General features: G+C 43.8%; 43 protein-coding genes and 1 pseudogene (1 of these 44 cut by a window edge). 11 read left to right on the forward strand and 33 right to left on the reverse strand.

The annotated features are described in order from the left end of the window. Positions 1 to 547 precede the first annotated feature (547 nt). Genes L3V33_RS09680 through L3V33_RS09695 form a run of 4 tightly spaced genes read right to left on the reverse strand, consistent with a single transcriptional unit; the run spans position 548 to position 7825 of the window. On the reverse strand, positions 548 to 3772 hold the full coding sequence (locus L3V33_RS09680) for a type I restriction endonuclease subunit R (protein WP_237290309.1): 3225 nt from the start codon (positions 3770 to 3772) through the stop codon (positions 548 to 550). A 21-nt stretch (positions 3773 to 3793) separates the two neighbouring features. Continuing rightward, a complete protein-coding gene (locus L3V33_RS09685) occupies positions 3794 to 4732 on the reverse strand; it encodes an HrgA protein (RefSeq protein ID WP_237290310.1) in 939 nt (312 codons plus the stop codon). After that, complete coding sequence (locus L3V33_RS09690) at positions 4732 to 6132, reverse strand: restriction endonuclease subunit S (protein ID WP_237290311.1); 1401 nt, start codon at positions 6130 to 6132, stop codon at positions 4732 to 4734. Before L3V33_RS09690 ends, L3V33_RS09685 begins: the two co-directional genes overlap by 1 nt. Beyond that, positions 6122 to 7825 (reverse strand): class I SAM-dependent DNA methyltransferase, encoded by a 1704-nt coding sequence (locus L3V33_RS09695; protein ID WP_237290312.1) that lies wholly within the window; start codon positions 7823 to 7825, stop codon positions 6122 to 6124. The genes L3V33_RS09690 and L3V33_RS09695 overlap by 11 nt, the downstream gene beginning before the upstream one ends. Before the next feature lie 110 nt (positions 7826 to 7935). Here L3V33_RS09695 and L3V33_RS09700 point away from each other — a divergent pair, with 110 nt between their 5' ends. Both L3V33_RS09700 and L3V33_RS09705 read left to right on the forward strand, forming a co-directional pair. Continuing rightward, entirely contained in the window at positions 7936 to 8532 is a 597-nt protein-coding gene (locus tag L3V33_RS09700) for a tyrosine-type recombinase/integrase (RefSeq protein WP_102308768.1), read from the forward strand. A gap of 21 nt (positions 8533 to 8553) precedes the next feature. Then, positions 8554 to 9747 (forward strand): DUF3800 domain-containing protein, encoded by a 1194-nt coding sequence (locus L3V33_RS09705; RefSeq protein WP_237290313.1) that lies wholly within the window; start codon positions 8554 to 8556, stop codon positions 9745 to 9747. 677 nt (positions 9748 to 10424) lie between these two features. Here the strand turns inward: L3V33_RS09705 and L3V33_RS09710 are convergent. From L3V33_RS09710 to L3V33_RS09725, 4 genes and pseudogenes are all read right to left on the reverse strand, one after another. Beyond that, positions 10425 to 11314 (reverse strand): annotated as a pseudogene (locus L3V33_RS09710) (IS3 family transposase). Between the two features lie 372 nt (positions 11315 to 11686). Then, positions 11687 to 12343, reverse strand: a complete 657-nt coding sequence (locus L3V33_RS09715) for a hypothetical protein (RefSeq protein WP_237290314.1) — start codon at positions 12341 to 12343, stop codon at positions 11687 to 11689. Positions 12344 to 12355: 12 nt separating this feature from the next. Then, positions 12356 to 15706: a hypothetical protein gene (locus L3V33_RS09720; RefSeq protein ID WP_237290315.1), complete on the reverse strand. Its 3351-nt coding sequence runs from the start codon at positions 15704 to 15706 to the stop codon at positions 12356 to 12358. Continuing rightward, positions 15703 to 17145, reverse strand: coding sequence for a site-specific integrase (locus L3V33_RS09725; RefSeq protein WP_237290316.1), 1443 nt, complete (start codon positions 17143 to 17145; stop codon positions 15703 to 15705). Before L3V33_RS09725 ends, L3V33_RS09720 begins: the two co-directional genes overlap by 4 nt. A 913-nt stretch (positions 17146 to 18058) precedes the next feature. On the opposite strand from L3V33_RS09725, the gene folD reads away from it, so the two are divergent. Continuing rightward, positions 18059 to 18916 carry a bifunctional methylenetetrahydrofolate dehydrogenase/methenyltetrahydrofolate cyclohydrolase FolD gene (gene folD / locus L3V33_RS09730; protein WP_171327901.1) on the forward strand — a complete coding sequence of 286 codons (858 nt, stop codon included), beginning with the start codon at positions 18059 to 18061 and terminating at the stop codon, positions 18914 to 18916. A gap of 170 nt (positions 18917 to 19086) precedes the next feature. Here folD and L3V33_RS09735 read toward each other — a convergent pair whose 3' ends face one another. The 5 genes from L3V33_RS09735 to L3V33_RS09755 form a co-directional block, all read right to left on the reverse strand. Next, on the reverse strand, positions 19087 to 20901 hold the full coding sequence (locus L3V33_RS09735; protein WP_237290317.1) for a sodium:proton antiporter: 1815 nt from the start codon (positions 20899 to 20901) through the stop codon (positions 19087 to 19089). Between the two features lie 215 nt (positions 20902 to 21116). Beyond that, positions 21117 to 22316 carry a NupC/NupG family nucleoside CNT transporter gene (locus L3V33_RS09740; protein WP_004734178.1) on the reverse strand — a complete coding sequence of 400 codons (1200 nt, stop codon included), beginning with the start codon at positions 22314 to 22316 and terminating at the stop codon, positions 21117 to 21119. Positions 22317 to 22520: 204 nt separating this feature from the next. Continuing rightward, positions 22521 to 23441, reverse strand: coding sequence for a LysR family transcriptional regulator (locus tag L3V33_RS09745; RefSeq protein WP_237290399.1), 921 nt, complete (start codon positions 23439 to 23441; stop codon positions 22521 to 22523). 170 nt (positions 23442 to 23611) lie between these two features. After that, positions 23612 to 24610, reverse strand: coding sequence for a lytic murein transglycosylase (locus tag L3V33_RS09750; protein ID WP_017079489.1), 999 nt, complete (start codon positions 24608 to 24610; stop codon positions 23612 to 23614). Positions 24611 to 24640: 30 nt separating this feature from the next. After that, the gene (locus L3V33_RS09755) at positions 24641 to 24931 is read right to left on the reverse strand and encodes a YcgL domain-containing protein (protein WP_017079488.1); all 291 of its coding nucleotides are present in this window, start codon (positions 24929 to 24931) and stop codon (positions 24641 to 24643) included. 221 nt (positions 24932 to 25152) lie between these two features. Here L3V33_RS09755 and minC point away from each other — a divergent pair, with 221 nt between their 5' ends. Genes minC through minE form a run of 3 tightly spaced genes read left to right on the forward strand, consistent with a single transcriptional unit; the run spans position 25153 to position 26919 of the window. Further along, positions 25153 to 25815, forward strand: a complete 663-nt coding sequence (gene minC / locus L3V33_RS09760) for a septum site-determining protein MinC (protein WP_237290318.1) — start codon at positions 25153 to 25155, stop codon at positions 25813 to 25815. Positions 25816 to 25836: 21 nt separating this feature from the next. Next, positions 25837 to 26649 carry a septum site-determining protein MinD gene (gene minD / locus L3V33_RS09765; RefSeq protein ID WP_009848498.1) on the forward strand — a complete coding sequence of 271 codons (813 nt, stop codon included), beginning with the start codon at positions 25837 to 25839 and terminating at the stop codon, positions 26647 to 26649. 6 nt (positions 26650 to 26655) lie between these two features. Next, positions 26656 to 26919, forward strand: coding sequence for a cell division topological specificity factor MinE (minE, locus tag L3V33_RS09770; protein ID WP_010436847.1), 264 nt, complete (start codon positions 26656 to 26658; stop codon positions 26917 to 26919). A gap of 113 nt (positions 26920 to 27032) precedes the next feature. Here the strand turns inward: minE and rnd are convergent, their stop codons facing one another. The 8 genes from rnd to L3V33_RS09810 all read right to left on the reverse strand — a co-directional run bounded on the left by rnd (position 27033) and on the right by L3V33_RS09810 (position 35087). Next, positions 27033 to 28151 (reverse strand): ribonuclease D, encoded by a 1119-nt coding sequence (gene rnd, locus L3V33_RS09775; protein WP_032500282.1) that lies wholly within the window; start codon positions 28149 to 28151, stop codon positions 27033 to 27035. Between the two features lie 144 nt (positions 28152 to 28295). Then, positions 28296 to 29990, reverse strand: coding sequence for a long-chain-fatty-acid--CoA ligase FadD (fadD, locus tag L3V33_RS09780; protein ID WP_004734190.1), 1695 nt, complete (start codon positions 29988 to 29990; stop codon positions 28296 to 28298). Positions 29991 to 30096: 106 nt separating this feature from the next. Next, on the reverse strand, positions 30097 to 30948 hold the full coding sequence (locus tag L3V33_RS09785) for an alpha/beta hydrolase (protein WP_237290319.1): 852 nt from the start codon (positions 30946 to 30948) through the stop codon (positions 30097 to 30099). A 47-nt stretch (positions 30949 to 30995) separates the two neighbouring features. Further along, complete coding sequence (locus tag L3V33_RS09790; RefSeq protein WP_237290320.1) at positions 30996 to 31556, reverse strand: Slp family lipoprotein; 561 nt, start codon at positions 31554 to 31556, stop codon at positions 30996 to 30998. Between the two features lie 39 nt (positions 31557 to 31595). Then, entirely contained in the window at positions 31596 to 31901 is a 306-nt protein-coding gene (locus L3V33_RS09795) for a chromosome partitioning protein ParA (RefSeq protein ID WP_237290321.1), read from the reverse strand. Positions 31902 to 32035: 134 nt separating this feature from the next. Further along, entirely contained in the window at positions 32036 to 32737 is a 702-nt protein-coding gene (tsaB, locus tag L3V33_RS09800) for a tRNA (adenosine(37)-N6)-threonylcarbamoyltransferase complex dimerization subunit type 1 TsaB (protein ID WP_237290322.1), read from the reverse strand. A gap of 59 nt (positions 32738 to 32796) precedes the next feature. Next, on the reverse strand, positions 32797 to 34725 hold the full coding sequence (locus L3V33_RS09805) for an ATP-dependent DNA helicase (RefSeq protein WP_237290323.1): 1929 nt from the start codon (positions 34723 to 34725) through the stop codon (positions 32797 to 32799). 161 nt (positions 34726 to 34886) lie between these two features. Further along, positions 34887 to 35087 (reverse strand): hypothetical protein, encoded by a 201-nt coding sequence (locus tag L3V33_RS09810; protein WP_054547191.1) that lies wholly within the window; start codon positions 35085 to 35087, stop codon positions 34887 to 34889. A 282-nt stretch (positions 35088 to 35369) separates the two neighbouring features. Between L3V33_RS09810 and purU the strand changes: the two genes are divergently transcribed. After that, positions 35370 to 36203: a formyltetrahydrofolate deformylase gene (purU, locus tag L3V33_RS09815; protein ID WP_054547433.1), complete on the forward strand. Its 834-nt coding sequence runs from the start codon at positions 35370 to 35372 to the stop codon at positions 36201 to 36203. Positions 36204 to 36333: 130 nt separating this feature from the next. Here purU and L3V33_RS09820 read toward each other — a convergent pair whose 3' ends face one another. Further along, a complete protein-coding gene (locus tag L3V33_RS09820; protein ID WP_065204984.1) occupies positions 36334 to 36930 on the reverse strand; it encodes a VOC family protein in 597 nt (198 codons plus the stop codon). A 350-nt stretch (positions 36931 to 37280) separates the two neighbouring features. Between L3V33_RS09820 and argS the strand changes: the two genes are divergently transcribed. Both argS and L3V33_RS09830 read left to right on the forward strand, forming a co-directional pair. Then, complete coding sequence (gene argS, locus L3V33_RS09825; protein WP_017088029.1) at positions 37281 to 39014, forward strand: arginine--tRNA ligase; 1734 nt, start codon at positions 37281 to 37283, stop codon at positions 39012 to 39014. Positions 39015 to 39283: 269 nt separating this feature from the next. Continuing rightward, a complete protein-coding gene (locus tag L3V33_RS09830) occupies positions 39284 to 39712 on the forward strand; it encodes an HIT domain-containing protein (protein WP_017088030.1) in 429 nt (142 codons plus the stop codon). Between the two features lie 137 nt (positions 39713 to 39849). On the opposite strand, the gene L3V33_RS09835 is transcribed toward L3V33_RS09830, so the two are convergent. From L3V33_RS09835 to znuA, 5 genes are all read right to left on the reverse strand, one after another. Next, entirely contained in the window at positions 39850 to 40080 is a 231-nt protein-coding gene (locus L3V33_RS09835; RefSeq protein ID WP_004734201.1) for a FeoC-like transcriptional regulator, read from the reverse strand. After that, complete coding sequence (gene feoB / locus L3V33_RS09840; protein WP_065204985.1) at positions 40077 to 42350, reverse strand: Fe(2+) transporter permease subunit FeoB; 2274 nt, start codon at positions 42348 to 42350, stop codon at positions 40077 to 40079. The genes L3V33_RS09835 and feoB overlap by 4 nt, the downstream gene beginning before the upstream one ends. After that, a complete protein-coding gene (locus L3V33_RS09845) occupies positions 42351 to 42572 on the reverse strand; it encodes a FeoA family protein (RefSeq protein ID WP_004734203.1) in 222 nt (73 codons plus the stop codon). Between the two features lie 683 nt (positions 42573 to 43255). Beyond that, positions 43256 to 46615, reverse strand: a complete 3360-nt coding sequence (locus tag L3V33_RS09850; protein ID WP_237290400.1) for an AraC family transcriptional regulator — start codon at positions 46613 to 46615, stop codon at positions 43256 to 43258. Between the two features lie 269 nt (positions 46616 to 46884). Next, positions 46885 to 47769, reverse strand: a complete 885-nt coding sequence (znuA, locus tag L3V33_RS09855) for a zinc ABC transporter substrate-binding protein ZnuA (protein WP_171308848.1) — start codon at positions 47767 to 47769, stop codon at positions 46885 to 46887. Positions 47770 to 47852: 83 nt separating this feature from the next. Here znuA and znuC point away from each other — a divergent pair, with 83 nt between their 5' ends. Both znuC and znuB read left to right on the forward strand, forming a co-directional pair. Next, complete coding sequence (gene znuC / locus L3V33_RS09860; RefSeq protein WP_004734207.1) at positions 47853 to 48632, forward strand: zinc ABC transporter ATP-binding protein ZnuC; 780 nt, start codon at positions 47853 to 47855, stop codon at positions 48630 to 48632. After that, positions 48632 to 49417, forward strand: coding sequence for a zinc ABC transporter permease subunit ZnuB (gene znuB / locus L3V33_RS09865; protein ID WP_004734208.1), 786 nt, complete (start codon positions 48632 to 48634; stop codon positions 49415 to 49417). The genes znuC and znuB overlap by 1 nt, the downstream gene beginning before the upstream one ends. Before the next feature lie 175 nt (positions 49418 to 49592). On the opposite strand, the gene sucD is transcribed toward znuB, so the two are convergent. The 6 genes from sucD to sdhA form a co-directional block, all read right to left on the reverse strand. Further along, complete coding sequence (sucD, locus tag L3V33_RS09870; RefSeq protein WP_004734209.1) at positions 49593 to 50465, reverse strand: succinate--CoA ligase subunit alpha; 873 nt, start codon at positions 50463 to 50465, stop codon at positions 49593 to 49595. Next, the gene (gene sucC / locus L3V33_RS09875; protein ID WP_004734210.1) at positions 50465 to 51631 is read right to left on the reverse strand and encodes an ADP-forming succinate--CoA ligase subunit beta; all 1167 of its coding nucleotides are present in this window, start codon (positions 51629 to 51631) and stop codon (positions 50465 to 50467) included. Before sucC ends, sucD begins: the two co-directional genes overlap by 1 nt. 206 nt (positions 51632 to 51837) lie before the next feature. Continuing rightward, positions 51838 to 53046 (reverse strand): 2-oxoglutarate dehydrogenase complex dihydrolipoyllysine-residue succinyltransferase, encoded by a 1209-nt coding sequence (odhB, locus tag L3V33_RS09880; protein ID WP_114633858.1) that lies wholly within the window; start codon positions 53044 to 53046, stop codon positions 51838 to 51840. A gap of 21 nt (positions 53047 to 53067) precedes the next feature. Further along, positions 53068 to 55887 carry a 2-oxoglutarate dehydrogenase E1 component gene (gene sucA, locus L3V33_RS09885; RefSeq protein ID WP_017079473.1) on the reverse strand — a complete coding sequence of 940 codons (2820 nt, stop codon included), beginning with the start codon at positions 55885 to 55887 and terminating at the stop codon, positions 53068 to 53070. 97 nt (positions 55888 to 55984) lie between these two features. Then, positions 55985 to 56698 (reverse strand): succinate dehydrogenase iron-sulfur subunit, encoded by a 714-nt coding sequence (locus tag L3V33_RS09890; RefSeq protein ID WP_004734213.1) that lies wholly within the window; start codon positions 56696 to 56698, stop codon positions 55985 to 55987. 12 nt (positions 56699 to 56710) lie between these two features. Further along, positions 56711 to 57671 carry the 3' portion of a succinate dehydrogenase flavoprotein subunit gene (gene sdhA, locus L3V33_RS09895; protein WP_009847321.1) on the reverse strand. It continues 806 nt past the right edge of the window, so 961 of the gene's 1767 nt are visible here — the last part of the coding sequence; the start codon falls outside the window, past its right edge; its stop codon occupies positions 56711 to 56713.

The following is a 57671-nucleotide window of genomic DNA, read 5'->3' on the forward strand; positions in this document are numbered from 1 at the left end:
AACACTTCAGCCTGCTCTAACACAAGCTTAATTGCTTCTTCAGCCGCATCAGGTGAGTTGATATGTCACATACTTCTAGGGGGATGTTGTTACTTTAAGCTACAGACGTCACACACTTCTAGGGAGATGTTATTGCTTTAAGCTACAGACGTCACACACTTCTAGGGAGACTCTGTTTCTATAAGTTAGTGCATCACTTATCTCTAGGAAGGAATGCTATATATACTCTGGATTAGGTGGTGATAATTACAAAAGTCAAGGTTGATTTGATACCTTGCCTTTACCACTATTTATACCACCCATCAGCCAACACTTCAGCCTGCTCTAACACAAGCTTAATTGCTTCTTCAGCCGCATCAGGTGAGTTGATATGTCACATACTTCTAGGGGGATGTTGTTACTTTAAGCTACAGACGTCACACACTTCTAGGGAGACTCTGTTTCTATAAGTTAGTGCATCACTTATCTCTAGGAAGGAATGCTATATATGCTCTGGATTAGGTGGTGATAATTACAAAAGGCAAGGTATTAACCTTGCCTTTCTCATTTACTTATACCAACCATCAGCCAACACTTCAGCCTGCTCAAGCACAAGCTTAATTGCTTCTTCAGCCGCATCAGGTGGGTACTTCCATCTGCGTAGCAATCGACGAACAAGATTTCGCATACGAGCACGAACACTATCCCTCTTTTGCCAATCAACCGTAGCTGACTTACGTAGTTGATGAGTCAATTCAATAGCAAGCTTACGCAAGTTGTCGTCACCAAGATCTCTAACCGAAGATTCGTTGTCGACCAAGGCACGATAAAAAGCAATTTCGTCAACAGAGAGGTCGAGCTTCTCTAATAGCTCTCCATCTTCTTGCATCTCTTTTGCCCATTGAATCAGCTCTTCGATAACCTGAGCCGTTTCAATGCTGCGGTTATGATACTTTTGCAGCGTCGACATAATACGTTCAGAGTATTTCTTCTCCTGAACGACATCATTCTTCATGCGAGCTTTAACCTCATCACGAAGTAGCTTTTCTAACAGCTCTACAGCGAGATTCTTCTCCTTCATGTTCTTCACATCTTCCAAGAACTCTTCAGAAAGAAGCCCGATATTCGGCTTATCAAGACCAACCATAGTGAAAATGTCATCAACACCATCGGCTACCACAGCATTATTTAAAATTTGCTTCAATGCTGTATTGCGCTCTTCATCGGTACGTTTCTTGTCTACCGTTGAGTGCTTGATGAAAGCTGTCTTTATCGCAGAGTAAAAAGCAATTTCATTCTTATAACCATGAGTTTCATCCATGGTGCTACACAGTGAATATGCTTTAGCTAAAGCTGCCATCACATCGAGGAATCGCCTCTTTCCGTCTCTGACTTGCTTTCCGTTAGCATCAGAATGAGACAAACCTGATAAATGGTTTACCGCTCCCGGTAACAAGCGCAATGCATCCGTTTCAAAGTCCGGACGGTAGTTGAATACCTTTGTATCAACGGGTGTTGCGAACATACCTCGAATGATATCAACCTTTTCCATTAGTACAGCAAACGCTTCTGCCGTATCGACGGTGGGTTGCCCCTTACCTTGGCTATTAGTGTAGGTTTTCAGTGCATTTTTAAGCTCATTAGCGATACCGATATAGTCAACTACCAGACCGCCGGGCTTATCTTTAAACACGCGATTTACACGAGCAATCGCCTGCATCAGGTTATGCCCTTTCATTGGCTTGTCGATATACATGGTATGACAACAAGGCGCATCGAATCCTGTTAACCACATGTCTCGAACGATAACGAGTTGAAGCTCATCGTCAGTATCTTTGTAGCGCTTCTCGAATAGTTTTTTGGTTTTCTTATCATGGATGTGAGGCTGCATCTTTTCTTTGTCTGATGCAGAGCCTGTCATCACAATCTTGATTGCACCTTTATCTGTATCTGGGTGATGCCATTCTGGTTTAATTGCCACAATAGCATTGTAGAGGTCAACACAGATTTCTCGACTCATCGAAACAATCATCGCCTTACCGGGAAAGGTCGACGTTCGAGTGGTGAAATGTTCAACGAGATCTTTTGCGACTTGTTCAATACGAGGCTCTGCGCCTACCAGCTTTTCTAGCGTTGCCCATTCTGATTTTACTTTTTCACGATCTGCCGTTTCTTCATCTTCACCGATTTCACCTTCAACTTTATCGTTAAGCTGCTCAATTTCATCTTGGTTAATATCAAGCTTTGCAAGGCGAGATTCGTAGTAGATAGGCACCGTTGCACCATCGTCAACGGCATCTTGAATATCATAGATAGAAACATATTCGCCAAATACACCACGCGTGTCTTTATCATCCATCGCGATTGGCGTGCCTGTAAAGCCGATGAATGAAGCATTAGGCAGTGCGTCACGCATGTACTTGGAATAACCATAAACGTACTTGTGACCCGTTACAGTGCCGTTTTTGTCCTTCACTTCCACCATTTTTGACTTGTTGCCATACTGGCTGCGGTGCGCCTCATCAGAAACGACAACAATATTGCTTCGCTCAGACAGTCTAGGGTGCTCTGTCTCTTCATCTAATAAAGCAAACTTTTGAATCGTCGTGAAGATGATGCCGCCAGATTGACGATTTAAAAGCAGATCACGTAACGCATCACGATCATCCGCTTGTTGAGGTATTTGCTTTAACGTTTCTTGCGCCATCCCAAAGGTGTTGTAAAGCTGACCATCGAGATCATTTCGATCAGTTACCACCACAATCGTTGGGTTATTCATGGATGCTTGCTGTAACAGTTTACTCGCGTAGCAAACCATAGAGATGCTTTTGCCACTACCTTGAGTATGCCAAACAACCCCAGCCTTACCACTGCCTTGCTTAATCTTTTCTAATGCAGGGATAGTGCTCTCAAGGAAGTTACCAGAGGTATTGGCGGCACGAACCGTCGCCTCAACAGCCGCTCTCACTGCGTGGAACTGGTGATAACCTGCAATTTTCTTGATGATTTTGTCGTTGTCGGTTTCGAATAGTACAAAGTAACGAATATAGTCGAGGAGTAGATCTTGCTTGAAAAAGCCACGAACCATGGTTTCTAATTGAAACTCCAATAACGGTCTATCATCCTCTGTAGCAACTGTTTTCCACGGTAAGAATCGTTCTTTATTAGCCGTTAATGAACCAACACGAGCCGTCCAGCCATCGCTAACAATCAACGCTTCATTAAAAATAAACAGATCTGAAATTTCATCTTTGTAGGTTTGAAGTTGATTAAAGGCATTCCAAATATCGGCATGTTCATCGGCTGGATTTTTCAACTCAATCACAGAGATGGGTAGGCCGTTAATAAACACCACAACATCAGGACGGCGATTGCCCTTGGTGCCAGTAATGGTGAACTGATTCACGATAAGGAATTCATTATTATTAGGCGTTGCAAAATCCATTAACTGAGCGTGAGTATGCTTTGCCTTCGATTCACCGTCTTCAACAGCCGTGTATTCGACAGGCACCCCTTCAATCACAAACTTGTGGAAAGCGCGGTTGTTTTTAATAAGAATTGGCGTATCGGGGGAAGATACCGTGTTAACCACATCATTCAGTGCCTCTATCGGAAGCTCTGGATTGATGATTGCTAATTGATTTAATAGCCGTTGCTTCAAAACAACTTGATGGTAATCATCACGCTCTGGAGAATCGCCATCAGGTGCGATGTCATAGCCATTTTTATACAGATAACCTTGGTCGGTGAACCATCTAATACATTCTTGTTCTAACTGGTCTTCAGTGATCATTAAGCCTTACCCTTGTTATTTTTATTTATTCCATGCGCTCTGAATCAATCGTCCAGTTTGGTTATAAATTCCGACTTGCTCGATATAATGATGAAAGTCACTATTCTCAGTCACAATCCGATTTGCAGACTGCCAGTCAACGTTACTTTTTTCCTGAGCTGGAATCAGGATCTGGCTATCAAATAATGATTCAGTATCGAGGATGACGACCCCAATACCATGCAGGCTTGATAACATTTGCAACTCGCCTTCAACATCACTGTTCAAGCCCGTCGCAACTAAGTAACCAAAATTAGCCCAGCTAGAGTTCGAGACTGCTTGAAAGAAATACTTCCTAACGTTGCCTTTTGTTAGGTGTTTCTTCACTTCAAAAGACCAAAGTCTCACCGAACTGTGATTACCACTTCGAACACAGCTTCGGACAATTTCATCCCAACCTTGATCAAGAGGCTCTAAAGCGACAATATCAGGATGAAGCCAATGGTTACCGCCGTTACCATGTGAGTTTTTCGACTTTCGCTCGTCAATGCGCTGGCAGTACAGGCCAAGATCTTTACTCAAGTATTTGACAAGCATAGGGTAGAGATCGTGCTCACTGTAACTATGCGATGCGAATGGAGTATCAACCTCGACCTCTTCTTGTTCGTTTTCGTCCTTTACTATGACTCGTGACGGCTCTGTTACTGGATTAGCTTCCCAGTAATAAACGCGTGGCCTTGGTTTATCCCTTGTGATCACGTTGGGGCAAACGTTCTTCGCTCTTTCTGTTCTCTCCCCACCAATTTCAGCCGCTAATTGTGCAATCAACTTTTCCTCAGTGTTATAACGAGGGTTGGTTTGCTTTTCTGCAATTTCTTGTGGGTATCGAAGTACGAACTCTTTGGCTAAATCCCGAGCAGTAAACTTTTTCTCAGGATGCGCTTTAAGCGTCTCGATGATCATTTCCACTCGGGTCGCCATTAGTTTACCTCTACCAATTCTTCGGTTGTATCTAAGTCGATTTCGCCGGAAAGCAATTTAGGAAGTAGCGTGTCTCGCAGTTTAGTCAGCTCTATATTTTGATTCGAATGAATCATATCCATCATTGGATTAACTTGCTTAATAAATGCTTCTAGGACGCCTTCTGAAGGGATAACAACATGCTCCGCTTCCAAGAAATATTTTGTCTGGAAGTTACTAATTCCGGTGCTCTGGTTTTGGTATTCCCAAGTTTTCCCTGCTTGATACATAAGTTGAAAATGAACAGCTAACAGCAAGCCAATTTCATAACTTACAGGTTTAAAGCGTCGACAGAAACTGGCAGGCTCAGACGGCAGGTCTAGCCTTTTCAAGATGTTATCAGAGATAAATAGTGAACGACCTGTTGGTTGGTCTTTACTACCACCAGAAACTTCAATAACTATATCGCCACGCTCTAGTTTTCGAGTTTTAAGTTTCTTTGACTCAACATAGCGAACGGGCACAGAATCAATAGCACCGCCATGAAGTTTGGGTATGTCTGTTCCGCGAACAATTCTAACCTCTTCAGTATGCTTCTCATCAGGTACTTCTTTACCCCAATCACCGCCGATAGCATTTGCTAGCAGATCGCCCACAGGAACTAATTTCCAACCTTCTGGCAGTTCCCCTAACTCCGATTCAACGAGCTTTTCTGGGAATAGCGAGGCAGTGGCAGCATCCATACCTTCTGGTTGTTCACCATTCATTTTTGCTTTGACTGGATCGAAATCAACAAACCACGATTTGAAGATGGCTTGTGCCATCTCTTCTAATGTTTGATTGATTTGAGAATTAATCACAGAGCGATCCTCTATATCTCTAATGCTCTTTGTAATGATCTCTCTTTCATTCTCTGGAGGCAGTGGAATAGGTAGCTCTTTAACGTCTTTGAGATTAAGAGTTTTCTGAACCGTCGTATTTAAACGAGAATCAATTATGTGCTTTGCTGGCTTGCTGAGTAAGACATACCGTAACCATTCTCGTAATTCAGGTTCTTTTAGTCTTACAACAGCTAAAGCACGAGCTGCGTTCCAACCTTTCATCTGTTCAGTAACTAATACGCAGTCACCGGGATTCCCAACTAAAGTAATCAATAGCTCCGTACCATTTAACCTTGTTCTTTTGTATTCCTCATCAACATCACTGCTTATACAAAACTCGGGTTTTCCAACTAGTGAACCATTTTTTACGTCGGAGACTTTAATAAGGGGAATGCCACCAAGAGTGTCTTTTCCGGGATACATTACACCTACAGACACAGATTTGGGATTCTCTAATAATTTATCTAGTGTAGTAAAACCCCAATGCTCAGGTGCTTTTCCTCCCACTAGTTCCCACGAAGACCGAATATCACAGCTCATAACCTAACCCCGCTAGGTTTTTCTTAATTTCAGCTTCTAGCGTTGCCGATTCTGCAAACTGCCCACTTAACTTCGAAGTCAGTGTTACCATCTTCTCAGCAAAAGGAACACCATCATCCTCTTCCTCAGCAGCACCAACATAACGGCCGGGCGTTAAAACAAAATCATGCTTAGTAATTTCTTCTAGCGTTGCAGATTTACAGAAACCTGCCTGATCTTCATAAGCTAAGCCATGAACTTCTTCACCTGTTTTCCACGCATGAAATAGGTCGGCAACTTTCTTAATGTCATCAAAGCTAAAATCACGAAGTACACGGTCTTTCATGAATCCAAGGTTACGTGCATCAATAAACAATACCTCACCTTTACGTCCACGTAGCTTACGACCAGCTTTATCAACACGAGGGTTCTTGTTCTTGGTTAGGAACCAGATACACGCTGGGATTTGAGTATTGGTGAACAATTGACCCGGTAGTGCCACCATACATTCAATTAAGTCATTCTCAATTAACGCCTGACGAATGGTGCCTTCGTTGTTGGTTGTTGAACTCATAGAGCCGTTTGCCAATAGAAGCGCCTGAGAGCCTTCAGGTGCTAGATGGTGAAGCATGTGCTGCATCCACGCGAAGTTCGCATTACCTGATGGAGGTTGGCCGTATTTGAAGCGCGGATCGTTATCATCAACACCTGTGTTCCACTCTTTCATGTTGAATGGAGGGTTAGCCATGATGAAGTCAGCACGAAGATCAGGGTGCTGTACGTTGGTGTAGGTACTGGCAGGCTCTTTACCGAAGTCATAATCAAGACCACGGATCGCCATGTTCATCGCCGCTAGCTGCCACGTTGTATGGTTGTACTCTTGACCGTAAATAGAGATCTTCTGTTTCTGCGTCAGTGCGTCGACTTTCTTCTCATTCGCATGACGCTCAATGAACTTCTCTGATTGAACGAAGAAACCACCAGAACCCATTGCAGGGTCGTACACTCGACCTTCAAACGGTTCAATCATTTCAACAATCAGCGTTACGATTGATGCCGGAGTATAGAATTGACCGCCTTTTTTACCTTCAGCCAGTGCAAACTGACCAAGCATGTATTCGTATACGTGACCTAGGATGTCTTTACTGTTTAAGTCTGCATGAACAAACGGGATTGTCGCGATCAGGTTGATAAGCTCATTCAGCTTAGCTTGGTCAATCTTCAATGAAGAATATGACTTGTTAAGCACACCTTTCAGTTTCGGGTTATCGCGTTCAATACCTTCAAGGGCATTATCAATAAGATGACCAACAGAAGTGATTTTCTTTGGCTTACCATTAATATCAAGTTCAGCACCACCAATAACCAATGGGCCGTTATCTTGCAGGAACTGCCAACGAGATTCAGTAGGTAGCCAGAACACGTTTTTCTCTGTGTAGAAGTCGCGCTGTTCCAGTTCAATCGCAATCTCTTCTGCTAGTTCTTCTTCAGAATAATCAGCAGGATCTAAGTAGTATTCGTGCTCAGGGTTAGCAATGTCGGCTTTAATCTCATCCTGACGCAGCTTAAACGCATCAGAGACGTATTTAACGAAGATTAGACCTAGCACTGCGTGTTTGTACTGCGCGGCGTCTAGCGTTGAGCGTAGCTTGTCTGCGGCGTTCCAAAGCTTGCCTTCAAGCTCTTTCAAATACTGTTGTTCTGTTTGATTCATTAGAAGTTTTCTTGTTATAGAAATATTCCGTCAATCATACCACTGGATGCAGCATTGTCTTTGATTTCTGCCTTACTTAAAGAGCATTTTTATGAAGTAAGGAGCACATTATGGAAGCTTGGAATAAAGGAAAGCGTGTAGGTCAGAAGAAAGCATTCAAACTGGAGGACATTTGGCGCATCCGTATTCGACTTGAATTGGAAGAGCGCTTGTTTGAGTTGGCACTGTTCAACCTAGCCATCGACTGCAAGTTGAGATCCTGTGATTTACGTAACTTGAAAGTCCAAGATGTCAGTCGTAGTGGTTGTGTGATGTCGAGAACCATCGTTAAACAGCAGAAGACCCAACAAGAAGTACACTTCGAGATCACGCCCAAGACTCAGCAAACTTTATCACTGTGGATCATCCAAAATTCATTGGCACCAACAGACTATCTGTTTCCAAGTCCGCGCCGTGAAGGACAACCCATCTCGTACCATTACTACACCACCATGGTTAATCGATGGGTTACTGATATCGGACTAGATAAAACGCAATACGGAACACATTCACTGCGCCGAACCAAGGCTTCCTTGATCTACGCTAAAACTAAGAACTTACGAGCTATCCAGTTGCTTCTTGGTCATGCTAAGTTAGAAAGCACGATTGAATACCTTGGTGTCGAGATTGAAGATGCACTAAGGATTTCAGAGAGTTGTGAGACATAATTAATCTGCGAGAACCAAATTATGAGTAAAAACAGCAAAGCAAATCGTTTAAGAAAGAAACAAAAGCTCACTAAGCTCGCGACCGTTAAAAAAGAGAAACAACGCCAAAAAATGAACACAATTCCCAACATATACTTAGATGAGTCTGGTAATACAGGCTCAAATTTATTGGATGACGATCAACCAATGTTTACCCTCGCTAGCTGCCAACTGAGCGATGATGACGCTAAGAAGTTGATTGGACTCGTTGGCTCAAATGCTCAACACGAGCTTCACTTCAAAAGGTTGAAGAGAAACAAAGCAGGGCAAGATGGTATTGTTCGTTTAATCGGCTCTAAGTTAATCAACCCAAGTGCTGTAAAAATAAACTTGTTTCACAAGCGTTTTATGATTGTATCTAAGATCGTTGACACATTGATTGAGCACATGCTTTATCTTAGAGGCGAAGACCTTTACATAAATGGTCAAAACATAGCTCTCTCTAACATGTTGTACTGCTGCTTAACCGTGTTCTGTGATGATGACAAAGTCGACAAGATGATGTCTGCATTTATCATTATGCTTAAAAACAAGGACAGTGAGTCTATCGAAGCATTCTATTCGTCAGTAGAGGATGTACAAAGTTCTTCAACCCATGTTCCATTTAGAACAGATATTCAACAAATATTGGATACGAAAGAGATCATCAATGATGCTCTCAATGGTATAGATAAAACGACGTTAGATCCGTCAATCCCAGCATTGTTTGCGCAATGTATTCAATGGGGTAAAGACTATCCGAAAGGTTTTCACTTAATGCATGATGACTCTCAGACTCTCGAAAAGCAGGCTGATATGTTCGCGCTATTCATGGACTGGACTCAAGAAAATGTCGAAGTCGGCTATGATAGACGTAAGTATGAACTTCCACTCAAAGGAAAGTCCCTTAAATTTGTTGATTCTAAAGCGCATCCCCAAATTCAAATTGCAGACATTTTAGCCAGCGGGTTTGCATATTGGGCGGCGGGCATAGCGAGAGGGGAAAAAGAGGACTACTTATTCCTAGAACTAGATAAACTCAACCTTGATCGTTTCATTGGTCATAACAAGATATGGCCCACACTGGATGTAGATCCCAAAGATTTAGGGACTGTGCATGACGGCGGAATCAATGCAGCAAACTATACACCTATTTTTCTAGCTAGGGCTAAGCCAAACCCCGAAGTGGTTCAATAGACTTTTGCGTAGCGCCTCTTAATCTAAATGCGCTACAAATTAAGTTCTAAGGCGCTTTTGTCCCGAAGCAATTTATTCAACGGATAAAAATGCTCTCAAGATGCATAAGCCTAATTATCATCACATCAGCATTATTTGGTGTGGATTCGGGCGTTACCGTGTATTAAACCTACCTAGATCTATGTGACGAATCTAGCTCTAATTAGACTATTTTAACTACTTGAATTACTGTTCATTTAAACAACCTATCAGGTGATTATTAGTCAGAGGAAATATTATGCCGCATGATATAGACGAAACAGTGATAGTCGCTAAGGCCATTGTCAAAATGTTTACCCTCTGGGGGTTACAAGATTCAACTCAACTCAAAATATTAGGAATGTCAGATAGTGATGACGTGGTACTGAGAGGCATGAGAGATGGGAGCACTGGTTTACCTAACGAAGGCGACATCAGATCTCGCGCCAGACATCTACTGACAATACATAAGTACCTCAGGCTTCTATACCCAAAGAATAATGAACTGCTCTATGGCTGGGTTAGGATGCATAACAAACATCTTTGCGGATTGACACCTCTGGATTTAATGATGACTGGCGATTTTCAGAGGGTGATAACACTGTTGAATAAACAGGTTCAGCATTAACTGAACTGCTCCAGTCAGACTGGACACTCCATTAAGCGACTTTTTGATTTTCAAAGTTAACTGGGCTTAGATACCCAAGAGCACTGTGCCTTCTTGTACGATTATAATCAACCTCTATGTATTCAAAGATCGTTTGGCGCATCTCGTCTCGCGTCATGATCGGCTCGTACTGGATCGCTTCAACTTTCATTGAATGGAAAAAGCTCTCAACACAAGCATTGTCCCAGCAATTTCCCTTGTTGCTACATAGGTAATGTCTCCCGCCCACTTTTGATTCGGAGCCTCAGCGTTAAAATTCTGGGCTAGCAGGTTCGGAGCAACTGGCATTTTATGTTTGCTGTCCGTCGTACACTTAAACTTACGTGCCGCTTTCGGCGTTAAATCCTGCCGCTTCATACTGGCGGCAATGGTTTTAACATTACGGCCATCACCGTTCTCAGCCAGCTCTTTCTGGATGCGCCTAGAGCCATCACGACCTTTGCTATTATCAAAAGCCTCTTTGACCTTCGTATCAAGCTCTTGGCGAGTTACCTCGCGCTGGATGGCCTTGTGGCGATGCTTAATCCAGTAATAAAACCCACTTCGTGAAACGCTGAACACCTTAGCCATGCGTGCAACGCTAAAGCTCAGCAGGTGTTCGAGCATAAATTCGTAGCAAGCTATTTTAGGTTTCTCGCGAAGTAGGTGGCGGCCTTTTTTACAATATCTAGCTCTTCAGCCTGCTCAGCCAATTGTCTTTTGAGTTTTGCCACTTCCGCGGCTAGATCTTTTTCTCGTTGACTGGTGCTGGTATCGCTTTTAGCTGCCTTACGCCAACCATAGAGCTGGGATTCGTGTAAAGACAGGCCTCGCTGCCGCAGCGACTCCGACTTTCTCTGCTAGCTTCAGTGTTTCTGCTTTAAATTCAGGGGAGTGGAGAATACGTTTTTCTTACTTGTCATGGTTCACCTCGTTAGTGATTGTACTCACTCAACTCGGTGTCCAAAACTACTGGTGCAGATCAGTTTGCGGGCACTCCATTTGACCAAACTCCAAATGAAGATCAGAAAGATGGCAGATTTCCATAAATATCTACTTTGATTAAACTTGATGACCCAGTGTAGCCTGCTGTTATTAATTCATACAACCCGCAAAATTGATACTTTTCAGACTATAACAAACATCACGAGCTTCTGGCTGTGAGCTACTCCAATTCGTCATGCACTTCTCAGTGCTATACAACTACAGAGGGTGCTGTAATTATGTAATTTAAGTATGCTTTTATGGACAGTTAAATCCTGAATGCGAGAGGTATTATCTATTTTTGAAGAAATCTGGCAGACTTTCCTGATTGAAAAGATCAACCTCCGCCACCAAATCAATAACCTTACCATTCCTGATCTCGTAGGATCCGTCATTATTGTTATTAGTTTTCAGCTCTGGTTTTAATAGTGTTTCTATAACTTCAATAGCCTTACTAAGCTGAATCCTGTCTAGCTTGTGTGATTCTTTGAGCTGAGTTAATTCCGTTTGCGTGTATGTCGAAGCTTTGGGTGGTGCAATAGAAGCTATTACCTGATTCCGTTTATCTTGTGCTTCAATGATAAGAAGTCGAATTTCATTCTCTTTATCCTGAACTTCATGCTCCAAATTATCTACAAGTGCCGTCAGTCCCTGTAGTTCTTTATCTTGTAGCTCAATCTTCAAAGCAAGCTTGGTTTGTACCTCAGGGCTTTTTTCCTTTTTACCGACATATTCATCAATCAAAGGCTTGTAAGGGCTGTTCTTTCTTCTCAGTGTTGAACTATCTAAAGGCTTCCCTTCTTTTGTCAGTTTCTGGGCAATATATTCAGATAATTTACGGGACGAGGTAAAGTTCGAATTTGACTTCTTTAATTCTTCAAGGATCTCCTTAACATTTTCTGTCCGTGTACTTGCTAGTGCTCTTTTTTGTTCAATTAAATTTGCCATAACGCTTTACCTCTAATGCTCAATGCTTACTAAAGCCATTGTTTGGTCATTAGTTAACCCTCGTAAATCAGCTTTCGTTTTAACCACTGTCGCTAAATACTCCATATCTGACAAGTCTTCGCTAACATTGCCTAATTGCCCTTTAGCTTGGCTCTCGATTCTCCTTCTATACCTTGACGCTTGCATCTTTAATTTTTCACTATGTAAGCTTGGTACACCCTCAGTCTCTTTTAGCCTCAGCATTAACATTTCTTGCTCGCTTGCACCTTGAGCTTCGATTACACTGATTAGCTGCAAACCTTCATCTGACACATAGTAAAGACCATTAGCATTAGCGTTAGATTCTTCGATAACGTTCTTACGCACTTCCCAATACGATGCTTTAACTACACATTCCATTTTCTCGTCTTCCAGCTCTTTCCTTTCTGTCTCTAGCATTTCAAAATTGTCCAACTTTGTATTTATCGTTTTAATGTCATCACACAAAACCCGAATTGTTGCAGTGATTGATGGAAGATGATTATTGGTAGCGACTGTTAACGAACATGCATGGCAGTTTTTCTCACCGACAGTGTCAATAACTTCTTTAGAGCACTTTCCGCCTATAGGACAAATATGAGTACGGAAGTAGGCAATATTATTTGTGTTGCCTTTTCCTAGCTCATGAAGTCCATTAACCTGAACATTGTCAGTCCCCATATCGAAGTTAATCGATTGAGCGTTATATTTATCAATTGTTTGGTTAGGTGATCTATGCAGTTCTTTCTCAAAATTCTGTTGGTTGATTTCTGAGTCACGAACAGAAAGAACAGTGCTCAAACCGTTTGCATCCGATCCTCCTATAAGTGTAACAATTTGGTTAATCAGTTCTTTTGACGCGCTGTTTGGAAGGGCTTTTGTATACAAATCTACAGTTGCTTCTGACTGACCAGTCAAATACTTACCTACCACCTTTGAACCCAATATCGGTGCAAAAACACTTACCGTCATAGTTCTTAATGAGTGGGGTGTGATTCGAGTTTTTCTTGTGATTGGAATAAAAGGCACATCTTCACTATTGTCATCATAAACTACTGAAATCTCGCAAAGTTGTGTGTTAAATTCCCCAATGGCGTTTAGGTGAATAAACTCATTCACTGAATAATTGATAGCAGGAAGAAAAAGTGTAGTAGGCTCAAAATCAACACCGTTTCGCCTTAGAAAGGCTTCATACTCATTGATTATTTCGCTAAATTGATGCGGACACGCGCTATCATTGTGCACATTCTTTAGTCTGAATAATGGTGATATATCTCCCCATTTGGAGTCTTTATGCCCATCGTATGGCACTTCACCACGAATGCTGGGATTAGACTCCATCGCCATTTTTTTGATTTTATATACCTTTTGCAGCATCTCCATTGTTTCTGTGGATACTGTAACTGGATAAGAGTGGGATTTAGCCTTATCGGTTGTAACTACGAGCTGTTGAAACCCACCATTATCCTTGGAGTAAAGCTTAAAACACTCTTGATCATCTAGCCAAATAGCATTTGCTCTTCTCAATCCAGAGTGCAAGCCCAAACTCATAAGAGACCAAGAGATGTGATTGTGAATGTAAACAGTCTCATCTTTTGTGCCTTCTTTGTATCGAAGAGCATCATTCTTGCTTAGTTTAATTTGTGGGATATTTTGTAGGTTAACTCTACCTATTTTCATAGGCAGGCTACCGTCAATGTTTACGTCCTTATTTACTATGATGTAGCTCTTACAATTCTCACCATTTTCTATCGCTCTCTTTGACTCATCTAGCATTTGATTTGTGACTTCGCTACAAAAGCTACGTAAACCAAGCCAATACTCCAATCCAAAAACATATTTTGTGTTTTTGACATACCTGTTGCCTACTCGGTCTTTAGTTCTACCCAGCAGGGGGTTCCTAAAGTTCTCGACTAACATGGAATCTAAAGCCGCTAGAAAATCAAAGAAGTTACTGATGATTGTTAGCGCATCTCTTCCGCTATTGTTGTTTCTTGTATCATCTCGATGAACAGCAGAGGTCATGTCGTAGACAAATTGTTGAAGCGTAACTGGGTACTGGAACCCTTCCGTAAATTTGTCTCTATTCTCATTTTCAAACACATTGCTGCGCTGGACGAACAAGCTGGTAATCAAATCTTCTGGTTGTTCTGGATAGGTAAACTTGCCTGATAGTTCAGTCTTAAAGTAAGCAGGTAGATACGAAAAAAGGTACTTGTTCAAAAAACTAAGTCGCATCATCTTCTGTTTGATTGTGCCAGCCTCGTTAGAGGTTGTACGTATATAGTCAAGTTGTGCAGCGATCCAAATATTATTCTGATCTAGTTCATCAGGATAAAATGATGAGTCAGAGCCTGCCTTACCAGACCAATATCCATAATCTAAGTTGGTTTTCCTATCTCTTGTAGGAACCGTTATCTGCTTGATTCCTTGAACGTCCTTTCCTACAAAGTCCCTTAACATACTAGATTTTGCACCGAATACTTTTCTATTAGGTTCAGGTTTTGACCCTGTTTGTGGTTTTGCCCTTAAATCGGTGAATGTTATATAAAAATCGCTTTTATCAAGGAGTTTAGCGTATACGAGAAAGTCCAGTGCTGGCTTAATATTGTAGGCAGCAGGATCATTCCGGTATTGCTTCATAAGGTCATTATGGTAACTGAGCAAAACATCTAGCGTAATATCATTTGCGTCAGTAATTCCATTGGCAACAATGATGTCCGCAAGTCTTTTAAAAGCCTGATTGAGCTTGTCAACTTTAAAGCCCTCAGCCTGAGTGAACTCATAAAGCCGATCCTTAAATGAAGGTACTTGAATGTGGTCATTCAAATCGTTAAACCGCTTTACAGTTGCACCAATCCAACAATCGTTACCTAAAGGAGGGATAAATTGACTCATAGTAGTTGTGCTAATACGTGTCGCAGAGTTAGCAGATTTAGGGTGAGAGCCAACCATTGTGTTCAGTCTTACAAGCTTATTCAGCGCTAAGTACGCAACAAAGAGTCGCATGTGGTGCATACGGTGAAATATATCGTTGCGTCTGATCTTCGTTGTTGACGGAACGAGCTTTTCTAACACAGGAAGATAGTCCTCTTTAGTAACTCCTCGAACTTCCATTATCAGTAAACTCTCAACCTCCTCCAAATATTTTTTTATTTCATGAAATTGCATTTCTGATACGGAGTTCAGCATTGCAATACAGTAATCACTACCATCATCTGCACCATTGGCCTTCCGTTTGTATGAAGCAGAAAATACATTATCGCAGCATTCCTTCAATTTAGTGTTAAATGAAGCAACAACCGAGCTGAAGCTATCTTTTGTGAACATTTTCAGGAAGATCATGAGTTTTTACTCTGTTTTTCAATCATAGAGAGTTTGTTAGCTATGCTGCCCTCGTAAAAGGCTGTTTCATATTTCATCAAAGCGTTGTTTGTTTCGTTAATCTGTTGCGCCATCTTTTCAAAGGTTTCCTTGGCATAAATTTTTGTGCTTTTTAGGGAAGAATGGCGCATAAAGTATTGAACTTCATCATCTGAATACCCCTGACCACCATCTTGCCGCGGAGCAAAGTTACGCATGAAGACAGCGTAGAAGTGACGCATCGAATGCGTTCCGAGCTTATCGAACCTTTTATCGGTCAATCCTGCTCTTATAAGGCTCTTATTCCAAGCCTCACAGATTGTGCTCTCTTTAGAGTGATAGAAGGGGTTATAGACCAGTTCTTCAGTGAACTTATTTTTCACTCCACGCCCCTGTAAGAAAACGTATTCAGATTTCATGTTTGGCCTTTCATTTTCCAAGTACAGAAATAGTTCGTTAAAAAAGAAAGTCTTAAATGGTTCGATCAGGTGGACAGCATAATGGTCAACAGGCTTGCCCGACGCATTGGTGTAATTAACTGATTCTAAATAAGTAGTTGTGACTTTATCGTGTAGCTTGACCCGCCATTTTACTACATCCAAATCTTTAAACCGAATGGAAGCCGCTTCAGAGATTCGCAAGCCTCCACCAAAACAGAGTGCATATATAGCTCTATCTCGTTTTGACTTGATACTGGCAAGGAACTGTCCGACATATTCAAAGGGGAAATACTTATCCTGATCTGATTTCGAGGCGGGAGGGAGTTTGAAAAAGTTCTTTATGGTTGTAACCTTGGCACCACCTGAAATGCAAGACGCTAAATAGGAATTTTTAATTAAGGCAGTTCGCTCTCTCTGCGACAAATTCCTGACTTTTCCAAGTTGTTGACCAACAGCAGTTAATCCTTGCTCTACGTTTATAAGGCGACCCACCTTGCGCTCACGCTGTAAGCTATGCTCCAGAGCATTTGATGCAGACACAAAATCGCAAAGGCTAGATATCATGCGGCTGACTGAAGCCCTAGCTAAGGGACTAATATCTAGATTTTCAGCACAAATCCTTGCCAATGGGTTTTTAGATTTTTTTCCGTCGAGTAGGAAGGATATATACCCTTGAAAGATTAGAGTCAGGGTGCTTCTGAGTTCATGACTTGCTGCGATAGCTCGATTTTCATTGATTGCTTTTTCATACTTATCAGAGTGCATAACTACCGATGCCTCTATAAAATAATCATAGAATTTAGCTAGATCTGAAGCTTTCGCCTTAACCGTATTGTATGGCAAGCTATTCAGAATCATTGAATTTATATGCTCTTCTAGCTCAATAATTCTTCCTGTAGTATTCGACATAAATGAATAGAATACGACTCCGTCAGAATCTCTCAGCTCTCTCTTCACGATATTTTTAGTTTTTCTAGGCATGACTCCATCGCACCACAAATTAACCTAACAGATTACATATACAGTAATTAATATTAGGACTTGGTGCAATGGGTTGGAGTGGGTTGGAGTGGGTAAAAATGATTCAAAATGTTTCAATTGAAACGAGTGTATGGGGGCTTGGGCATCAAGACAAAAAAAGCCAGTATCTAAACTAATAGATACTGGCTTTCTAAAAGTGGTACGCCCTGTAGGATTCGAACCTACGACCACATCCTTCATCACACTATAGCTTTCGCTACCACCTATAAAGGCTTTGTGCGCTGGACTATCCCTTTACCATAGCTATAAAAGCTTTAGGTAGACGCCGTCTAGTCTCTACACCTTCCCAGTATTACTAGGCTTGGCTCGGGATTGCCAACTCGCTAAAGTAAGGTTTCCCCGAATTTGACGTCTTACACTCTTATCGTTTCCAAAAAGAGGCCCAACCTGAATGCTAGTATAAACTAGCCAATTAGAAGGGACGTGCTCTATCCAGCTGAGCTAAGGGCGCTTTATTTTGTTTTCCAACTATATCCAGTTAAAAAACGAAATTCAAACTTCTGTAACGCTTTACTGCACCATTAAGGTTTACAATAACACCTTTAAATCTACTCAGTTCACTACACCAGATTTAACCTAATATAAGAACCTTCGACCACCTCCTTAGAAGGGAGGTGCTCTATCCAGCTGAGCTAAGGGCGCGCTACAGGAAAGGATTATACGAATTCGAATCAGTAAAGCAACGGCTTTATCTAACATTCTGATCCAAGTGAGTAAAAAAAGGGCAATAAGATTATAAGTGTTGGAAAATAGAACAAAGCAAACGTTTGCTTGATGGTAATCAAAAAGATTTTCTGGAATAATGCGCCAAAAACATCAGCCACTAACTTGAATATCAATACTAAGGAAATTCATGACTGCTCAAAATATTGATGGAAAGCTAATTTCTCAAACGGTTCGCTCTGAAGTTGCGGCTCGTGTAAAAGCTCGCACTCAAGCTGGATTACGCGCTCCGGGCCTAGCGGTTGTTTTAGTGGGTGAAGACCCTGCTTCTCAAGTTTACGTGGGAAGTAAGCGTAAAGCATGTGAAGAAGTTGGCTTCGTATCTAAATCTTACGACTTGCCAGCCACTGCGACAGAAGACGAATTATTAACACTGGTAGACCAACTGAACGAAGACCCAGAGATTGATGGCATTCTAGTTCAACTGCCTTTGCCTGCTGGTATCGATACTACTCACGTTCTTGAGCGTATCACACCTGAAAAAGACGTTGATGGCTTCCACCCATACAACGTAGGCCGTTTGGCTCAGCGTATGCCTAAGCTACGCTCTTGTACGCCTAAAGGCATCATCACGCTGCTTGACCGTTACAACATCGATTTACGCGGCAAGCACGCGGTTGTTGTAGGCGCATCAAACATTGTTGGTCGCCCAATGACTCTAGAACTGCTTCTAGCAGGTTGTACGACAACAACATGCCACCGCTTCACCAAAGACCTTGAAGGTCACGTACGTCAAGCAGACGTTGTTGTGGTTGCCGTTGGTAAGCCTAACTTCATTCCTGGTGCTTGGATTAAGAAAGGTGCTGTTGTGGTCGATGTTGGTATCAACCGTTTGGAATCTGGCAAGCTCGTTGGCGACGTTGAATACGATGTGGCTAAAGAAAGCGCAAGCTTCATCACACCAGTTCCGGGTGGTGTTGGTCCAATGACAGTGGCAAGCCTAATCGAGAATACTATGATCGCTTGTGAGCAATTTCACTCGAAATAGTCCGCAATGACAGCTTAGGTAGTAATACCAGTGGCATGAATTGCCTCGCCCTAGAGTAAAATAAGCTAGAGCAAAATTAGAAAGCCGCAGCGTGAAAACGTTGCGGCTTTTTTGATACTGAGCTATTCGTTTTTGATACAAAGCGACTCGCTTTAAATACAGAGCACTCACTACTTATCTGGAGTATCGATGCCTTCAATCTCTTCCGAAGGCGGCAATAAACTAATGACCTGACACTCCGTTGATATGAGTTTTTCCAATTCAGAGCCTTGTGTCACTAAGCGAAAATCACCATCATTAATCACGCCAAGTGGAATCGCTTTAGGGTACAGGGCATTAAACTCATTAAGGTCAAACGCCTCGGTTAAACCCGTGCTCTTAATTTGGCTGCCTTGAGCCATCAAGGAGTTAAGTTTGGAATAGGTAACCCCTTCGGAAAACAGGCTTCTATTGCCATCACGGCTCACCTGATGCCTTTCATGTTTATTTTCTGAGGATTCAAGTTCAAACACCTTATTCTCACCAAACTCATCTTGATAGTGCATACTGACTAGTGGGTTGGTTTGACGATAAGGCGATACAATCATGGCACGCCCTATCCCATCCAATTCCAGATTATTTTCAGCATGGCTCGAAGCTGGATTACCGAAATAGACATTCAAGTTGTCCATGCGCGCTAAGCGAATGCTCTCCCAGTTGGTATCAGCAAGCACACTGTTGATGTTGTGTGTCGCCAGCACTTTGGCAAACTGACGTGAAAAATGAGTCGCACCAAAGAAAATAACCCCTTGTGCCTTCTCTTGAGTCACACCCAGCCTTCTAGCCCACCAACTCGCGGTTAGGCTCTGAATCACTACCGTACCAATAATGACCAAGAACACCATTGGCACCAGTAAATCTGCCCCTTCGATTAATTGCTTCTCTTGAAGCTTGATTGCAAACAGAGAAGAAACCGCGGCAGCAACGATCCCGCGAGGCGCCATCCAGCTCAAAAACCATTTATCTGCTGAAGTAAGATCCGTGCCGATCCCGCTGATCCACACACTCAGAGGACGAGCCACCAGCATGACGACCGCTAATAAGCCAATTCCGCCCCAACCTATTGAGAGGAAAGTCCCCGAATCAAGCCTGCTCGCTAACAGAATAAACAACGCAGAAATGAGTAACACAGTCAGGGTTTCTTTGAATTCAATAATGTCTTCGAGATCCAAGCCTTTCACATTGGCGAGCCAGATACCCATGATGGTCACGGTTAATAAACCGGACTCTTCACTCAGATCATTTGAGAAAGAGAACGCCGCCAGCATTAATGTCAGGACCGCCACGTTACGCAAATAATGTGGAACCCAATGCCCTTGCAGCATCTTGGCAATCAAATAGCCACCGATGATCCCTAAGCCCAAACCAATGGCTAAAGTCAGCCCCAACGCCGACAGAACATGGCTTGTAGGATCGGCTGAAGAGACAATGTATTCGTAAACGAGAACGGCAAACAGAGCGCCAATCGGGTCAATCACTATCCCTTCCCAGCGCAAGATACTGCCTAGCGAAGACTTGGGTTGAATGCTGCGCAGCATGGGAACAATCACCGTTGGGCCAGTCACCACGACTAATGCAGCAAACAGCGCCGCTAATGGCCAACTGAAATCGACAAAATAATAAGCCCCCACCACGATGCACGCCCATGTAATCAACATGCCGAAACTCACTAAGTGAGTCACCATGCGGCCATGGCCTCTGATTTCTTTGAAATTAAGAGTCAATGCACCTTCAAACAGAATGATGGCGACCCCTAATGAAATCAACGGGAACAGTACATCACCAAAAATGGCATCAGGATTAAGGATCTTTAGACCGGGACCTAATAGCAGGCCAACGATAAGCAAAGGAAGAATAGCGGGAAGACGCAAACGCCAACCAAGTAGCTGGCAAGCCAAGGACAAGAGTCCAATTAACGCCAAAGAAGAAGTGATCGACAAATCCATTTGTGCCCCTAAACATTTGTACCACACCCTGTGGTACAAACTTATTCACTGAAATAAGAAAGCCTACGTTCTTACACTATAGGCTCTCTTTATCATACTAAGCGAATATTATTGTGGTTAATCAGTCACTTTACTATAGGGAGAGCAAAGCCACGATTAGCTAACTGGGTGGTTATGGCCCAGTTAGAAAGTGCTTATAAGTCACCAATGATTACTTATAGAGAAAGTACCACGCCCGCAATCGCTGCGCTCATTAGGTTGGCAAGCACACCCGCACAAATTGCTTTAAAGCCGTATTGTGAGATGAAAGATCGACGCTCTGGAACTAAGCTACCCAAACCGCCAATCAGAATTGCCATCGTAGAGATGTTGGCAAAACCACATAGCGCGAAAGTAACGATCGCTTTTGAGTGCTCACTCAGTGCGTCTTTTACGTCCATTAACTGGATGAAAGCCACAAACTCGTTCACAACGATTTTGTTACCGATCAGCGAGCCTGCAACCACAGCTTCAGACCATGGCACACCGATCAGCCATGCAACGGGTGCGAACACATAACCTAGGATAAGTTCGAAGCTTAGGTTTACGCCAAACCAACCACCAACAATACCTAATAAGCCATTCAGCATTGCAATCACACTGATAAAGGCCAGAAGTGTCGCACCCACTGCAACGGCAATACGAAGTCCAGACATAGCCCCATCTGCCATTGCCTCAACTACGTTTGTTGCTCGTGGAATTTCAACGTCAGACTCAATATTTTCTTGAGCCTCATCTGCGCTACCTGGTACCAAAATCTTGGCCATCAATAGACCAGCAGGAGCAGACATGAATGCCGCAGCGATCAGGTAGTTCAAATCAACACCAAGCGATGCATAACCGACTAGCGTGCCACCAGCTACAGAAGCCAAACCACACACCATGACGGCAAACAGTTGTGAATCCGTCATGTGCTTCAAGTAAGGTTTAACCACCAATGGCGCTTCGATCATGCCAACAAAAATATTCGCAGTTGCAGACAGTGACTCCGCACGACCTGTACCTAAGAACTTTTGCAAAGCCCCACCGATTAGGTTGATTACCTTTGGCATAAAGCCAATGTGATACAAACCTGAAATCAATGCAGAGAAAAAGATAATGATGCCGAGAACGTTAATAGCGAATACAAATCCGTTATTCGTTAGGCCACCAAATAGGAAGTTAATCCCCTCTTGACCGTAGTTGATCAAGCTAGACACTGCACCAGTAGCTGCATTCAACACTTCTTTACCCATCGGCACATAAAGAACCAATAGCGCGAATGAGATTTGCAGTAAGAAAGCCAAAGAGACGGTTCTTAGCGGGATATTTTTTCTGTCCGTAGATAGTAACCAAGCGGTTACTAAAATAGTGATAATTCCAAGTAGGGAAGCCATGTGCGTCAACCTAAAGTTGTAGGTAGGAAAGGCGACGCATTCTATAGAGGAAATCGTTTGCGGCAAGTTGAGGTTGTTAATGTGATGTTGGTTGAATCACTCTTTAATAGTGAATTTCACTAAGTAATTGAATTTTAATAATTAACTTTGATTAAAAAACAAACTTTTTCCATATGGAAATTATATTTATAGATTGGGAAACAGTTAGCGGTGCAGTTCAACGCAAGTTTTGAGGTTTTTGTCCCAATAAGTCGGCGATCCGATATGATCTTTGATGAACTCAATCACTGCTGAAAGCTTCTTCGGCATGTTCTTTCTACTCGGATACACGGCATAGAATGGCATCAGCTGACTCGCTCGCCATTCCGGTAAAACTTGGATGAGCTTGCCCGTTCTAAACTCTTCTTTGACTAAGTAAGTCGCTAGGTAAGCAACGCCCCAACCTGATACTGCCGCGTCTCGTACCGCTTCAGCCAAATCCACCGAGTAATCGCCCGCCACTTTAACACTGAGATTTTCTTGGCCGCTATCAAATGCCCATGACGTGTAATCACGTTCACGGCTGCGGTAGATAAGGCAGTTATGGTCAATCAGATCAGATGGCACGTGTGGAGTCCCTGCCTTAATCAGATAATCCGGTGATGCGGCTACCACAAACTGGCTATCTGCTAAACGCTGCGCAATGTAACCTTCAGGCAAGTCTTCATTGTTAGTGATCCAGAGATCCAAGCGCTCCTCAATCATGTCCACTTTGTAATCGAACAAATGCACTTCAATTCTCAGCTGAGGGTAAAGCTGTCTAAGCTGGTCAATCGCTGGAATGATATGCAGTGTGCCAAATGACTGAGACAAGCCTATACGGAATATTCCAGAAATGTCGTCACGCTGGCTATCCATGTCCATTTGAGCCGCTTTCACCGTATTGAACAGCTGCTCACAATGCTGATAGAACACTTCTCCAGCTTCGGTTAACGTAAGGCTGCGTGTGGTTCTTTGCACTAACTTGATACCTATCGAATCCTCGAGCAAAGCAATTTGTTTACTGATGTGAGATACCGACACATTCAAGCTTTTTGCTGCACTGGTAAAGCCTTCATGCTTGATTAACGCATGGAATATCACCATCTGTGCGGCTCTATCTGTTAGCACAAAACCACCTTCTTAAATATCTGAAATATAAAATAAAAAGGACTCCGAAGAGTCCTTTAATCTGTTCTGCCTATAGTAGGCTAAATGCTATTCAAAGCGACCTAGTTCTATTAATCAGATTGAGTCTATTAATCAAATTAGGTCGATTAATCAAACTTAATTCTATCGGCTAGGTGGCTGACCGCCAACGCAAAGTAATAAGAACGATTCCACTTCATTAACACATTGTAGTTGTTGTAAATGAGGTACGAACGACCCGTTTCATCGTCCGGCATTATCAACCAAGCTTTGATATCTTCATCAAGTGTAGGCAGTGGGCGATCGTCATAACGCTTAATACCAAGTTCAGACCACTCTTTTAGGTATTTCGCTTTGTCTTCGTCTCGACCTTGCATCTCAATAGACACAGTTGATGGAACGTGAACCTGACGCCCCCAAGTATATTTGTCATCCCAACCCGATTGGCTGAGATAATTAGCCGCCGAAGCAAACACGTCTTCTTCAGTACCCCAAATATCTTTCTTGCCATCACCACTGCCATCAGCGGCGTAAGCTAAGAATGAGCTTGGCATAAACTGAGGTTGCCCCATCGCGCCAGCCCAAGAGCCTTTCATCTCTTTTGGTGCAATATGGCCTTGATCCAGAATCTTCAATGCCGCCATCGCTTCGCTACGGAAGAAGGCTTCTCTGCGACCTTCATAAGCCATGGTTGTTAGAGCGTCAATAACACTGTAATTCCCCGTGAACTTACCAAAATTACTCTCTACACCCCACAGAGCGACAATGAATCTTGGTTGAACACCATATTCATCACCAATACGCTTTAACGCCGTATAGTGTTTCTTATAGAGTGATCTCGCCTGCTTCACTTTCCAGTCAGGAACCGCACGTGGAATGTATTCATCCAGAGTCAGTTTCTTTTCAGGTTGGTTTTTGTCGGCTTTTACCGCTCTTGGCTTAAACGTCACACCATCAAAAGCTTCATCAATGATCGCTTCAGAAATACCTTCTTCACGACCTTGTTGCTTTAGTTTTTCTACATATTGCTCAAAGCTAAGCTCTTCAGCTTGAACCGAGCCAATGGTCAGGCTATTACCCAATAGTAATGCCGACACAGCCAATATGGTTTTCGAAAATTTACTCAACGATCACTCCTCCTTGAATTGAGGTGGCTATCACTCTTCGTCTTGACCTTTATTTTGAGCTTTACGCTCTTTATGAAGCTCAAGTTCGTTAACTGGTGGTGGCGGAACCTGCAAAAAGAAACCATCGGTGTTCAGTGATTCTCTCACTTTATCGATGTTCACTTGAGCCAGTTTACGGCCGTCCATTTTAATTACCATTACAAAACTAGGTTTACCAAACATTTGCATCAATGCGTCAGGAACTTGTGAAAAATCATCCTTCTTAGGGATATAAAGGTATGTTCCTTCTTTCTTTGAACTTTTATATATAGAACACAGCATGACAAACCTTTTTTAAATGTTTATGACTACAAAACTCTCACTTGCGAGATCAATAGTTTATGTTAGGGAAATATTGGGAACAAAACGTTCATTTGACAACAAGATTACTTGCTGTGCTTGGTTTGGGAATATAACATGATAAACCTAGTTTCAGGCAATGCCCTTTATTTTATTGATAAAGAAATTGTACCAATCCGCTATTGAGGTCCTGTAGTTTTTCGATGTCTAGTAACCCAGATCTAAAAGGTAGCAGTTTCACGCTATCTGTTTTGCACTTATCCGATGATCAAGTCGAAAATGCAGTGTCTTTTCTTCAAGAGAAAGTAGACCAAGCACCCACTTTTTTCGCAGCTGCGCCGGTTATTATCAACATTAGCAAAGTCGCGGGCGATATAGATTTCGTGCAACTGAAAAATGGTATATCTCAAGCGGGTATGATACCGGTTGGTGTGGCTGGCTGTTCAGATAAACGCATGCAAAACTTAGCCAGAGATGCAGGTTTTGCCGTGATGACAGCAAGTAAATCTCCTTCTCAAGCTCCGGCGAAGATGGCCCCGATAAAGGTGGTGAGAACCCCGATACGTTCTGGTCAGCAGGTGTATGCGAAAGATGGTGATTTGCTGATTCTTAGCCACGTAAGTGCAGGTGCAGAAGTGATTGCCGATGGCAGCATCCACATTCATGGTACTTTACGTGGCCGTGCGATTGCAGGTGCAAGTGGTCAAACTGAAGCAAAAATAATTTGTAATGATTTACAAGCCGAGCTGGTTTCCATTGCAGGAAATTACTGGCTCAGCGATCAAATTGAAAGCGAGTACTGGCAGAAGAAAACCATGTTCAGTATGGCAAACGATGTATTACACGTTGATGTCCTCGCAATATAAGAGAAATAAAAGGAAAACAGAATGGCACGCATTATCGTTGTAACGTCGGGTAAAGGCGGGGTAGGCAAAACGACCTCCAGTGCAGCTATTGCCTCAGGTCTGGCTTTAAAAGGGAAGAAAACCGCAGTCATCGACTTTGATATCGGTCTGCGTAACCTAGATTTAATCATGGGTTGTGAGCGTCGTGTTGTGTACGACTTCGTCAATGTTATCAATGGTGAAGCGACGCTGAACCAAGCGATGATCAAAGACAAGCGTACAGAGAACCTGTTCATTCTTCCTGCTTCTCAAACTCGTGACAAAGACGCACTAACAAAAGATGGCGTTCGTCGTGTGTTTGATGAATTGGATGAAATGGGCTTTGATTTCATCATCTGTGATTCTCCTGCGGGTATCGAGCAAGGCGCTCTGATGGCGTTGTATTTCGCTGATGAAGCGATTGTAACGACTAACCCTGAAGTCTCTTCTGTACGAGATTCAGACCGAATTCTAGGTATTCTTGACTCTAAATCTCGTCGTTCAGAAGACGGCTTGGAGCCAGTGAAAACACACCTTCTACTGACTCGCTACAATCCAGCACGCGTAACTCAAGGTGAGATGCTAAGTGTTGAAGACGTTGAAGAAATCCTGCACATCTCTCTACTGGGCGTGATTCCAGAGAGCCAAGCAGTACTGAACGCATCGAACAAGGGTGTGCCAGTTATCTTTGACGAAGCAACAGACGCAGGTATGGCTTACAATGATACTGTAGAGCGACTACTGGGTAGCCAAGTGGACTTCCGTTTCTTAACGGAACAGAAGAAAGGCATCTTCAAAAGACTGTTCGGGGGCTAATACGCAATGTCATTATTAGAGTTTTTTAGACCACAGAAAAAGACAACCGCAAACCTAGCCAAAGAGCGTTTGCAGATCATTGTTGCCGAGCGACGCAGCCATGACGACCCTGCACCGTCATACTTGCCGCAACTGAAAGAAGACATCTTGAAGTGTATTGCGAAGTACGTTGAAGTCGATCCATCAATGGTTGATCTGACATTCGAACATAAAGATGACGACATCTCAGTATTAGAGCTGAACGTTAAGCTTCCAGAAGAAGATCGATAAGTCGAGCCTGAGCTGTGCTTATCAATACTCAATAAAAAAGAGAGCCTAGGCTCTCTTTTTTGTGTCTGAAACTTTTATCTCTAAAGCATTCGTTGCTTACTACAAAACTAAAGTTACTTGATTGCTTTATTTAGCTTCTCGCCAACGACATCTAGACGCCAACCTTGCATTACATCAGGCAGCTTCTCTGGATTACGATCGTACTTCCAAATCCAGCTTAACACTTGATTAAGTTGCTTCTTCGATGCCAAAAACTCAGTCGCTAAACCACTGTGTTGTGATGCGGTTTTTACTTCATCTTTCAGCACTTTGAAGAGTTGCTTGTAACCTGGGTAGTCCATTAGACGTTCTACTGGCGCTGGGTACTCTTCTTCTGGCGTATGCTCAGCCAATTTCACGATTGAGCTGATCTTCGCGCCATGGCGACGTACAGAGCGGTAATCAAACCCTTCCTGCTCCATATGCTTAGGATCTTTCATTGCGAATCGAGCTACGGCCCATAGGTCTTGTTCTTTAAAGACAAAGTTCAACGCTAAATCACGCTTAATCGCTTCTTTTAAACGCCAAGTTGCTAGAGGTCTTAAAATCGCTAACTGCTGAGGTTTTAGCTGCCACGCGCCTTTAATATCAAGGTAAGCATTGTCTGGGTTTGCTTTACGAATGCGCTTAGCCACTTGTAAATCAGACTCTTGTTGCGCCGCTTCCCACCAGCCTGCTTCCATCACTTTTTCGAGAAGCTTGTTGTACATTGGCATCAAGTAGTGAACGTCTGCCGCTGCGTAGTCGAGTTGCTTTTGAGAAAGCGGACGCGCTAGCCAGTCAGTACGAGATTCACTCTTATCTAGGTCGACACCTACAAACTCAGAAACTAGAGCCGCAAAGCCAGTTGAAAGACCATGACCTAAGAAGGCTGCCATGATCTGCGTATCAACCATTGGTGTTGGCGTACAGCCAAATGCGTTCTGGAATACTTCTAGATCTTCGCCACACGCATGTAACACTTTCAGTACTGAAGTGTCTTTCAACAGCCCAACAAACGGGGTCATTTCATCAAGAGCAATAGGATCAATCAGTGACAGCGTTTCACCATCAAATAACTGAATTAAGCCTAATTGAGGGTAATAGGTTCTTGTACGAACGAACTCTGTATCAAGCATAACAACATCGGCTTCACGTGCTTGTTGGCAAACTCGCTCAAGGTCTTTAACTTGGGTAATGATTTGATAATCCACAAAAACTCTCACTGATTTTACTTTGATCGCCGGATACAAAAATGCCGACATTAACTGTCGGCATTCTAACACCATTTTTCAGCGCTCGCTTAGATTAAGCGCTGCTATGGCTTGTGGTGCATCATCTTCTCGTAAATGAGCTCGTTACTCGCTTGCGCGTTTGGCAAGCTCTGCGTCGTTTTCTTCACGAAGCACTCGGCGCAAGATTTTGCCTACATTGGTTTTTGGTAGTTCTTCACGGAACTCAATCAATTTAGGGATCTTGTAACCTGTTAGGTGTTCACGGCAGTGCGCGATAATGTCTTCTTTGGTTAGGCTAGGGTCACGTTTCACAACGTAAATCTTAACCAGCTCACCAGACACCTCATGAGGTTGGCCGATAGCCGCAACTTCTAACACTTTGCCATGCAGAGCCACTACGTCTTCGATCTCGTTCGGGTAAACGTTGAAGCCCGACACTAGAATCATGTCTTTCTTACGGTCTACGATGTACAACAAGCCTTCGTCATCAAACTTAACGATATCACCAGTCGATAACCAACCGTCTTGGTCGATCACTTCTTTGGTCGCTTCTGGACGTTGCCAGTAGCCTTGCATCACTTGAGGACCACGAACCTGCAATTCACCCACTTGGTCATTACCAACCACTTTACCTTCATCATCAACAATACGAACTTCTGTTGAAGGTACTGGTAGACCGATTGCACCTGTGTAGTCTTTCAGATCATATGGGTTACCCGTGACCAAAGGAGCACATTCGGTTAAACCATAGCCTTCAAGTAGGTGGACACCTGTCGCTTTCTTCCACTGCTCAGCAACAGCGCGTTGAACCGCCATACCACCGCCAACAGATAAACGCATATTACTGAAATCCAACTCGTGGAAATCTTCGTTATTGACTAGCGCATTGAACAAGGTGTTTACGCCAGTAATCGCGGTAAATGGAACCTTTTGCAGCTCTTTAATAAAGCCAGGAATGTCACGAGGGTTAGTAATCAGAAGGTTACGACCGCCCATTTCAACAAACAGTAAGCAGTTCACAGTCAGTGCAAACACGTGGTAAAGCGGCAGTGCCGTTACGACTAATTCGCGACCTTCTTGCAGTACTGGGCTATATGCCCCTTTCGCTTGAAGTACGTTCGCAATCATGTTGCGGTGCGTTAGAATTGCGCCCTTCGCTACGCCCGTTGTACCACCCGTGTACTGTAGGAATGCGATGTCATCGCCAGCCATAAATGGCTTCACATACTGTAGGCGACGGCCTTTATGCAGCGCTTTTCTGAATGAAATAGCACCCGGCAGATCGTACTTAGGCACCATGCCTTTTACGTATTTCACTACAAAGTCGACAATCGTACCTTTTGCTCGTGGCAGCATTTGCCCCAAGCTGGTTAGCACAACGTGTTTAACCGGAGTTTTATCAACAACTTTCTCTAGTGTGCTCGCAAAGTTAGAAACGATAACAATCGCCTTTGCACCAGAATCATTCAGTTGGTGTTCAAGTTCACGAGGCGTGTACAGTGGGTTGACGTTCACTGCAATCATACCTGCACGCAGTACACCAAAGAGTGCAATTGGATATTGCAGCAAGTTTGGCATCATAAGCGCGACACGATCGCCTTTCTTCAGTTTTAGATCATTCTGCAAATAAGCAGCAAAAGCACGACTGCGCTCTTCAAGCTTACGGAATGTCATGATAGACCCCATGTTCTCGAATGCTGGTTGGTCTGCGTACTTCTGTACCGACTGTTCGAACATTTCAATAAGAGATGGGTACTGATCTGGGTTGATCGTCTCTGGTACGTCACTTGGATAACGTGAAAGCCAAGGTTTGTCCACTATGTTACTCCTCGTTTATCAGCTGACGACTGCTTCGCCGCTTTTTATCATTGCGGTATTACAGCACAGCTTTAGTGCATGAGCACTAAAAGGCTCAAACACTTGTTTAAATTTTGTTAACTACACCAAGAATTAGCTCTGAAACTAGCTCTGGGCTCTCTAAATGGCAATGATGCCCGCCAGGAACAGTCTCTATATTCAGAGAACTATGGGCTGATTTGTAGCGATTATGCTGCAAATGTCGGAATCCATCATTTCCTAAAACTATTAATTGAGGGCATTCAATAGCCGCCATGATCGCTTCAGCATGCGCTTGTGACATTCGATATAACGAGTCACATTTTAGGTTAGGGTCGCATCGCCATTGCCAAGAGTTATCAAACTCGGCAATACCTCGTTCAACAATAGGAGCAATGAGTTCTGCTTTGATTTGATTGGCGTGAGCTCTCAGCTTAATAGCATCCTCAAGACTTGCCAGAGGACGTGAAGGCTTTCTTCGCTGTCGAAGACGACTGAGTACCCCATCTCTCAAACGAGAGACTGTTTCGTGGGGAGCTTCTGAAAGAGGTCCATGACCTTCAATTTGAATTAATCCTGACACCTTTTCAGGAAAGGCGGCACTATAGCAACTTGCGATCAATGCACCAAGTGAATGTCCTACCAGTACCAGTCTGTTTGGCGATAATTTAGTCACCAACTGATGCAAATCATCAATATAGTCGTGAAATGGGTAATAACTCCCCGGCTTATGCGACGAGAAACCGTGTCCGAAGAGATCGATAGCAACGAGGTGAGTATCTGGAGAAAGCTTGGCTATTTGCGGCATAACCTGAGTGAAACTTGCAGAATTATCTAGCCAACCATGAATAAAAACGACCGTCGTTGCGGTCGTTTTCGGGTTGCCAATCTGTTGTGTTGCAAGCGTCCCGCTCGCAAGGGAATATGACTTTTCAATCATTGATTGTATGGTGTCCCTATCGTTTAGTGTGTCGATCTCAGGTTCGACTATTCCACATCTTGAATCACACGACCTGACTTAGGCATGGTTTGAAAGCTGCGACAATGCAAACTGCGGCAAGAGTAATAGGTTGGCGCAAAATCGTTGATGACCACTCGCTCGGTGATCTGCCATAAGCGTTGGTTGTAGACATTCATTACTGGGAAGGTATAAGGATATTCACCAACGGTGCCATCTTCAGTGCCATTTGATGTTCCAACTAAGGTGATTAAACGGCCTTCAGCAAAGCTCAAAGGTTCTACGTAACCATCAATGTAACCAACAAAACGCCCTTTTGGCTCGGCATCAATATCTGGTTTACCGTTACTTGAGATCGGTAAGTTAACCACTTCAACACGAGTCTTATCTTGTAAGTTAGTGACTTTAGCTATCACACCACCTAAGCGAACATCACCAGCGTCTGGCACTGTGTTTACCCACTCTTGGTAGTCAGTTACCACCTGTTCAGAGTTTGCATTAAGTTCTTCTGGTAGAGATGAGCAACCCATCACCATCGCAGAGAAGGCGACAAGGAAAAATAAGCGAGATTTAGACATGAGAGAAAACATAATGCTGGTCCTTAGAAAAGGATAAATGAAAGCACAAAGCTAGATATAAATATCGACCCCAATAAGCTTCGCAAGTTCCTCTTTTTTAGCTTGATTCATCACGTCCATATACTCCTCCATCGCACGTCGTCCACGCCCTTCTGGAAGATCATATTGAACCTGAGCTTTGTGGATCTCAGATTCTTTGACTTGGCGAATCGAATGCGAGACAGCATTCGCGACCTTAGTTGGCTGACTAACTGAGGTTTTTGCATCGCCTTTTTTTACCTCGTTCTTTTTATTGGTTCGATTGGTTTTAGATGTATTACCTATCGAAGAAGGAGGTAAGCCGTTTATTGAAACCATGCTTAAAGAGTTTATTACCTGATATTAATGATTGTGTATCTGACTTTAATCTCGGCTCTACAGGATGAACTACAGAGCCAAATTAAGGCGTAAAATAACACGCCTTAATTATAATTCACTTGCGGCCAAGAGGCTTACTCTCGACCTGGCAGTTTTTTCCACGTCACTTTATCACGAAGATAAACTGGCTCAGACTCTTCTGCTGCAACCTCTTTACCTTCTGCGTAAGCAAATTGAGCAAGGAACGCCATATCTTGAGCTTCTGGGAACAGAACCTCACACGCTTTAGTGTTGATCGCTAGTGTGTCCATGTGCTCGGCGTATGCTTCCCAACCGGTGCCTACTTTTGCCCATGTCTCAGAATCCACTTCAAGCTGCGCAGCCAATTCGCTTGGAGGTGTGACACATTCAGCATCAACTGCAGTCCAACGACCGTCTTGTTCACGGCTGTAACGAGCCCAGTACACTTCACTCATGCGTGCATCAATCGCTGTTGCTACGTGAGTTTCACCAAATTTACGGTAGCTGCCCTGCGCCATCGCTGCCAGTGTAGAAACACCGATCATCGGTAAATCAGCACCAAAAGCTAAGCCTTGAGCAATACCAATACCAATACGTACACCCGTGAAGCTGCCTGGGCCTTGGCCAAACGCGATTGCGTCAATATCGGTTAAAGCGATGTTCGCTTCTTTCAGTACTTCATCAACCATAGGTAGAATTTTTTTCGTATGGTCTCGAGGAGCCTCTTCGCTACGTGCGAATACCTGGTCACCCATTACTAGTGCAACTGAACAGTTTTCAGTTGCGGTATCTACTGCAAGAATTTTCGCGCTCATTCGTGTCTCAAATATTCGTTATCTAATCTAAAAATAATGGCTAAGTTCAACAATGCCAATTACTCAGCAGCGGTTGAATGGTCTTTAGCTAAGAATTCTTTAATGATCCCTAAGTCACGGGTACGTGGGATAGGCGGTAAACTCGCCAAAAATACACCACCGTAATCACGGGTCACCAAGCGGTTATCGCAAATAATCAAAGCGCCATTATCACGCTTATCACGTATTAATCGGCCAACACCTTGTTTCAAGGTAATCACTGCGTCTGGTAACTGCACTTGTGCAAAAGGATCACCCCCTTTTAGCTTACAATCCTCGATTCGAGCCTTAAGTAACGGGTCGTCTGGGGCGGTAAAGGGCAATTTATCGATGATAACACAGCTTAATGCGTCGCCCCTAACATCGATCCCCTCCCAGAATGCCCCCGTGGCTACCAGCAATGCGTTACCTAATTCCATGAATTCCGCTAAGGTTTTTTGCTTACTGGTCTCACCTTGCAATAGAACGGGTACAGTAAGCGTTTCACGGAATCGCTCGCCCAACTCTTTCATCATGCTGTGTGAGGTACACAAAAAGAAACAACGACCTTGGTTTTGCTCAATCACGGGAGCCAGCATTCTGACTAATTTGTCAGCCAAGCCTGGACTATTTGGCTCTGGAAGGTAGCGAGGCACACACAAGCGAGCCTGATTCGGATAATCAAATGGGCTCGGCAGTGAAAATTGTGCCGACGGCTTTAATCCAAGTCGAGAGGTGAAGTGATCGAAATCATCCGACACCGCTAGCGTTGCTGAAGTAAACACCCAAGCACCCGGTTTAAGCTCGATTTGTTCGTGGAATTTATCGGCAACTGAAAGAGGCGTGATATGCAAAGCAAATTGTCGGGGCGTTGTGTCATACCAATAGGAATAACCGGTAATCGACACATCACACACACGTTCGATACGTGACTTAATCATGGTTGCACGCTCGAAAGCCGTGTCTAACAACTGGCTTCGACCCAATGCTAATTTCAATACATCGACGGCCAGTTGCAACGCATCTTGTAAACGAACCAACTCTCTCGCGATCGACTCTGACTTCAACGCCTCACGCCAGTTACCGCGAAATCCTGTGTCACCGAGCACAATACGTAGGTCAGCAGCTGATTGAATTAGCCTCTCGCCAACCTTTTGCAACTGACGCATGTCTTTAGCTTCAGTTCGATAGGCGATTTCAATGTCTTTAGCTAGCTCTTGGATTTGTCGGCTTGATACTGATTGTCCGAAGTACTGACTGGCGATATCGGGAAGTTGGTGCGCTTCATCGAAGATAAACACATCGGCTTCAGGTATCAGCTCACCAAACCCGGTTTCCTTGATCGCTAAATCTGCGAGAAACAGGTGGTGGTTGACCACGACAACATCCGAATCCATCGCTTTTTTACGCGCTTTCAGCACAAAGCAATCGGTGTAGCTTGGGCATTCTTTACCTAAGCAGTTGTCGTTAGTTGAGGTAATGGTTGGAATAACCGGGCTATCTTCAGCAATATCATCGCAATCGCCTAAATCACCAGTTTGAGTCGCCGACGACCAACTGCGCACTTTGACTAACTGAGCCAGCAGTGTTGGATCGGTATGAGTGCCATGACTTTCAATCATTTGGCGGCTCAGTCTATCCAAACATAAATAGTTTGAGCGACCTTTCAGCAAAGCAACCTGACCATAAAAGCCAAGCGCATCGACCATCAATGGTAAGTCACGGTGAAATAGCTGTTCTTGCAGGTTTTTAGACCCCGTACTAATGATGACTTTCTTACCGCTAAGCAATGCAGGTACTAGGTAAGCAAATGTCTTACCGGTACCCGTCCCAGCTTCAACAACTAACTGACTCTGTTGCTGAATGGCTTGTGACACCGCTTCAGCCATGTCTAACTGAGCTTGTCGTGGTTGAAACCCTGGGATCGCTTTGCCCAGAGCACCATCAGCAGAAAACGTTTTAGATATCATAAAGTACGAGGTTTAGAAAAATAAGAAGGCGAATTATGGCAGGTTTAGTGAGCCGGCGCGAATCAGAAATGACTGCGCACCGGAGGTGTCTATCGAATAGAACATGGCAGGCTAAGTCCTTCTTACCAACCTAGCCCAAAACAAATGAAAGGGTTGTTTAACTACTTGCGATTCAAATAACGAGATAACCAAGGCGCACCAGAAAAACCGGAATCACTTGGTTGCATAGCTTTAGCAGCATCAGTCGGAGAGGCCTTGTTTTCCCACATTTCATCAAGAACGTTGCCGTCCACCTGAACATCACCCACTAATGAATTTACACGCTTACAATACAACTTTTTCGCTAGTAACTCTTTATCCATAAATGATCACCTATGCATGGCTGAAATGTTGGCTCGCTCTAGTGAAACTTGACCGAGAATATCGGTTAAAACCGTCAGAAATCTAACCTCTACCTGAATTTATTAAGCTTCTCAATTTATTAATCCCCTAAATGAACGGTAGATTTTGTTGAAACCAAATTGATAATAGATTAATTATAACGGTGATATTGCGGCTCAGTTCACCGTTCGACGGCCTGCATTAAATTTGAAGAATCCCGATTTCATATAATAAGTGCAACATTTCATGGAAGTAAGATGCAAATGGAAAGAAAAACTTTATTAACACATTGTACTGACGCCCCAGGCCTCATCTCAAAGATCACCAACATTTGTTACAAGCACCAACTCAATATTATTCACAACAATGAGTTCGTTGATAACACTAGCGGCCACTTCTTTATGCGTACCGAGCTAGAGGGTTACTTCAATGACGAAACCTTGCTTGCCGATTTAGACCAAGCGCTGCCAGAGAATGCGAAACGTAAGCTGATGGGCTCTTCTCGTAAGCGTGTCGTGATACTCGTGACTAAAGAAGCTCACTGCCTTGGCGATATTCTAATGAAAACCTTTGATGGCAGCTTAGATGTCGAAATCGCAGCGGTGGTTGGCAACTACGATACTCTGCAAAGCTTAACCGAGCGTTTTGATATTCCTTATCATCATGTTTCTCACGAAGGATTAAACCGTGAAGAACATGAGAAGAAGATGCTTGAAGTGATTGACCAGTACGAGGCGGACTATCTGGTGCTTGCTAAATACATGCGAGTGCTGACTCCGGGGTTTGTTGAGAAGTACAACCACAAAATCATCAACATTCACCACAGCTTCTTACCAGCATTCATTGGTGCTAAACCATACCAACAAGCTTATGAGCGCGGCGTAAAAATCATTGGCGCAACAGCGCACTTCGTGACAAACGATCTCGATGAAGGGCCAATCATCAAGCAAGACGTGATTCCAGTGGATCACAACTTCAGTGCGAAAGACATGGCTCAAGCCGGTCGTGACGTAGAGAAGAACGTGTTGAGTAAGGCTTTAAACAAAGTGATCAATGATCACGTGTTTGTTTACGGTAACAAGACTGTGATTCTGTAAGTCGCTTATTTAAGTAATACTTCCAGTTAGAACCCAATAAAAAACGCGCAACAGGGTTAACCCATTGCGCGTTTTTTGTATCTGGTGATTAGACTAGCTTTTAGAGATTCCCAACTATTCTCGGCTCAAATTAAACCTGTTCTGACTCAACAATCTTCTTCAAAGAGTGTGGATGCAGCTTAATACAAATGCCTTGATGTTTAAAAGCCACCGTTGGGTTATTCAAACGTTCACCCTCGCCTTTCGGGCTAGAGAGTTTTACCTTAATGCCTTGCTCTGCCAAAGTTTCAAACTTAGCAGCGAACTGCGGGTAAGTCTCTTTAAGATCCGCCAGATACTCATCAGCCGTTTGCGCGTGAGAAGGAATCACAAACTCGACATGTTCCCAATCTTGGCATGGATAAATTTTACCTTCTGCTGGATATGGCAACTCTAAGCACTCAATCTTCCAACCAAGGCTTTGCAATGGCTCATCGAAAGCCAACACCACAATTGGACGGCCATTGATCATCGCTTCTGAAATCGTAGAGCCATATTCAGACCAAGCCAGATGAGCTGATTTCGCAAGCTCAGTTTCATTGATTCTTAATGCAATATGATCCGCTTGAGCAAAGCTTAAATCTAAACCCAATGCATTTTCTAGGTTCTCAATTTTCGCCATAAACGTATCAAGGCGCGCAATCATTTGTTGTGGTTCTAGTTCGGCTTGCTTCAGGCTCATCGTCATTGTCTTTGTTCTCCAAATAATGGCTGCATGGTATCAGTTTTACTTTCAGCAACAAGCGTTGCTTTTACAAAAAAACGTTCAAAAAGTACGGTGTCTTACTTTCCTAAATAGACAAACTTGGCTTGGTCAAAGTCGATTGTCAAAAACCCCTCAGGAAATGTTAATTTTCTATCAATTCGACCTATAAGAAACCCCACAAAATTGGTATGATTACCGCCATTTTTGTGAACTTAAACAGAGTCTGTTGTTCATTTCGGCATTAAATCGTTAACTCGAAGCATAATTAACCAAATTTAATACCCACGAAATAACGGCCACTCTTATTCATCCTTGAATTGAAGGAAACGCGTGTGAATATCCAAGCACTGATTAATGACAAAGTATCTCAGGCTCTAGAAGCCGCTGGCGCACCTGCAGGCTCTCCTGCGGCTGTTCGCCAATCTGCAAAACCACAATTTGGTGACTACCAAGCAAACGGCGTTATGGGCGTTGCTAAACGACTAGGCACTAACCCTCGAGAATTTGCTCAAAAAGTATTGGACGTTCTAAACCTAGACGGTATCGCTTCTAAAGTTGAAATCGCAGGTCCAGGTTTCCTAAACATCTTCCTAGATGAAGCATTCCTAGCACAACAAGCAGACGCAGCACTGGCTGACTCTCGCCTTGGTGTTACAGCGGCTGAAGCACAAACCATTGTTGCTGACTACTCAGCACCAAACGTTGCAAAAGAAATGCACGTTGGCCACCTACGTTCAACGATCATCGGTGATGCTGTTGTTCGTACACTAGAGTTCTTAGGCCACAAAGTTATCCGTGCTAACCACATTGGTGACTGGGGCACTCAATTCGGTATGCTTATCGCAAACCTTGAGCGCATCCAAGCTGAAACTGGCGAAGTTTCAATGGAACTTTCAGATCTTGAGCAGTTCTACCGTGAATCTAAAAAGCTTTACGACGAAGACGAAGAATTCGCAGTGAAAGCACGTGGCTACGTAGTGAAACTGCAAAGCGGCGACGAATACTGCGCTGAAATGTGGAAAAAGCTGGTTGACGTAACCATGGTTCAAAACCAACGTAACTACGATCGCCTGAACGTATCACTGACACGTGATGATGTAATGGGTGAAAGTATGTACAACCATATGCTTTCAAACATCGTTTCTGACCTACAAACACAAGGTCTAGCAAAAGAGTCTGACGGCGCACAAGTTGTATTCCTAGACGAATACAAAAACAAAGATGGCGACCCGATGGGCGTTATCGTGCAAAAACGTGACGGTGGCTTCCTATACACCACCACCGATATTGCCTGTGCTAAATACCGTTTTGAAGAACTGGGCGCAGACCGCGTACTTTACTTCATTGACTCTCGTCAGCACCAACACCTAATGCAAGCTTGGACTATCGTTCGTAAAGCGGGTTATGTTCCTGAATCTGTATCTCTTGAGCACCACGCGTTTGGCATGATGCTAGGTAAAGATGGTAAGCCATTTAAAACTCGTGCGGGCGGTACAGTGCGTCTTGCTGATCTTCTGGACGAAGCAGAAGTGCGTGCAACTCAACTGATTGAATCTAAAAACCCTGAGCTAGCAGAAGACGAGAAGAAAACCATCGCAAACACAGTTGCAATGGCGGCTGTTAAATACGCAGACCTTTCTAAGCACCGTACCACTGATTACGTGTTCGACTGGGAAAACATGCTGGCATTTGAAGGCAACACAGCACCGTACATGCAGTACGCGTACACTCGTGTAGCTTCAATCTTTGCTAAAGCAGGCATTTCTATGGACTCTCTTGAAGGTGAAATCAAAATCACTGAAGAGAAAGAGAAAGCACTTATCGCGAAACTTCTACAATTTGAAGAAGCGGTACAGTCTGTTGCTCGTGAAGGTCAACCGCACATCATGTGTAGCTACCTGTTCGAACTTGCTGGTCAATTCTCTAGCTTCTACGAGGCGTGCCCTATCCTTGTGGCTGAAGATGAAACAGTTAAACAGAGCCGCCTGAAGCTTGCTGCACTGACAGCTAAGACTATCAAGCAAGGTCTGTCTCTTCTAGGTATCGAAACTCTAGAGCGCATGTAATTCCCTTCGGGTTACAATGAATAAATACAAAGGTTGATGTGAGAGCATCAACCTTTTGTTTTATCTAACGTATACTGATACCAATCGTAGTAAATAACTAATCATCCTAGCTGGTTAAAACGCTCGATAACTGCGTTAGAATTTTTGATTGTAGAATAACTACTTATCAAAAAAATCTGCCTTGTTCTCAAACCTTTTTCCTGCGCTATTTCTGATCATTTACTTACTGTGATCGGTATGACCTCAAGAAATCGAAATGGATAATAATAATGAGCTTTGAACTTCACCCACAGTTAGCAAAAGACACCACGCTTATTGGCGAATTTCCACTAAGCTTGGCGCTGCTAAGCAAAGACAGTGCTGTGCCTTGGGTTATCTTGGTACCAAAACGTGCCAACCTAAAAGAACTGCATCATCTACCAATGAAAGAACAGCAGCAGTTCTTGCTTGAGTCTCAAGCGGTAAGCCAAGCATTAGAAGCGACATTCCAACCAGACAAGTTAAACCTAGGCGCTCTGGGTAACATGGTGCCACAACTGCACATTCACCATATTGCACGTTTCAAAGACGATATCGCGTGGCCAGGTCCAGTATGGGGCAACACCAAAGGCGAGCAGCGCAGTGAAGAACAACAAGCCGCAATCCATACTCGCATTCAAAACGTTTTATCGCTGAGCTCTATCTTCAAGAAAGCGTAATTCGATTTCATCTCATTACGCTTTAAAGCAAGGCTGTTCAGAATAGACACATGACAAAAAGCCGCTCATCTAAAATAGGTGAGCGGCTTTTTTATTGTCTAATCTCGCCGTTTTCAACGAGAGTATGAAGATCTGAACTACATCATCACATTCAGTGACAAACCATCTTGTTTGCTGATGGTGTAACGAATACGAGTTGTATGTCCATGCTTGTTGGTATCGACCAAGCGAGATACCTTACCTTTCTTGACCCACACACTCAGCATCGCATCGACACCGTCTTCGCTCATTCCAAACTTAGACGCGAGTTCACTACGAGCAGCAACACCTTCGTTATCAATGTATTGATGAAGTTCAGTTAAAATCATACTACTTGCACCTCTAGCGCTTTTTGCTTACTGCCAATTTTCTTGAAGACGCGATACGTCACCACAAAGCCACCAGCAATTGCCACCATCCACACAGCACTACTCACTGGATGTACTGCGAAATTTGCTGCTTGGTAGTAGAAGGTTGCACCGAAGTAACCAAGAGCCATTGTCCACACCGCAATGAAGCGGGCAAACGTCTGACCAAACTCACGAACATAAGCGCCCATCGCAGCAACACAAGGTGTGTAAAGCAGGATAAGAATCAAGTAAGCAAACGCAGCGTGGCCTGATACAAACTTGTCTTTCAAGTTACCAAAGATCGAGGTATCAACCTCTTGATCCGCAGCCACAGAGCTTGAGTCAGACAAGTCGCCCACTTCAATGCCTAATGGATCTGAATAGCTCAAACCAGCTAGGTTTTCAGGGATGGTCATGACGGCTTCTTGCAAGCTTGCTGCTAAATCGAATTCAGCCGCTTCTTCATCTGATGGTGTGGTGTACAAGCTGTTTAATGTACCAACAACGGCTTCTTTCGCAAAAATACCCGTAATAATACCAACCGTTGCAGGCCAGTTCTCTTCAGTAATACCAATAGGTTGGAACACTGGAGTCACAACTTGAGCCGCTTTAGATAGCACTGAGCTTTCGCTGTCTTCGTTACCAAAACTGCCGTCCATACCTAATGAGTTCAGGAAGCTAAGAATAGCCACAACCATTACGATGGTTTTACCTGCGCCAAGCACGAAACGTTTCAGCTTCTGCCAAGTTTTCAGCATCACGTTTTGCACGGTCGGCAACTCGTAATCCGGCATTTCCATTACTAAGCTATCGCTGCTACCTGGATAGATGGTGTTCTTAAGGAACAGACCCGTAAACACAGAAGCAACAATACCCATGATGTACAGAGCGAATACCACGTTTTGTCCCGCGCCAGGGAAGAATGCTGCTGCGAACAGTGCGTACACCGGAAGACGAGCACCACATGACATAAACGGCGCCATTGATGCAGCCAGTTTACGTTCGCGTTCTTGGTCAAGAGTACGCGTCGCCATAATTGAAGGCACGTTACAACCAAAGCCCAGTACAAGCGGTACAAATGCTTTGCCCGGTAAGCCAATCTTCTGCATTACTTTATCAAGTACAAATGCCGCACGAGCCATGTAACCCGAGCTTTCTAATACCGCTAAGAACAAGTAAAGCGCGGCAATAACCGGAATAAAGGTCGCAACCGTTTGAATACCACCGCCGATGCCATCGGCAAGAATGGTGACTAGCCAAACCGGTAGATGGCCATCTAATAAGTGGTGTCCACCATCAACTAATATTGCGCCAACACCAATATCAAAGAAGTCGATAAACGCACTACCGATATTGATAGAGAACATGAACATTAGGTACATGATGACGAAGAAGAAAGGAATACCGACCCATTTATTCAAAATGAATTGGTCTGCTTTCTCAGTAAAGTTACGGCTTAGTTTTCCTTCACTGCGACGAACACGTTTACAAAGGTCATGTAAGAAAGTGTATTTAGCGTCAGCAACAGCAAGGTCAATATCGAAATCGGCACCAAGACGAACACTGTCAATTTGAGTACGAGTTTGAGGAGCCAATCCGTTCAATACTAAGTAATCATTTTCTAAAGCACGAATAGCCAGAGCTCGGTAAGATACGTCAGCATCATCAAATTGTGACTCAACAGAAGGGATAAGAGCTTCTAACGCGGCATCGTAATCAATAGATATAGGATCAAGACTCACACCTTGAACAAGCAGTTTATGCAGACGCTCTTTAAAACGTGCAACTTGGCCTTTGTCGTTTGCAGACAAGCTTAAAACTGGACAGCCAAGCTCTTTCTCTAGCGCTTTAAGGTTAATCACCTGACGCTCACGCTTTAATACATCCATCTTGTTCAATACAACGATCATTGGGCGACCCAACTCTCGTAATTGTAATGTCATGTATAAGCTTCGTTCTAAGCAGCTTGCATCTACAACATTGATGATCACATCTGCAGGGTGAGTTAGCACAGCACGAGACGCGATAGATTCATCGATACTGTTCGCATCATTACCACTGTCTAGTGCGTAGATACCCGGTAAATCCGTTAGCTGAAACTGATCACCAGCGTGCGAATACAAACCCGTCTTCTTTTCTACGGTTACACCAACCCAGTTACCAACGTGCTGCTTAGCACCAGTTAAGGCGTTAAATAATGTTGTTTTACCACTATTCGGGTTACCAACGGTAAGAACTTGATAATCCATTTAGATAACCTCGATTTGTTCTGCAATGCTTTCACGAATGGCGATAGAAACACCTCTCACCTCCACTTGAAGTGGATCACCCATCGGCGCACGACGGATTAGCGTCACCTCAGTTTTTGGCAACATGCCCATAACCATAAGTTTTTTTCTAACGTCCGGTGTTAAGCCTGTTAGTGCAACAATAGAAGCCGCTTTTCCTTGCTCGAGTTGTGAGAGTTTCATAAATGCCCAATTCGTGACTGATAATGAGAAAGATTGTTATTACCGCCATGATACACATACATGACCACAATTCCATTGTGTGAAATCAATGTTTTCGAAAATACATACTCGTAAATTTCGTTAAAAACGTTTACGTCAAAAACGTTACTTTCAACAAACAACGAGAACTACCTCACTAGTACCAATCAAGAAAAACCAACACAAATCATTAATTATCAATAACTTAAAATAATGTCGGTTTTCTCATGGCCATCTGTCGTTAATTTTATAAGTAAAATAAGTGGGCAGACGTATAGTTACTCCAACGAAGAGAAACTACTTCTCTTTAATTTTATTCCAGAGGTGATGTGGCTTGCCATATCACTCCGGCAGCAAGCGAAGGTGTCCTTGGCACCCGTGGTATAGTCCCCCCGGCTATACCACGATATTTTTTTTCTTCCTTTTGTTTTATCCCAACAGCCTTTTAAACGCCCCACAGCTCTCTATCTCTATCTCTATCTCGTATCTCGTATCTCGTATCTCGTATCTCGTATCTCGTATCTCGTATCTCGTATCTCGTATCTCGTATCTCGTATCTCGTATCTCGTATCTCGTATCTCGTAGAAGCATAAAAAAGCCCCAACACGAATGTCGAGGCTTAGAGTATCTTTATCTATGTGGAAGTAGAGTAAATCCGCAGCTCACTACTCTTCGCTGTTTTCAGCAAACTTAGATGGCGACATACCAAAATGGTGCTTAAACCTCTGACTGAAATAGGAAGGGTCATTAAAACCAGAATCAAACGCGACGTCTGAGATCTTCTCTCCCGCAAGTAACCGCTCGCACGCATGCTCTAAACGCACTTCATTCAAGTGCTCTTTAAAGGTCTTGTTATAAGCCGATTTAAAGCGTCTCTGTAAGCTTCTCTCTGACATGAACAAGTACTTAGCAGCAGTTGCAGTACTGAACTCTGCATCGGCGTAGTTTTCGCTCACAAGCTGCGACACTCTGTTTTTCCACTCTTGTTCAGCACTCAACCTTTGTTGCTCTGGCGTTGAAGCGGCAAGCTTAATGGTTTCTATCTGCTCAATTGTGCTGGCTTCCAGATTATCCAGCACTTGATATTCAATCGGCCACGAAAGCTGAACCTTATTTTGATAGTCAGAAACAAACGCGTTCAGTTCACCACCACTCTGATTCATCAATAGAGGTAATTTTTCGATATTTAGATCAGTCGATTTTCCGGTGTTGTCACTCATGCTTGATGCCAATTTAGGAAAAGGCATCCCATGATCTCGAATCGTAACGACAAGATGCTCCTTCACTTCTTCAACCAGAACCACCATGCTTTGTGACTTAAAGTTTCTCTTGATGATGCTCGCAACCAAGTTGTTGAAAATAATATCGAGATTAAAATACAGTAAGGATACGTATCGTTGTTTGGTATCAACTCTGATATCCAGTTCAATACCCGCTTTGGCTAAATCATCTTGCCAAGCTTTGAGTACCGCTTCTAAGATCAAAATTATATCGTAACTGACCTTCCCTTCTCCTTGAGGTGTATTGCTCAATTGAGCCAAGCCATTTTTCAGCGTTAAGATTGGCGACTTGCCTTTCTCATTCCAATTCGGGAGCATCGCTGCAATATGATTAACTTCAGATGAGAGTTCATTTGCTGTGTGCGACACAAGCGCACTCTTAACTGATAGCTGCTTTTTAAGCTGTTGATTGGTCGTCAACAGAATGCGACTTTGGTGCCTCAGTTGATCGGTTTTTAATGCAACTTGCGCTTTTAGGTGTCTATTAGCAAAAGTGACATAACGCGAACGCCAAAAGACCAAGATAGTCACGACACCAATCAACAGCACCAGAGAGCTTGCGGCAGCCCAATTGGTCAGATACCAAGGCTCAGCGATTGAGAAGCTTTGATTCGTTGACACAAAGCGATAATGCGAGTCCTTAACGGGTTTAACTTCCAGTGTATAGTCCCCCGGAAGAAGATGGTCGAGCGTTAACAAGCCTCCTTCAAATTCACTCCAAGGTTCATCGTCGCTCAGGCGATACTCCATCGCAGGGGCAAACGTCGCAGGTAGAATACCCAACTTAAAACTCATAGATGAACCATAAGGGATCTCATCCAAATGAGCTGTCTTACCACCTAGTGATACGGTTTGCTGATCAACACTGATCTTACTCAGTAATGCTCGACTATGGGGTGTTGTTGATACCAATAACTCATCAGATAACGCACTGACTACGCCATACTTTGATCCAAAAGTAAGCCTCGTAGATTGGCTGCCTTCGCTGTCAAACAAGTCGCATGCCCCTGCTGCCAGTTCATTGGTGATCAAGCCAAATGGTGAACCGATATGTTTATGCAGTTGCCCATCCAGTCCGTAATAGCTGATACCTTTCGAAGAACCTAACCACACACCATTGTCATCGCTTATTAAGCAATTTGGGCTAATATTGTCTTCAACAAGCATGACCTCTTGAATAATAGAGCTGTCATAAGGGATTCGATACACGCCATAACTGCTCGCAAACCATTGAGCCCCATCCTTCGCTTTTTCAATATCGACCACTTTGCCAAATCGTTCGCTTGAGCGACTAAAGCTAATCCGTTTATCAATAAAAGAGTAGAAGCCGTGGTCAGTGCCTATATATATACGACCTTGTAACCCTATATTGAGAGCCGTGATTTTTGCTGGCAAAAACTTATCAACTAACCAGTCAGTACCGTACCCCGTCAGCTTCATGGTTTCGATAGATAACGAATAGAGGTTTTGCCCCGATGTTATCCAAAGTACGTTATCAGCTTGAAGCGCAAAGTTCTCAACGTGTACCCCCTTGATAGACCTTGGTAAACCGAGTTCTTCAGGCTCTAACGTATTGGTATTAAAACTAATAATACCTTCTTCAGTAGCCAACCAAATGGAAGAACCAAAGATCTCAAAGTCCTGTACCGAGTTGGAATAAACACGAATTGGATTCTCTTTGCTTTGAGCATCGACCAAATAGAGGCCCAGTGAGGAAGCAACCCAAGATAATTGTTCACTAACCGGCTGTACTTTGTTTATCACGACACTACTTGAGTGCATCCCCATACCCGTTAATGGCGTTCTTGAGAATGTCTTACTGAACAGTGAGAAATATCGGATGCCGTTATTTGTCGCAACCCACATCCCACCAGCATGGTCGTTGATTAACGAATATATTTTCTCTCCCGGTAACGAGAAATCTTGGTTAGCGGCTTGTTCGAATCGTGTAATTTGACCCGTAATGAAGTTGTAACTAATGAGTCCATGCTCTGTGCCAATCCAATATTGGTCTGAAGTTTCAGCAAGCGAGAGAACGTGCGACCCTTTTATTTTGTTCTCTTTATCTGGATTCGCGAGATCAACAATCACCGCCCCATTTAAAGTGCCGATCACTAACTCTCGTCTAGCATTAGAAAAATAAACCGTCTCAATATGGTGCTTATCTGATGCAGTGATGTGAGTAAACTCTTGCGCCTCGGAAAGGTAAGCACCAGAACTGGTCGCGAGTACCCATTTTGACAACACCCACTCCGCATCGTTAATCGCAATATCACTACTATTGTTGTATCGATACAGTTTGAGTAGTGAGTAGGTGGTAAATTCTAAAGATTGAGTGTTGTATGTATAAAAATTACTGCCATCTGTGACCCAAATATAATCACCTGATGAGCCTATATTCGTGATCTCAGCACCCGGGCTTAAACTAAACGCAAGTTCATTGCCAATCCCCGGATTATGTCGGTACACCTCATTATCAAAAAATGTCCAAAACTCATCGTTAAGAAACGCGACTCTTTCTGAAGAAAATTGCAGAAGGCTACCCTTTCTAGGGAATAGGGTTCGGCCATCATAAAAGAGTACTTTTCCATGGACATCATGAACCCATAGCCCGCCACCGGCACCTAAGTACAAGTTTTTAGCCGCAAGAAAATTCCCTTGCGCTTGAACGGGCAAAGGGTAGAAAACGGAGGGTGAGGTATTTACCGCGAGAACGCTAAATGAAATGCTCATTAACATGAACATTCTGAAGATAATTCGATACAACTTTTCATCCTGAACAGCAATAACACATGAAATTATGGTGTCCACAACGTCTTATTCGCTGCTTAACCAAAAATCCAGTTTTTTTGTGCTTATTATTATCTTTCTATTTTAGCGGAAATTAACAAAGGAGAAAGGAGGTTTGCTATTTGTTGAGAGGTTTTATCTTAGCGGTCACGAAAATGCCGCAAAAAGCGGCATGATTCATAAATTAACGAGAGCAAAGTGTCGTTAGGAATATTGGTTATTGATTATTTAGCACTCAAGCAGCTGGTGTAGCTGTCTGTAAGTTGCTGAAGAAATTCGAAATAACTTCCACTCTTCACTTCAACCTGTGAACCAACAGGATCAAGTTGCCCTTGCTTAGCATTGCTTCCGCGAGTCACCGATTCGATCACAGCTGGTGTAAATTGAGGCTCTGCAAATACACATTGAACATTTTCACGCACCAAGGTTTTCTTGATAGCTATCAAGCTTTTTGCACCCGGCTTGCGCTCTGGGCTCACGGTAAAGTGACCTAAGTTATTTAACTCAAACTCCTGTTCGAAGTAGCCGTACGCATCATGGAATACGTAGTAACCTTTGTCTTTCACTGGCGCAAGTTGTTCATTAATTGACTGCTTCTTCTCTTTCAAAGCAATCAAGAATGAGTCTAGGTTCTCTTGATACGCCATTGCGTTATCAGGGTCAGCTTCAATCAACTTAGCTGAGATATATTTTGCCGCGACTTCAACTTGGTCGATGCCCAACCAAAAATGCGGGTCATGGCTACCATGATGATGTCCTTCATGAGCATCGTGGTCTTCATGCCCAAACTCTCTCAAGTTGATTCCAGGAATCTCACTGATCTTGATAACATTTTCTTTTGAACCAATCACCTTAGTCAAAAAGGCTTCTAGGTCAGGGCCGAACCAGATAACCATATCGGCACTATGAACTTTTTTGACATCCGATGGCTTAAGCGCATAATCATGCGGCGAAGCATTGCTGTTCATCAACACATCCGGCTCACTAACGCCTTGCGTTAATTCTGTCACAATCATTTGAATCGGTTTAAAGCTTGTTAGAATAGTATTGGCACTTGCGACACTTGGCGCTAAAAGCAAAGTAGCAAGTATAAAAGATGAACGTGACATAATCCCTCGATAATAGAAAAGTAGCTTAGGCTTGAGGTAAATGTTACATTATAACATTAGCGAATTGCAAATGAGTTCTATTCATGGATAACTTAATCCAACTAGATTCTGTGAGCGTCGAGTTTGACGGTCGAAAAGTTCTAGACAACATCTCTCTAAATATAGAGCGCGGCAGAATCACCACCCTCATTGGGCCAAACGGTGCAGGAAAGTCGACATTAGTAAAAGTGGTACTGGGTTTACAAACCAAATTTTCAGGCACAATAACAAAAGCTAAAAAACTGAAAATTGGCTATGTACCACAAAAATTAAAGCTTAATGATTCACTACCGCTTAATGTAGAACGTTTTCTAAAGCTCACTGGCAAGTTCAGTCAGCAAGAGATCCTTGAAGCATTGAAGCTCGTTGGTGCTGAACATCTGCAAAAGAGTAACATGCACCAGCTATCTGGCGGTGAAAACCAACGTGTGCTGATTGCTCGTTCACTGCTAAGAAGACCAGACCTACTGGTTCTTGATGAACCTGCTCAAGGCGTTGATGTACAAGGACAAATTGACTTGTATGACCTAATTGACACCATTCGTCACCGTTTTGGTTGTGCCGTATTTATGGTTTCACATGACCTGCATTTAGTGATGGCCAAAACAGACGATGTTATCTGCTTGCACCACCATATCTGTTGCTCAGGCGCACCTGCAGACATCAAACACCACCCTTCGTATATTGCGCTCTTTGGCACCGCGACCCAAGAAACACTGGCGTTTTATCATCACCAACACGAACATCACCATCATGATCTTGCAGGCCAGCCTGTCGAAGGCGACGTGCATGAATGTTCAAACCATAAACACGGACATCACTAATGCTTGAGTTTCTTCTTCCCTCTATTTTGGCGGGTTTGGGTATTGCGCTAATTGCAGGCCCATTAGGGTCGTTCGTAGTATGGCGCAAGATGGCTTACTTTGGTGACACGCTTGCTCACGCTTCTTTGATGGGCTTAGCACTTGGCTTTCTGTTCAACATTAACTTGTATTTCGCGCTGCTGATTTGTTGTTTGATGCTGGCCGTGTTGCTAGTGACTTTACAAAAACAAAAGCTAGTCGCGACCGATACCCTACTCGGTATATTGGCGCACAGTGCACTCTCTTTAGGCCTTGTTGCTGTCAGCTTCTTAGACAATGTTCGTGTCGATCTAATGAGTTACCTATTTGGTGACTTGCTTGCGGTGTCTCCAACAGATTTGGTGTTCATCTACGCGGGTGCTGCAGTGATTGGTTTAGTGCTTGCGATATTTTGGCGACCACTGCTATCAACGACAGTAAATGAAGATCTTGCAGCAGTAGATGGCATCAACATTGACTTAATGCGCCTAATCCTGATGTTGCTGGTTGGTATCGTGATTGCGGTCGGTATGAAATTTGTTGGTGCATTGATCATGACGTCATTGCTGATAATCCCAGCAGCAACGGCAAGGAAATTCGCTAATACACCCGAACAAATGGCATTCCTCGCCTCTGTAATTGGTTCTATCGCTGTGTTCGGAGGGTTGAGCTTGTCTTGGTTCTATGACACGCCAGCCGGCCCTTCTGTTGTTATCAGTGCTGCGGCAATGTTTATGCTGTCTCAAATGTACAGAACCCGCGCCTAAAGTGAAAAGTCGGGATTCATTCTGGCTTTTAACAACACAACCGTTGACGCGGCAGTCGTTTATAAAAGAACCGTTTACAAAAAAATCGGTCACAAAAGAAAAAGGCTTGGTCAATGACCAAGCCTTTCTTATATCGTTCAGTTAGCTTCTATCTCGTTAGATAAAAGCCAGCTGATTACCAACCCGTGATTTCACGTAGGCCTTTACCGATGTCAGCAAGAGACTTAACAGTCTTAACGCCTGCTGCTTCTAGTGCTGCGAATTTATCTTCAGCAGTACCTTTACCGCCAGAGATGATTGCGCCAGCGTGGCCCATACGTTTACCCGGAGGAGCAGTAACACCAGCGATGTAAGATACAACTGGCTTAGTTACGTTTGCTTTGATGAACTCAGCAGCTTCTTCTTCCGCAGTACCACCGATCTCACCAATCATTACGATTGCTTCAGTCTCAGGGTCTTCTTGGAAAAGTTTTAGGATATCAATGAAGTTTGAACCTGGGATAGGGTCACCACCGATACCAACACATGTAGACTGACCAAAGCCTTCATCTGTTGTTTGCTTAACTGCTTCGTACGTCAGAGTACCTGAACGAGATACGATACCTACTTTACCCTTCTTATGGATATGACCAGGCATGATACCAATCTTACACTCGTCTGGAGTGATAAGACCTGGACAGTTAGGACCGATCATGCGAACGCCAGTTTCTTCTAGCTTCACTTTAACGTCGATCATATCTGTAGTAGGGATACCTTCAGTGATCGTTACGATCAGTTCGATACCTGCATCAATTGCTTCTAGGATTGCATCTTTACAGAAAGGTGCTGGTACGTAGATAACTGTTGCTGTTGCGCCAGTTACTTCTACTGCTTCACGTACTGTGTTGAATACTGGAAGGCCTAGGTGAGTTTGACCACCTTTACCAGGTGAAACACCACCAACCATTTGCGTACCGTATGCGATAGCTTGGTCTGAGTGGAATGTACCTTGACCGCCAGTGAAACCCTGACAGATTACTTTAGTGTCTTTGTTAATTAATACAGACATTATTTAGCCTCCGCAGCAGCAACAACTTTCTGAGCAGCATCTGTTAGAGATACAGCAGCAATGATATCAACATCAGAATTAGCAAGTACTTCACGACCTAGGTCTGCGTTTGTACCTTCTAGACGAACAACGACAGGAACTGTTACGCCAACTTCTTTAACTGCACCAATAATACCTTCAGCGATCATGTCACAACGAACGATGCCACCGAAGATGTTTACTAGTACTGCTTTAACATTGTCATCAGAAAGGATGATCTTGAATGCTTCAGCTACACGCTCTTTTGTTGCGCCGCCGCCTACATCAAGGAAGTTTGCTGGCTTGCCGCCGTGTAGGTTTACGATATCCATCGTACCCATAGCAAGGCCTGCACCGTTAACCATACAGCCAACGTTGCCATCAAGTGCTACGTAGTTCAGTTCCCACTGAGCTGCGTGCGCTTCGCGCTCGTCTTCTTGTGAAGGATCGTGCATTTCACGAAGCTTTGGCTGACGGTACATTGCGTTTGAGTCAATGTTGATCTTGCCGTCTAGACAAAGAAGGTTACCTTCATTTGTAATAACAAGCGGGTTAATTTCTAGTAGAGCTAGGTCGTACTGAGCGAACATTTCACCAAGACCCATGAAGATCTTAACGAACTGTTTAATTTGATCGCCAGCTAGGCCAAGTTTGAATGCCAATTCACGGCCTTGGTAAGCTTGAGGGCCAACTAGAGGATCGATCGCAGATTGGTGAATCAACTCTGGAGTTTCTTCAGCGATTTTCTCAATGTCCACACCGCCTTCAGTTGACGCCATGAATACAATTTTGCGCGTTGCACGGTCAACAACAGCACCTAGGTAAAGCTCGTTAGCAATGTTCGATGCTTCTTCAACTAGGATCTTTGTTACAGGCTGACCATTAGCGTCTGTTTGGTAAGTCACTAGGTTTTTACCTAGCCACTTTTGTGCAAACTCTTTAACGCCTTCTTTAGTGTCATGTAACTCTACGCCGCCCGCTTTACCGCGACCACCAGCATGTACTTGACACTTAACAACTTTCTTGGCTGTACTAATACGGCCTGCAGCTTCGAAAGCTTCTTGTGCTGTGTCACACGCGAAACCTTCAGGTACAGGCAAACCGAATTCTGCAAACAGCTGTTTGGCTTGGTATTCATGCAAATTCATTTTGATATTCCGTTTATTTTCCCTTAAGGGATTATTATTTCCATAACGACACAGTTTCCTGTGGTACGTCTGTAGGGTCTTCTCAAATCAACTGCTGTCCATTTTCTAATGGCTTTACAGTTCAAGTGAAGGCCAGACGTTGAGCAGCCTAGCCTTTGAAACTTTTTACGTCTAGCTAACGGGGTTAACTAGACGTTTTAGAGATACTAAACGTCTAATAGCAGACGTGCAGGATCTTCTAGAAGCTCTTTGATTGTCACTAGGAAGCCAACTGATTCACGGCCATCGATTAGACGGTGATCGTAAGAAAGCGCTAGGTACATCATTGGTAGAATTTCTACCTTGCCATCAACAGCCATTGGACGATCTTGGATTTTATGCATACCCAAAATTGCCGCTTGAGGCGGGTTGATGATTGGCGTAGACATTAGAGAACCAAATACACCACCGTTTGTGATAGTGAAGTTACCGCCCATCAGCTCATCAACTGTTAGCTTGCCGTCACGGCCTTTGATTGCTAGCTCTTTGATGCCTTTTTCGATGTCAGCAAAACCTAGTGTGTCACAGTCTTTCAGTACTGGAGTCACTAGACCACGTGGCGTAGATACCGCCATGCTAATATCGAAGTAGTTGTGGTAAATGATATCTGTACCATCAATTGAAGCGTTAACTTCAGGGAAACGCTTCAGCGCTTCTGTTACTGCTTTCACATAGAAAGACATGAAACCAAGACGCGTATCGTGACGCTTCTCGAATTGGTCTTTGTACTGCTTACGAAGGTCCATGATTGGCTTCATGTTCACTTCATTGAAAGTAGTCAGCATCGCTGTGCTGTTCTTCGCTTCTAGAAGACGGTTTGCAACTGTCTTACGTAGGCGAGTCATTGGCACGCGCTTTTGGCTACGAGCCGCTGCTGGCGCTTCAACTGCAGGTGCAGAGGCTGCTGCCGGAGCCGCTTTCGCTGCTGCTAGGTGTGCGTCGATGTCTTCACGAGTAATACGACCACCAACACCAGTGCCTTTGACGTCAGCTGGTTGTAGGCTGTGTTCTGCAAGAAGACGACGAACAGCAGGGCTTAGTGCGTCGTTGCTTTCTTCTGTCAATGCCGCTTTGTGGCGCTTATCAGGAGAAGCTTCTGTATCTTCAGTGGTATCTTTCGTTGGTTCACCAGCGACAGCACCAGGTTTGATCTTTGCAAGAAGCTGCTTAGAAAGTACCGTAGCACCCTCTTCTTCTAGGATAGCTTCCAGAACACCCGCTTCAGGAGCCGGTACTTCTAGAACTACTTTATCTGTTTCGATGTCTACAATGACTTCATCACGTGCAACGGCTTCGCCTGGTTTTTTGTGCCAAGTCGCCACTGTTGCATCAGCCACAGATTCAGGTAAATCTGGAACCAGAATTTCAATTGTCATGTGCGTATTTTCCTTTTACTTCTAGTTCTTAAGTAGGGTCAAAGCGTCGTCAACTAACGCTTTTTGTTGTTTCAAGTGTACCGACATATAGCCAACAGCTGGTGATGCTGATGCAGGACGACCTGCATATTGAATATCAGCACCCACTGGGATAGCAGCTCGGAAATTATGTTGGCTACTGTACCAAGCACCTTGGTTTTGTGGCTCTTCTTGACACCAAACGTAATCGACTACATTTGTGTACTGTGCGATTGCAGCTCTCACGTCCTCGTAAGGGAACGGGTAAAGTTGCTCAATACGTACAATAGCGACATCGTCTTGCTCGTTCTTACGTCTTTGATCAAGCAGGTCAAAGTAAACCTTACCTGAACAGAACACGACGCGTTTTACGTTCTCAGGAGCCAGATCATCAATTTCTGCGATAGCTGGTTGGAACGTACCTTCTGCTAAATCTTCCATAGAAGACGTACATAGAGGGTGACGAAGCAATGACTTAGGTGACATTACGATCAGTGGACGACGCATTGGTCGAACAACCTGACGGCGAATCATGTGATAAACCTGTGCCGGTGTTGAAGGAACAACAACCTGCATGTTTTGTTCAGCACATAATTGAAGGTAACGTTCAAGACGTGCAGATGAGTGTTCTGGGCCTTGGCCTTCATAGCCGTGAGGAAGCAGCATAGTTAGACCACATAAACGTGCCCACTTTTGCTCACCTGACGAAATGAATTGATCGATTACAACTTGTGCACCGTTTGCGAAGTCACCAAATTGCGCTTCCCAAAGGGTTAGACCGCTTGGTTCTGCCGTTGCATAACCATACTCAAATGCGAGTACCGCTTCTTCAGATAACACAGAGTCAAATACTTGGAATGGCCCTTGTTTATCATGAATGTTCGCAAGAGGAACATACGTGCTTGCATCTGATTGATTGTGCAGTACTGAGTGACGGTGGAAGAACGTACCACGACCTGAATCTTGGCCTGAGATACGAATACGCTTACCGTCATCAACAAGTGTTGCGTAAGCCAGAGTCTCGGCCATACCCCAATCGACTTGTTTCTCACCATTCACCATGGCAGTACGATCGTTGTACAGTTTGTTTACTCGGCTTTGCAGCTTATGGCTGTCTGGGTATTGGCAAAGTTTGCTACCAAGCTCTTTCAGGCGCTCGATATCAATCTTGTTGTCCCATTCGATGTTCCAGTCGTGACCTAGGTAAGGTGACCAGTCCACTGAGTGAAGTGCCATTGGGCGCCACTCTTTAACCACAACTTCACCGTGATCAAGTGCATCACGATATTCGTTAACGAGTTGAGTTGCCGTATCAATACCAAACTCACCGCGTTCCATTAGCACGTCAGCATAAAGCTTACGTGGCGTTGGATGCTTCTTGATTTTTTGGTACATCAAAGGCTGCGTTGCATTCGGCTCATCGGCTTCATTGTGACCGTGGCGACGGTAACAAACCAAATCAATAACAACATCACGCTTAAACGTATTACGGTAATCTAATGCAAGACGTGCTACGAAAGCGACAGCTTCTGGATCATCAGAGTTAACGTGGAAAATCGGAGCCTGAACCATCTTCGCGATATCGGTACAGTACATCGTAGAACGAGTATCGCGAGGGTTAGACGTTGTAAAACCAACTTGGTTATTTACAACGATACGAACCGTACCACCAACACAGAAACCACGAGCTTGAGACATGTTGAACGTCTCTTGTACTACACCCTGGCCAGCGATAGCTGAATCACCATGGATAGTAATTGGAAGTACGCGGCTGCCATCTTTATCGTCTAGACGATCTTGGCGAGCACGTACCGAACCGATAACTACAGGGTTTACGATTTCTAAGTGAGATGGGTTAAATGCAAGTGCTAAGTGAACGTTGCCGCCTGGTGTTGCGAAATCCGCAGAGAAACCTTGGTGGTATTTCACATCACCAGTGCCCCACGAGTCATCGCTGTGCTTGCCCGCAAACTCGTCAAACAGGTCTTGTGGCTTTTTACCAAGCACATTGACCAGCATGTTTAGACGACCACGGTGAGCCATACCAACAACAACTTCACGCATGCCTTGTCCACCTGCATGACGAATAATTTCCTTCGTCATTGGGATCAACGCATCACCACCTTCCAACGAGAAGCGTTTTGCGCCTGGGAATTTAGCACCAAGATAGCGCTCAAGACCTTCAGCAGCAGTTAGCTCTTCTAGGAAAGCTTGCTTTTCTTCTTTATCGAAAGAGGGTTGACCAGAAACAGACTCTAAACGTTGTTGGATCCAACGCTTTTGCTCTGTGTTAGTCATGTGCATGTATTCAGCACCAATCGAACCACAATAAGTTTGCTTTAAAGATTTGTACAAATCTCGAAGCACCATCGTCTCTTGGCCAATGGCGTAAGAGCCGACGTTAAACGTCTCATTAAGGTCATCTTCGGTAAGAGTGTGGAAAGAAGGATCCAGTTCAGCGACTGTATCTCTTTCCCATAAACCTAGGGGGTCTAGATTTGCTGATTGATGCCCTCGGAATCGATAGGCATTAATAAGTTGCAGAACCTTTACTTGTTTCGCATCGACATCTGGATCACTAACTTGGACACTGTAATGCTTTGTTTCTTGAGCGAGTCGACGGAAGTATTCACGAACACGAGAGTGTGGTTGTTCCACTGCTTCTGAAGCTTGCACAGGCAATTCTTCAAAAACACTTCTCCATTCGTCACTTACCGAATCGGGGTCACTTAGATACAGTTCATAGAGTTCTTCTACGTACGTTGCATTGGCGCCAGCCAAGTGTGAAGACTCGAGCCATGCCTTCATCACGCCGTTGTGCATATTTTCCCTTAACCAGTAGTTTTCACGTTTGCTGCGGTCTATGCCGAGCTATTAAAAGGCCGCCCCAAAACTTCTAGGGCGGCAATTTTTATATAACTTAAACCGAACGATTCACAAGCATGGTCTTGATGTGACCAATCGCTTTCGTCGGATTTAATCCCTTAGGACAAACACTTACACAATTCATGATGCCATGGCAACGAAAAACGCTAAATGCATCATCAAGATCGGACAGACGTTCGTCTGTCGCCGTATCTCGGCTATCTATTAGCCAACGGTATGCTGCAAGCAGGCCAGCTGGTCCGATGAACTTATCTGGATTCCACCAGAATGATGGGCACGAAGTCGTACAACATGCACACATGATACATTCATACAAACCATCTAAATGAGCACGCTCATCAGGGCTTTGTAGGTTTTCACGAGCCGGTGGCACATTGCCATCAGACACTAAGAACGGCTTAACTTTTTCGTAGTTATCGTAGAACTGAGTCATGTCTACGATTAAATCACGCACCACAGGCAAACCTGGAAGTGGGCGAATTACGATTTTATCTTGGCCAGTAAGAGCAGACAGAGGTGTAATACACGCCAATCCATTTTTACCATTCATGTTCAAGCCATCAGAACCACATACACCTTCACGGCATGAACGACGGAATGAAATCGTTGGATCTTGCTCTTTCAAAAGAATAAGCGCATCCAAAAGCATCATGTCAGAGCCTTCTTCCACCTCTAGGGTGTACTCTTTCATGTAAGGCTTCTGGTCCACATCTGGGTTGTAACGGTATAAAGAGAAATTCAGTTTCATGGTCATATCTCCTTAGTACGTACGTGCTTTCGGCGGGAATGCTTCACGATGGATAGGTTCCATGTTCACGCCACGCTTAGTCATACTTTCTGATTCTGGGTTGTAAAGTGAGTGGCATAGCCATTGCTCATCATCACGGTCTGGGAAGTCAAAACGAGCATGCGCTCCACGACTCTCTGTACGGAAGTTTGCTGCAACCGCAGTTGCGAATGCCGTTTCCATCAAGTTTTCAAGCTCTAAACACTCAATACGTTGCGTGTTGAACTCTGTCGACTTATCTGAAAGGTGTGCATTCTTAAGACGCTCACGAATCACTTTAAGCTCTTCTAAGCCATCAGCCATCGCTTTACCTTCACGGAATACAGAGAAGTTGTTCTGCATACATTGCTGAAGATCTTTACGAATTACCGCAGGGTCTTCACCGTCAGTACTGTTTTCCCAACGATTGTAGCGCTCTAGTGAACGTTCAATGTCGGCTTCAGTTGCAGGTTTTGCTTCAGCTTGCTTATTCAAAGTCTCACCAAGGTGAAGACCTGTTGCACGACCGAACACAACCAAATCAAGTAGCGAGTTGCCACCTAGACGGTTTGCACCATGTACAGATACTGAAGCGATTTCGCCACAAGCGAATAGACCTTGAATTTCAACGTCTGTACCGTCTTCAGTTTGTTTGATTGCTTGACCAGAAACCTGTGTAGGAACACCGCCCATCATGTAGTGACACGTTGGGATTACAGGAATTGGTTCTTTAACAGGATCAACGTGAGCGAAGGTACGAGAAAGCTCACATACACCCGGCAGACGAGATTCAAGCGTCTCTTTACCTAAGTGATCAAGTTTCAGCTTGATGTGTGGACCCCATGGGCCATCGCAACCACGACCTTCACGAATCTCAACCATCATTGAACGAGCTACCACATCACGACCTGCTAAATCTTTAGCATTCGGAGCATAACGTTCCATGAAGCGCTCG

The sequence above is a fragment of the Vibrio sp. A2-1 genome (assembly GCF_021728355.1).
GTDB classification, from domain to species: Bacteria; Pseudomonadota; Gammaproteobacteria; order Enterobacterales; family Vibrionaceae; genus Vibrio; species Vibrio splendidus_K.

Coding starts and splice junctions, on each gene's coding strand:
- L3V33_RS09680 (WP_237290309.1), bottom strand. CDS start 3,772: ATGATCACTGAAGACCAGTTAGAACAAGAATGTATTAGATGGTTCACC.
- L3V33_RS09685 (WP_237290310.1), bottom strand. CDS start 4,732: ATGGCGACCCGAGTGGAAATGATCATCGAGACGCTTAAAGCGCATCCT.
- L3V33_RS09690 (WP_237290311.1), bottom strand. CDS start 6,132: ATGAGCTGTGATATTCGGTCTTCGTGGGAACTAGTGGGAGGAAAAGCA.
- L3V33_RS09695 (WP_237290312.1), bottom strand. CDS start 7,825: ATGAATCAAACAGAACAACAGTATTTGAAAGAGCTTGAAGGCAAGCTT.
- L3V33_RS09700 (WP_102308768.1), top strand. CDS start 7,936: ATGGAAGCTTGGAATAAAGGAAAGCGTGTAGGTCAGAAGAAAGCATTC.
- L3V33_RS09705 (WP_237290313.1), top strand. CDS start 8,554: ATGAGTAAAAACAGCAAAGCAAATCGTTTAAGAAAGAAACAAAAGCTC.
- L3V33_RS09715 (WP_237290314.1), bottom strand. CDS start 12,343: ATGGCAAATTTAATTGAACAAAAAAGAGCACTAGCAAGTACACGGACA.
- L3V33_RS09720 (WP_237290315.1), bottom strand. CDS start 15,706: ATGATCTTCCTGAAAATGTTCACAAAAGATAGCTTCAGCTCGGTTGTT.
- L3V33_RS09725 (WP_237290316.1), bottom strand. CDS start 17,145: ATGCCTAGAAAAACTAAAAATATCGTGAAGAGAGAGCTGAGAGATTCT.
- folD (WP_171327901.1), top strand. CDS start 18,059: ATGACTGCTCAAAATATTGATGGAAAGCTAATTTCTCAAACGGTTCGC.
- L3V33_RS09735 (WP_237290317.1), bottom strand. CDS start 20,901: ATGGATTTGTCGATCACTTCTTCTTTGGCGTTAATTGGACTCTTGTCC.
- L3V33_RS09740 (WP_004734178.1), bottom strand. CDS start 22,316: ATGGCTTCCCTACTTGGAATTATCACTATTTTAGTAACCGCTTGGTTA.
- L3V33_RS09745 (WP_237290399.1), bottom strand. CDS start 23,441: ATGGTGATATTCCATGCGTTAATCAAGCATGAAGGCTTTACCAGTGCA.
- L3V33_RS09755 (WP_017079488.1), bottom strand. CDS start 24,931: ATGCTGTGTTCTATATATAAAAGTTCAAAGAAAGAAGGAACATACCTT.
- minC (WP_237290318.1), top strand. CDS start 25,153: ATGTCTAGTAACCCAGATCTAAAAGGTAGCAGTTTCACGCTATCTGTT.
- minD (WP_009848498.1), top strand. CDS start 25,837: ATGGCACGCATTATCGTTGTAACGTCGGGTAAAGGCGGGGTAGGCAAA.
- minE (WP_010436847.1), top strand. CDS start 26,656: ATGTCATTATTAGAGTTTTTTAGACCACAGAAAAAGACAACCGCAAAC.
- L3V33_RS09785 (WP_237290319.1), bottom strand. CDS start 30,948: ATGATTGAAAAGTCATATTCCCTTGCGAGCGGGACGCTTGCAACACAA.
- L3V33_RS09790 (WP_237290320.1), bottom strand. CDS start 31,556: ATGTTTTCTCTCATGTCTAAATCTCGCTTATTTTTCCTTGTCGCCTTC.
- L3V33_RS09795 (WP_237290321.1), bottom strand. CDS start 31,901: ATGGTTTCAATAAACGGCTTACCTCCTTCTTCGATAGGTAATACATCT.
- tsaB (WP_237290322.1), bottom strand. CDS start 32,737: ATGAGCGCGAAAATTCTTGCAGTAGATACCGCAACTGAAAACTGTTCA.
- L3V33_RS09805 (WP_237290323.1), bottom strand. CDS start 34,725: ATGATATCTAAAACGTTTTCTGCTGATGGTGCTCTGGGCAAAGCGATC.
- L3V33_RS09810 (WP_054547191.1), bottom strand. CDS start 35,087: ATGGATAAAGAGTTACTAGCGAAAAAGTTGTATTGTAAGCGTGTAAAT.
- purU (WP_054547433.1), top strand. CDS start 35,370: ATGGAAAGAAAAACTTTATTAACACATTGTACTGACGCCCCAGGCCTC.
- L3V33_RS09820 (WP_065204984.1), bottom strand. CDS start 36,930: ATGACGATGAGCCTGAAGCAAGCCGAACTAGAACCACAACAAATGATT.
- L3V33_RS09830 (WP_017088030.1), top strand. CDS start 39,284: ATGAGCTTTGAACTTCACCCACAGTTAGCAAAAGACACCACGCTTATT.
- L3V33_RS09835 (WP_004734201.1), bottom strand. CDS start 40,080: ATGATTTTAACTGAACTTCATCAATACATTGATAACGAAGGTGTTGCT.
- feoB (WP_065204985.1), bottom strand. CDS start 42,350: ATGGATTATCAAGTTCTTACCGTTGGTAACCCGAATAGTGGTAAAACA.
- L3V33_RS09845 (WP_004734203.1), bottom strand. CDS start 42,572: ATGAAACTCTCACAACTCGAGCAAGGAAAAGCGGCTTCTATTGTTGCA.
- L3V33_RS09850 (WP_237290400.1), bottom strand. CDS start 46,615: ATGTTCATGTTAATGAGCATTTCATTTAGCGTTCTCGCGGTAAATACC.
- znuA (WP_171308848.1), bottom strand. CDS start 47,769: ATGTCACGTTCATCTTTTATACTTGCTACTTTGCTTTTAGCGCCAAGT.
- znuC (WP_004734207.1), top strand. CDS start 47,853: ATGGATAACTTAATCCAACTAGATTCTGTGAGCGTCGAGTTTGACGGT.
- znuB (WP_004734208.1), top strand. CDS start 48,632: ATGCTTGAGTTTCTTCTTCCCTCTATTTTGGCGGGTTTGGGTATTGCG.
- sucD (WP_004734209.1), bottom strand. CDS start 50,465: ATGTCTGTATTAATTAACAAAGACACTAAAGTAATCTGTCAGGGTTTC.
- sucC (WP_004734210.1), bottom strand. CDS start 51,631: ATGAATTTGCATGAATACCAAGCCAAACAGCTGTTTGCAGAATTCGGT.
- odhB (WP_114633858.1), bottom strand. CDS start 53,046: ATGACAATTGAAATTCTGGTTCCAGATTTACCTGAATCTGTGGCTGAT.
- sucA (WP_017079473.1), bottom strand. CDS start 55,887: ATGCACAACGGCGTGATGAAGGCATGGCTCGAGTCTTCACACTTGGCT.
- L3V33_RS09890 (WP_004734213.1), bottom strand. CDS start 56,698: ATGAAACTGAATTTCTCTTTATACCGTTACAACCCAGATGTGGACCAG.